General features: G+C 61.6%; 47 protein-coding genes and 1 tRNA gene (1 of these 48 running past the window's edge). 31 read left to right on the top strand and 17 right to left on the bottom strand.

What is annotated here, in order from left to right; translation table 11 throughout:
* On the top strand, positions 1 to 1,033 hold the 3' portion of the coding sequence (locus HU230_RS03600; protein ID WP_224942942.1) for a hypothetical protein. 425 nt of this gene lie to the left of the window's left edge; the window shows 1,033 of its 1,458 coding nt (coding positions 426-1,458); its start codon lies off the left edge, out of view; it ends in the stop codon at positions 1,031 to 1,033.
* A 115-nt stretch (positions 1,034 to 1,148) separates the two neighbouring features.
* On the opposite strand, the gene HU230_RS03595 is transcribed toward HU230_RS03600, so the two are convergent.
* Positions 1,149 to 2,000 (bottom strand): division plane positioning ATPase MipZ, encoded by an 852-nt coding sequence (locus tag HU230_RS03595; protein WP_176532889.1) that lies wholly within the window; start codon positions 1,998 to 2,000, stop codon positions 1,149 to 1,151.
* Between the two features lie 211 nt (positions 2,001 to 2,211).
* Complete coding sequence (locus HU230_RS03590) at positions 2,212 to 3,000, bottom strand: crotonase/enoyl-CoA hydratase family protein (protein WP_176532890.1); 789 nt, start codon at positions 2,998 to 3,000, stop codon at positions 2,212 to 2,214.
* Between the two features lie 103 nt (positions 3,001 to 3,103).
* Between HU230_RS03590 and HU230_RS03585 the strand changes: the two genes are divergently transcribed.
* The 4 genes from HU230_RS03585 to HU230_RS03570 all read left to right on the top strand — a co-directional run bounded on the left by HU230_RS03585 (position 3,104) and on the right by HU230_RS03570 (position 6,764).
* Positions 3,104 to 3,673 (top strand): TetR/AcrR family transcriptional regulator, encoded by a 570-nt coding sequence (locus tag HU230_RS03585; RefSeq protein WP_176532891.1) that lies wholly within the window; start codon positions 3,104 to 3,106, stop codon positions 3,671 to 3,673.
* 37 nt (positions 3,674 to 3,710) lie between these two features.
* Entirely contained in the window at positions 3,711 to 4,469 is a 759-nt protein-coding gene (locus HU230_RS03580) for an SDR family NAD(P)-dependent oxidoreductase (protein WP_176532892.1), read from the top strand.
* A 112-nt stretch (positions 4,470 to 4,581) separates the two neighbouring features.
* Positions 4,582 to 5,505 carry a glutathione S-transferase family protein gene (locus HU230_RS03575; protein WP_176532893.1) on the top strand — a complete coding sequence of 308 codons (924 nt, stop codon included), beginning with the start codon at positions 4,582 to 4,584 and terminating at the stop codon, positions 5,503 to 5,505.
* A gap of 224 nt (positions 5,506 to 5,729) precedes the next feature.
* Positions 5,730 to 6,764 (top strand): LLM class flavin-dependent oxidoreductase, encoded by a 1,035-nt coding sequence (locus HU230_RS03570; protein WP_176532894.1) that lies wholly within the window; start codon positions 5,730 to 5,732, stop codon positions 6,762 to 6,764.
* 496 nt (positions 6,765 to 7,260) lie between these two features.
* On the opposite strand, the gene HU230_RS03565 is transcribed toward HU230_RS03570, so the two are convergent.
* The 3 genes from HU230_RS03565 to HU230_RS43580 all read right to left on the bottom strand — a co-directional run bounded on the left by HU230_RS03565 (position 7,261) and on the right by HU230_RS43580 (position 13,288).
* The gene (locus tag HU230_RS03565; RefSeq protein ID WP_176532895.1) at positions 7,261 to 8,835 is read right to left on the bottom strand and encodes a porin; all 1,575 of its coding nucleotides are present in this window, start codon (positions 8,833 to 8,835) and stop codon (positions 7,261 to 7,263) included.
* A gap of 843 nt (positions 8,836 to 9,678) precedes the next feature.
* A complete protein-coding gene (locus HU230_RS03560) occupies positions 9,679 to 12,783 on the bottom strand; it encodes a DEAD/DEAH box helicase (RefSeq protein WP_176535155.1) in 3,105 nt (1,034 codons plus the stop codon).
* 382 nt (positions 12,784 to 13,165) lie between these two features.
* Positions 13,166 to 13,288: a hypothetical protein gene (locus HU230_RS43580; protein ID WP_275949080.1), complete on the bottom strand. Its 123-nt coding sequence runs from the start codon at positions 13,286 to 13,288 to the stop codon at positions 13,166 to 13,168.
* Positions 13,289 to 13,394: 106 nt separating this feature from the next.
* Between HU230_RS43580 and HU230_RS03555 the strand changes: the two genes are divergently transcribed.
* Positions 13,395 to 14,582 (top strand): substrate-binding domain-containing protein, encoded by a 1,188-nt coding sequence (locus tag HU230_RS03555; protein WP_176532896.1) that lies wholly within the window; start codon positions 13,395 to 13,397, stop codon positions 14,580 to 14,582.
* A gap of 113 nt (positions 14,583 to 14,695) precedes the next feature.
* On the opposite strand, the gene HU230_RS03550 is transcribed toward HU230_RS03555, so the two are convergent.
* Entirely contained in the window at positions 14,696 to 15,508 is an 813-nt protein-coding gene (locus HU230_RS03550; RefSeq protein WP_210284280.1) for an FkbM family methyltransferase, read from the bottom strand.
* 672 nt (positions 15,509 to 16,180) lie between these two features.
* On the opposite strand from HU230_RS03550, the gene HU230_RS03545 reads away from it, so the two are divergent.
* From HU230_RS03545 to HU230_RS03505, 9 genes are all read left to right on the top strand, one after another.
* Positions 16,181 to 18,352, top strand: coding sequence for a hypothetical protein (locus HU230_RS03545; RefSeq protein WP_176532897.1), 2,172 nt, complete (start codon positions 16,181 to 16,183; stop codon positions 18,350 to 18,352).
* 47 nt (positions 18,353 to 18,399) lie between these two features.
* Positions 18,400 to 21,012: a carboxypeptidase regulatory-like domain-containing protein gene (locus HU230_RS03540; protein ID WP_176532898.1), complete on the top strand. Its 2,613-nt coding sequence runs from the start codon at positions 18,400 to 18,402 to the stop codon at positions 21,010 to 21,012.
* 261 nt (positions 21,013 to 21,273) lie between these two features.
* Positions 21,274 to 22,476 (top strand): MBOAT family O-acyltransferase, encoded by a 1,203-nt coding sequence (locus HU230_RS03535; protein WP_176532899.1) that lies wholly within the window; start codon positions 21,274 to 21,276, stop codon positions 22,474 to 22,476.
* 127 nt (positions 22,477 to 22,603) lie between these two features.
* Complete coding sequence (locus HU230_RS03530) at positions 22,604 to 23,719, top strand: hypothetical protein (RefSeq protein WP_176532900.1); 1,116 nt, start codon at positions 22,604 to 22,606, stop codon at positions 23,717 to 23,719.
* Positions 23,719 to 24,732: a beta-ketoacyl-[acyl-carrier-protein] synthase family protein gene (locus tag HU230_RS03525; RefSeq protein WP_176532901.1), complete on the top strand. Its 1,014-nt coding sequence runs from the start codon at positions 23,719 to 23,721 to the stop codon at positions 24,730 to 24,732. The genes HU230_RS03530 and HU230_RS03525 overlap by 1 nt, the downstream gene beginning before the upstream one ends.
* Before the next feature lie 103 nt (positions 24,733 to 24,835).
* Complete coding sequence (locus HU230_RS03520; protein ID WP_092124791.1) at positions 24,836 to 25,081, top strand: acyl carrier protein; 246 nt, start codon at positions 24,836 to 24,838, stop codon at positions 25,079 to 25,081.
* Between the two features lies 1 nt (position 25,082).
* A complete protein-coding gene (locus HU230_RS03515) occupies positions 25,083 to 25,514 on the top strand; it encodes a MaoC/PaaZ C-terminal domain-containing protein (protein WP_176532902.1) in 432 nt (143 codons plus the stop codon).
* Positions 25,515 to 25,591: 77 nt separating this feature from the next.
* Positions 25,592 to 26,290, top strand: a complete 699-nt coding sequence (locus HU230_RS03510; RefSeq protein ID WP_176532903.1) for an SDR family NAD(P)-dependent oxidoreductase — start codon at positions 25,592 to 25,594, stop codon at positions 26,288 to 26,290.
* A 7-nt stretch (positions 26,291 to 26,297) separates the two neighbouring features.
* The gene (locus HU230_RS03505) at positions 26,298 to 28,193 is read left to right on the top strand and encodes an HAD-IIIC family phosphatase (RefSeq protein WP_176532904.1); all 1,896 of its coding nucleotides are present in this window, start codon (positions 26,298 to 26,300) and stop codon (positions 28,191 to 28,193) included.
* 28 nt (positions 28,194 to 28,221) lie between these two features.
* Here the strand turns inward: HU230_RS03505 and HU230_RS03500 are convergent, their stop codons facing one another.
* Positions 28,222 to 28,656 (bottom strand): hypothetical protein, encoded by a 435-nt coding sequence (locus HU230_RS03500; RefSeq protein WP_176532905.1) that lies wholly within the window; start codon positions 28,654 to 28,656, stop codon positions 28,222 to 28,224.
* 192 nt (positions 28,657 to 28,848) lie between these two features.
* Here HU230_RS03500 and HU230_RS03495 point away from each other — a divergent pair, with 192 nt between their 5' ends.
* Both HU230_RS03495 and HU230_RS03490 read left to right on the top strand, forming a co-directional pair.
* Positions 28,849 to 31,077, top strand: a complete 2,229-nt coding sequence (locus HU230_RS03495; RefSeq protein WP_176532906.1) for a hypothetical protein — start codon at positions 28,849 to 28,851, stop codon at positions 31,075 to 31,077.
* A gap of 2 nt (positions 31,078 to 31,079) precedes the next feature.
* On the top strand, positions 31,080 to 33,695 hold the full coding sequence (locus tag HU230_RS03490) for a carboxypeptidase-like regulatory domain-containing protein (RefSeq protein ID WP_176532907.1): 2,616 nt from the start codon (positions 31,080 to 31,082) through the stop codon (positions 33,693 to 33,695).
* Between the two features lie 455 nt (positions 33,696 to 34,150).
* Here HU230_RS03490 and HU230_RS03485 read toward each other — a convergent pair whose 3' ends face one another.
* The 3 genes from HU230_RS03485 to HU230_RS03475 form a co-directional block, all read right to left on the bottom strand.
* The gene (locus tag HU230_RS03485) at positions 34,151 to 34,321 is read right to left on the bottom strand and encodes a hypothetical protein (protein ID WP_176532908.1); all 171 of its coding nucleotides are present in this window, start codon (positions 34,319 to 34,321) and stop codon (positions 34,151 to 34,153) included.
* Between the two features lie 1,057 nt (positions 34,322 to 35,378).
* Positions 35,379 to 35,732, bottom strand: coding sequence for a hypothetical protein (locus tag HU230_RS03480; RefSeq protein WP_176532909.1), 354 nt, complete (start codon positions 35,730 to 35,732; stop codon positions 35,379 to 35,381).
* A 266-nt stretch (positions 35,733 to 35,998) separates the two neighbouring features.
* Positions 35,999 to 36,073 (bottom strand) — tRNA-Gln (locus tag HU230_RS03475).
* A gap of 220 nt (positions 36,074 to 36,293) precedes the next feature.
* Between HU230_RS03475 and HU230_RS03470 the strand changes: the two genes are divergently transcribed.
* Positions 36,294 to 38,072 (top strand): acyl-CoA dehydrogenase family protein, encoded by a 1,779-nt coding sequence (locus HU230_RS03470; RefSeq protein ID WP_176532910.1) that lies wholly within the window; start codon positions 36,294 to 36,296, stop codon positions 38,070 to 38,072.
* A 507-nt stretch (positions 38,073 to 38,579) separates the two neighbouring features.
* Here the strand turns inward: HU230_RS03470 and HU230_RS03465 are convergent.
* Together HU230_RS03465 and rpsU are read right to left on the bottom strand one after the other, a co-directional pair.
* Positions 38,580 to 38,831, bottom strand: coding sequence for a hypothetical protein (locus HU230_RS03465; protein ID WP_176532911.1), 252 nt, complete (start codon positions 38,829 to 38,831; stop codon positions 38,580 to 38,582).
* Positions 38,832 to 38,869: 38 nt separating this feature from the next.
* Entirely contained in the window at positions 38,870 to 39,166 is a 297-nt protein-coding gene (gene rpsU, locus HU230_RS03460) for a 30S ribosomal protein S21 (RefSeq protein WP_092124744.1), read from the bottom strand.
* Positions 39,167 to 39,662: 496 nt separating this feature from the next.
* Between rpsU and HU230_RS03455 the strand changes: the two genes are divergently transcribed.
* Positions 39,663 to 39,896, top strand: a complete 234-nt coding sequence (locus HU230_RS03455; RefSeq protein WP_176532912.1) for a DUF6894 family protein — start codon at positions 39,663 to 39,665, stop codon at positions 39,894 to 39,896.
* Between the two features lie 98 nt (positions 39,897 to 39,994).
* Here the strand turns inward: HU230_RS03455 and HU230_RS03450 are convergent, their stop codons facing one another.
* The 4 genes from HU230_RS03450 to HU230_RS03435 all read right to left on the bottom strand — a co-directional run bounded on the left by HU230_RS03450 (position 39,995) and on the right by HU230_RS03435 (position 43,756).
* Positions 39,995 to 41,041 (bottom strand): lytic transglycosylase domain-containing protein, encoded by a 1,047-nt coding sequence (locus tag HU230_RS03450; protein ID WP_176532913.1) that lies wholly within the window; start codon positions 41,039 to 41,041, stop codon positions 39,995 to 39,997.
* An 869-nt stretch (positions 41,042 to 41,910) separates the two neighbouring features.
* Positions 41,911 to 42,603, bottom strand: a complete 693-nt coding sequence (locus HU230_RS03445; RefSeq protein ID WP_176532914.1) for a VOC family protein — start codon at positions 42,601 to 42,603, stop codon at positions 41,911 to 41,913.
* A 41-nt stretch (positions 42,604 to 42,644) separates the two neighbouring features.
* Positions 42,645 to 43,046, bottom strand: coding sequence for a nuclear transport factor 2 family protein (locus HU230_RS03440; protein ID WP_176532915.1), 402 nt, complete (start codon positions 43,044 to 43,046; stop codon positions 42,645 to 42,647).
* A 35-nt stretch (positions 43,047 to 43,081) separates the two neighbouring features.
* Complete coding sequence (locus HU230_RS03435; RefSeq protein ID WP_210284281.1) at positions 43,082 to 43,756, bottom strand: hypothetical protein; 675 nt, start codon at positions 43,754 to 43,756, stop codon at positions 43,082 to 43,084.
* 186 nt (positions 43,757 to 43,942) lie between these two features.
* On the opposite strand from HU230_RS03435, the gene HU230_RS03430 reads away from it, so the two are divergent.
* The 12 genes from HU230_RS03430 to HU230_RS03375 all read left to right on the top strand — a co-directional run bounded on the left by HU230_RS03430 (position 43,943) and on the right by HU230_RS03375 (position 56,491).
* A complete protein-coding gene (locus HU230_RS03430; protein WP_176532916.1) occupies positions 43,943 to 44,833 on the top strand; it encodes a LysR substrate-binding domain-containing protein in 891 nt (296 codons plus the stop codon).
* Between the two features lie 25 nt (positions 44,834 to 44,858).
* Positions 44,859 to 45,422: a DinB family protein gene (locus tag HU230_RS03425; protein ID WP_176532917.1), complete on the top strand. Its 564-nt coding sequence runs from the start codon at positions 44,859 to 44,861 to the stop codon at positions 45,420 to 45,422.
* 116 nt (positions 45,423 to 45,538) lie between these two features.
* The gene (locus tag HU230_RS03420; protein WP_176532918.1) at positions 45,539 to 46,267 is read left to right on the top strand and encodes an alpha/beta fold hydrolase; all 729 of its coding nucleotides are present in this window, start codon (positions 45,539 to 45,541) and stop codon (positions 46,265 to 46,267) included.
* Positions 46,268 to 46,507: 240 nt separating this feature from the next.
* The gene (locus HU230_RS03415) at positions 46,508 to 47,269 is read left to right on the top strand and encodes a crotonase/enoyl-CoA hydratase family protein (protein WP_176532919.1); all 762 of its coding nucleotides are present in this window, start codon (positions 46,508 to 46,510) and stop codon (positions 47,267 to 47,269) included.
* 76 nt (positions 47,270 to 47,345) lie between these two features.
* Positions 47,346 to 49,016 carry a bifunctional metallophosphatase/5'-nucleotidase gene (locus HU230_RS03410; RefSeq protein WP_176532920.1) on the top strand — a complete coding sequence of 557 codons (1,671 nt, stop codon included), beginning with the start codon at positions 47,346 to 47,348 and terminating at the stop codon, positions 49,014 to 49,016.
* A gap of 108 nt (positions 49,017 to 49,124) precedes the next feature.
* Entirely contained in the window at positions 49,125 to 50,051 is a 927-nt protein-coding gene (locus HU230_RS03405) for a histone deacetylase family protein (RefSeq protein WP_176532921.1), read from the top strand.
* Positions 50,052 to 50,176: 125 nt separating this feature from the next.
* A complete protein-coding gene (locus HU230_RS03400) occupies positions 50,177 to 50,428 on the top strand; it encodes an exodeoxyribonuclease VII small subunit (protein WP_176532922.1) in 252 nt (83 codons plus the stop codon).
* Between the two features lie 540 nt (positions 50,429 to 50,968).
* Positions 50,969 to 52,897: a 1-deoxy-D-xylulose-5-phosphate synthase gene (gene dxs / locus HU230_RS03395; protein WP_092124734.1), complete on the top strand. Its 1,929-nt coding sequence runs from the start codon at positions 50,969 to 50,971 to the stop codon at positions 52,895 to 52,897.
* 139 nt (positions 52,898 to 53,036) lie between these two features.
* A complete protein-coding gene (locus HU230_RS03390; RefSeq protein WP_176532923.1) occupies positions 53,037 to 53,600 on the top strand; it encodes a nucleoside 2-deoxyribosyltransferase in 564 nt (187 codons plus the stop codon).
* Entirely contained in the window at positions 53,597 to 54,370 is a 774-nt protein-coding gene (locus tag HU230_RS03385) for a TlyA family RNA methyltransferase (protein WP_224942940.1), read from the top strand. The genes HU230_RS03390 and HU230_RS03385 overlap by 4 nt, the downstream gene beginning before the upstream one ends.
* Positions 54,363 to 55,604, top strand: a complete 1,242-nt coding sequence (locus HU230_RS03380; protein WP_176532924.1) for a class I SAM-dependent RNA methyltransferase — start codon at positions 54,363 to 54,365, stop codon at positions 55,602 to 55,604. Before HU230_RS03385 ends, HU230_RS03380 begins: the two co-directional genes overlap by 8 nt.
* Before the next feature lie 53 nt (positions 55,605 to 55,657).
* The gene (locus HU230_RS03375; protein ID WP_176532925.1) at positions 55,658 to 56,491 is read left to right on the top strand and encodes a nucleotidyltransferase domain-containing protein; all 834 of its coding nucleotides are present in this window, start codon (positions 55,658 to 55,660) and stop codon (positions 56,489 to 56,491) included.
* Positions 56,492 to 56,611: 120 nt separating this feature from the next.
* Here HU230_RS03375 and HU230_RS03370 read toward each other — a convergent pair whose 3' ends face one another.
* Positions 56,612 to 57,460: a DUF1194 domain-containing protein gene (locus HU230_RS03370; protein WP_173641407.1), complete on the bottom strand. Its 849-nt coding sequence runs from the start codon at positions 57,458 to 57,460 to the stop codon at positions 56,612 to 56,614.
* Positions 57,461 to 57,671 lie beyond the last annotated feature (211 nt).

The following is a 57,671-nucleotide window of genomic DNA, read 5'->3' as shown; positions in this document are numbered from 1 at the left end:
CTTTGCGATCAGCGCCGGCACGCGTGACGCTGGGCGGCGATGGACCTCTGAACAGGCCCGGCAGCTTCTCGGCTTCACGAAATCGACCGGCGGTCAAATCGCCGCAGCCGAATTCATGAACGAGCCCGATCTGCCGGCCATCGGCGGCGCCCCAGAGCACTACGATGCCGCAGCTTACGGCCGCGATTTTGCAACGTTCCGCGCATTCATGAAGGACGCCGCCCCTGACGTGACGATCCTCGGCCCAGGCACGATCGGCACCGGCGCGGATACAAAAGCCCTCTTTGCGGTTTCAGCGGCGGGCATCGACGCGGTCTCCTACCATCATTATGGCGCGCTCTCGGCGCGATGCTCCGGCGATCGCACGGCACAGCAGGCATTGTCGGACCAATGGCTGGCACGAACCGGCAAGACACTCGCCTTCTACCGGGCGCTGCGCGACCGGCTTGCACCGGACAAGCCGATCTGGCTGACCGAGACCGCGGAGACCGCATGCGGCGGCAATCGCTGGGCCGCGACCTTCACCGATACGTTCCGCTATCTCGATCAGCTCGGGCGGCTCGCCAAGGCGGGCGTTCAGGTGGTGATGCACAACACGCTTGCCGCGAGCGACTACGGGCTGCTCGACGAGCGAACCCATCTGCCGCGGCCGAACTACTGGGCCGCGCTGCTATGGCGACGCCTCATGGGAACCACCGTGCTCGATGCCGGCGTCGGCGAGCAACCCGGTCTTCACGTCTATGCACATTGCGCGCGTGACCTGCCAGACGGAATAACCCTGCTCGTCATCAACAATGATCGGCGGACGCGGCGCAAGCTGACGCTGCCAGCGGCATCGCAACGCTACACATTGGCGAGCGAAAAACCTGTCGGCGGCAATGTTCAGCTCAATGGCAGCACGCTTGTGCTTGGGCCTTCCGACCAGATGCCCGCCCTGAATGGCGAGCCGGCCCCGGCGGGAGCGATCGCCTTCGCTCCCGCAACGATCACGTTCCTGACCGTTGCCAATGCGGGCAACGCCAACTGCCGCTAGAGCGCGATGAGATTAGATTGAATCGTCATCGCGCATTAGCTCTTTGTTTGAGCATGATCTTTTCGGAAAACCGCTACGCACTTTTCCGGATCATGCTTTAGCGATCCAACCTCGCCTACGCCGCGTCGCGGCTGACGTCGGCGGATTCCGCCGGGCGCGACACCAGATGACCCAGCATGATCGCGGTCATCAATCGCTCCATCTCAAGCCATGCGGTGACATGCGACATGGTCGGCCGGCCGCCGAGCGCGAGCTGATTGACATCGTCGACCGCGGTCAATCCGCGCGGATAGAACTCGCGGAAGATCACGCGCTCGGCCAGGCCATCGACCAGGCGGAAATTCAGCGTCTTCGATAGCTCGTTGAGGGCTTCGCCGACCAGCCGCTTGTTGCGGGAACCGATCGTCGAGAGGCGATTGCGCAGCACCACCCACTCGAATGCCGGCTGATCATGTGCGCTGCGCTGGCGCCGCGCTTCCTCCACCATCTTCGAATAGTGGCTGATGCCGGTCACCTTGAAGTCGTTCGGATCGATGGTGCCGAGCACGTCGAAGTCGAGGAAACTGTCGTTCAGCGGCGTGATCAGCGTGTTCGCCAGCGAATGCGTGAACGTCGTCAGATAGGTGTCGTGACCGGGGCAGTCGATGACGACAAAATCGTGCGACCGGCTGAGCCGCTCGACGATCTCGGCAAGCGCGCTGCGGCCGAGCGTCTCGACCTCACTGCTTCCGCCGCTGATTGTCTCGAAGCACATATGCGCGGGGATACCGAGATCCAGCGAGGTTTCCCGCGCCCAGTCCCGCCGGTTGTCGACGTAGTGCGTCAGCGACTTCTGCTTATTGTCGAGATCGATGGTGGCGACACGCTGACCCGCCTTGATCAGCGCGATGGCGACGTGCATGGCAATTGTCGACTTGCCCGAGCCGCCCTTGTTATTTCCGACAACTATTACTCGTGCGTTTGTCATGGGAATCCATACCTGACGCTTGAGTGAAAGCAGGACGAAATTGAATGTAATGAATGGATTCGAATCTCCCTGATTCGACGAATCTCGACAAGAGTCGTCGCACGATCGCTGTGATCGAAATTGATGCGGCTGCGACAACATTGTCACAACCGCAATTCGAGCACGTATCGTGAACGCAGCGAGCGCCGCTGAGACCAGCTTCCCCGGGGGACTAGCGTCCCTGGAACACCGCGGCGCGGCGCTCGACGAACGACTTGATGCCCTCGGCCGCATCTGCGGTGTTGAGCACGCGCTCGCGGATCTGCGGGATGATCGCAATTGCCGCCTGCTCGCCGGCTTCGATGAACTTGCGGCCCGCCTCTTTCGTCACCTGGATTCCGAGCGGCGCGTTGCGTGCGATGATCTCCGCAAGCGCCATCGCGCGTTCGATCTGCTGACCGGCCGGCACGACTTCCTGCACGAGGCCGATCCGATGCGCTTCCGCGGCACTGAACTCGTCGCACAGCAAGAGGTGATACATCGCATCACCCCACCCGGCGCGGCTGATATAGCGGAAATGCGCGCCGGCCAGCGGCGCGATGCCGCGCTTGGCTTCCATCTGGCAGAACCGGCTGTCGTCCGCAGCAACGACGATATCGCCGGCCAGCATCATCTCGATGCCGACGGTGAACACGATGCCCTGCACCGCCGTGATGATCGGCTTCCGGCACCGCTGCGACAGTCCAAAGGGATCGACGTTGCCCTCCGGCAGCGGCTTGCGGCTTGCCGTCGGACCAAAGAATTTCGGCATGTCGAGACCCGCGGTGAAACTGCCGCCGGCGGCACACAGCACGCCAACCCAGAGAGCGTCGTCATTGTCGAGCAGCGTCAGCGCGTCGGACAGCTCAGCCATCATCTCCGGACTGAAGGCGTTCTTCTTCGCCGGATTGTCGATGACGATCTTCAGGATGTGATCATGCCGCTCGTGGCGGACCCGCCCTTCGCTCGCGCTGCCGGACATCTGTTCCTCCCTGCATTGTGACTGATAATTTCTGAATGATGGTTGTCATCCAGATGCATGATGGTCATAATCCAGATGGAGAGTCAAACAGGGGCTATGCGAAATGGGTCATTCCCAGGCCGACAAGGCCAGGAGTCGTGAGCGCATTCTGAACGAGGCTGCGACGCAGATCCGCGACAAGGGGCTCGACGCGCTCAGCATCGGAAGCCTGATGCAGCAGGTGAAGCTGACCCATGGCGGCTTCTATGGCCACTTCGCCTCGCGTTCCGACCTGATCGCCGCGGCGCTGGAACAGGCGCTGACCTTGGGCGAGGCGTCGGCGCGCGCATCGCGCGATCCCGACAAGCCGGTCAGCGTCAACTCCCTGGTGCGAAGCTATCTCAGCCGCAGCCATCGCGACCAGCCGAAGTCGGGCTGTGCGATCGGCGCGCTGATCTCGGATGTCGGCCGTGCCGACGAGCAATGCCGCGCGGTGATGGAACCGCACATCGAAGCCTTCATCGCCAAGGTCGCCGAGACGCTCGGCGACGATGGCGACAGCGGCGCAATCGTCGCGGTGAGCGCGATGGTCGGCGCACTCGCGATCTCGCGCGTCATCACCGATCCGAAGCGGTCCGACGCCATTCTGCGCACGGTGCGCGATGCCATCGTCGCGATGGCGTCCGACCAATGATTTCGCCCGCGCCGCGGGCAGCTTGATGGAGTGAGCCATGAACGACCGATCCGGCCTCGAGCCGACCGCCGTGCAGGGAAGCGTGCTGATTGCCGGCGTCGGCGCATCCAATGGCCTCGGCGCCGCGATTGCGCGCCGGTTTGCGGCCGGCGGCTATCCCGTCGCGATCGCCGGGCGCAACGCCGAGAAGCTCGCCGCGACGGCGGCCGAACTCGCAGCAACCGGCGCCAAAGTCACCCATGTCGTCGGCGATGCCTCAAAAGCCACGGATGTTGCCCGCTTCGTCGAGGCTGCCGGGAAGCTCGCGCCGCTGGCGATGGCCGTGCACAATGCAGGCTCCAACCGGCCGGCGCCGTTCCTGAAGGTCACCGAGCAGCGCTTCGAGGAGCACTGGCGCGAACACGCGCTCGGCGGATTCCAGCTCGCGCAAGCCGCGATCCCTGCCCTGCTTGCGCGCGGCGGCGGCACGCTGGTGTTCACCGGCGCCAGCGGCTCGTTGCGCGGCAAGGCCAACTACTCGCCATTCGCCTCCGCCAAGGCCGCGCTGCGCGCGCTGGCGCAGAGCGTGGCGCGGGAATTCGGGCCGCAGCGCATTCATGTCGGCCATGTCGTGGTCGATGGCGGCATCGAGGGCGATCGCCTGCTGAGCGCACGTCCGCAATTGAAGGACGACCGCGGGCCGGACGGGCTGCTCAACATCGCAGCCATCGCGGATGCCTATTGGGTGCTGCATCACCAGCATCGCAGCGCATGGACGCTGGAGCTCGACCTGCGGCCATGGGCGGAGCCGTTCTGACGGCACCGCGCCGTCGTCGTTCTCCAGAGGAAATGGGTTGCGATCCGCCGCAATCTTGTCAGGCTGTACGACAAGGTCCGAGGAGATCGCACCGCTATCCCGGGAGAAGGCCATGTCGCAGCCCATGCCGATCCTGCATCATTTCGATCAATCGCCGTTCTCCGAGAAAATCCGCGTCATCTTCGGATTCAAGAAGCTCGCCTGGAACTCGGTACGGATTTCCCGGATCATGCCGCGGCCGGATTTGATGCCGATGACCGGCGGCTATCGCCGTACGCCGACGATGCAGATCGGCGCGGACATCTACTGTGACACCCAGGTCATCATCCGCGAGCTGGAGCGGCGCTACCCGACGCCCACGCTGTTTCCCGCGGGCAATGCCGGGATGCCCTGGGCGCTCGGCATGTGGACCGACCGGCCGTTCTTCCAGAACACGGTCACCCTCGCGTTCGGCTTCATCGGCGACAAGGTCCCGCAGGATTTCATCGAGGATCGCGAGAAGCTGCGCGGCGCCAAGTTCGACGTCGCCGCCATGGCCGCGGCGCTGCCGCAGATGCGCGACCAGTTCCGCGCCAATGTCGACTGGATCGAGGCGCAACTCGGTGACGGCCGACAGTGGCTGTTTGGCGAGTTCAGCCTCGCCGACGTCAGCGCCTACATGAACGTGTGGTACGCACGGCAGAGCGTCGCCACGATCGACGAGATCGTGAAGCCCTTGCCGCGCACTGCGGCTTGGGAGGAGCGCGTCCGCGCGATTGGCCACGACGCGCGCACGGAGATGTCGTCAGCCGACGCGCTCGAGGTCGCGGCGAAGTCGCGGCCGGAGTCGCCTGTTTTCGGCGATCCTTTGGATCCGAACGGTCGCAAGCCCGGTGACATCGTCAGCGTGATGCCGGATGACTACGGCAAGATCCCGGTCCGCGGCGAGATCGTCTCGCTGTCGGCACAGCACATCGCGATCCGCCGCTCCGACGAACGCACAGGCGAGGTCGTGGTGCATTTCCCGCGGGCCGGCTTCCTGGTCATGCCGGGCTGATCGCCGCAGCCTCGGCCGCAGGCCGGATACAGGCGACCTGGAAACGCTGCGTTTCGCGGCGTGACCTTGCCGGCCGGCGAACAGGCAATACCTCCACTGGATCTCCAACCGAAGGCTCCACAGCGCAGGCTTGCGGACATCTCCGCAGCAATACGACCTTTCGGCCTGCGTGCGATGGGTGGCCCGTGGCGGATGCTCCGCCACGCCGACAACTGGACTGATTGATGACGACCTCTCTCGAATTCGGGCTCGACACGTTCGGCGACGTCACCAAGGACGCTGCCGGCGCGCCGCTGCCCCACGCCCAGGTGATCCGCAACGTCGTCGACGAGGCGGTGCTGGCCGATCAGCTCGGGATCGATTTCATCGGGCTCGGCGAGCACCACAGGGCCGACTTTGCGATCTCCTCCCCCGAGACCGTGCTGGCGGCGATCGCCGCGCGCACCCGGAACATCCGCCTCGGCTCGGCAGTGACCGTGCTGAGCTCGGACGATCCGATCCGCGTCTTCCAGCGCTTCGCAACCGTCGACGCGGTCTCGAACGGCCGCGCCGAGGCGATCCTCGGCCGCGGTTCGTTCACCGAGTCGTTCCCGTTGTTCGGCTTCGACCTCAGGCAATACAACGAGCTGTTCGAGGAGAAGCTCGACCTGTTCGTCGAGCTCCTGAAGCAGGAGCCGGTGAGCTGGGAAGGCAAGCTGCGGCCGCCGCTCAAGGGTCAGTCGGTCTATCCGCCGGTCGAGCACGGCCGGCTGAAGACCTGGATCGGCGTCGGCGGCAGCCCCGAATCGGTGGTGCGCGCGGCGCATTATGACCTGCCGCTGATGCTCGCGATCATTGGCGGCGATCCCAAGCGCTTTGCGCCCTATGTCGACCTGCACCAGCGGGCCTACCAGCAGTTCGGCCGGACGCCGAAGCCGATGGGCGTGCATTCGCCGGGCTACGTTGCCGAGACCGACGCGCAAGCTCGGGAAGAGCTGTGGCCGGACTACAAGGTCATGCGCGACCGGATCGGCAAGGAGCGCGGCTGGCCGCCGATGGGCCGCGACGAGTTCGTGGCTGAGGCCGAACACGGCTCGCTCTATGTCGGCGCGCCGGAAACCGTCGCCCGCAAGATCGCGGCGACCGTGAAGGCGCTCGGCGCGGCGCGCTTCCAGCTGAAATACTCGGCTGGCCCGCTGCCGCATGAGAAGCTGATGAAGAGCATCGAGCTCTATGGCCGCAAGGTGGTGCCGATGGTGCGCGACATGCTCGCCGCCTGATCGGCGGGGGCGATCCCACCAAAGCAAAACCCCCGGCGTTTTGGCGCCGGGGGCAAATTACAGATAGACCATGAGAAGCTCGGCTGCCCGGGACAATCGGATCAGTCCCAATCTTGGCTCAGAGATCGGGCCTTGCGGCGTGATACGTGAACGGGTCCGCCGCCCATCCTCGGCCGTGCCGCTCCAGCCAGCCGGCTGCCACCAACTTTCGACACGTTGGATTGACGCGCTGTATGGAGCCTCCCTCGCCGAAGATGCGCTCGGCAATCTGGCGTTCGGTAAGGCCTGGTTGCTCGCGAATGAGGCGAATTATTTGTTGAGCTACCGTCATCGGTCGCCAAACGATCCATCGGTGGGCGGCTACGCATTAATGAACAGAATATGACATCGTACGAAAAAATGGCGCTCTTGTGAGAGCTGCTGCGTGAATGGACAAAGCAAAACCCCCGGTGTTTCCACCGGGGGCTCTGTTAGATCACAGTCAGGTCAACCGGTATTACCAGTTGCGCTGAGCGCGAAGCAGGAGGAGCAGAGTGTTCTGGTCCTTCAGCTCGTAGAGAGCTGCGGGCTTGCCGATAGGAGTGCTGGGTGCCACGACCGTGCCTGCGTTCTTCTGATCCAGGTGGGTGTAGGTCAGGTCTGCCGTGAAGGTCAGGTTCTTGACGGGGGTCCACTGGGTCTGCGTACCGATCTGCGCGATGTTGTAGTCGGGGTTGCAGGTGGTCATAGCAGCTCCGCTGCCCGCAGGAGCAAGTGCGCTCCGGATCGAGCCACCGACGCCGCCAACGCCACAGACGAGAGTCTTGGCCGTGTCGTTGTACATAACAGCGGCATAAGCACCGTAGATCGAGGTGTTCCAGTAGGGGTTCCAGTTGTGCACGTATGCACCGCGGAAGCCCCAGGTCTGAATCAGCTGCTGTTGTGTTCCGGTTGCGAACACCGAGTCGGGCGCAATGCCGAACCCTACGCTCTGATAGGCGCCAGCCAGATTGGTGCCACCATAAATGGTATTCGCACCAGCCGAACCAGCGAGGTCCTGGATGTTGTAGCGGGTCGCACCGTCCGTATACACACCCTGCATGTTGATGGTGTCGCCCGGTCCGGTCGGGATGTTCTTGATCGACAAGGCCAACTGACCAGCCCAGCCCCACCTGTCGTCCGGATGACCGGTCAACTCAGTGCCGCCGTAATAGGCCGCATGGTTGTCATGCGCCGCGAACGAAGCCTGGAACAGTCCCCAAGCCTGGTCGACACGCAGCATCGCGACGAAGTCCGGAGAAATCGTGCCGGCATAGTCGCTGGCGCCGAAGGGACCGGTAGCACCGATAGCGGCGCCAATCGGGCTAAGGGCGCCAAGATTGGCCACACCAGCCTGATAGTAGGCCGACTGGTCCTGAGCCGACAGAGACAGCGACACGCCGTTGCCGAACTGAGCGGTGTAGGTGAACTGGTTCACGCCAGTGATCGTACCGCCGCCGCCGACGAGACCATCGTAGTTGTTGCCCGGGTAGTTGGCCCACGGAGCCGAGAACTGCGAGACCGCCTTACCCATGGTGAAGCCGGCGAACTGGATGAAGGCGTAGTAGACGCCAACCGTGCCACCTGCCACAGCGCCGGAGTTGGCGTTGTTCGGAGCCGAAGCGGTGCCGATCGCCGAGTAGACGGTCGAGCCGTTGCCCTGGCCAGCGTAGGTGTCCGACGTCCAAGAGAACGTCGCATCGAAGAAGGTGCGGACGACGCCGTATTCGGTCGCGGTGCGCGTATCGATGTTGAGGTCTTCACGCGAACGCCAGGTGTAGCCGTTGGTGAACCGGTTGTTCGCCCCGCCAGCGCCCGAGGTGTTGCCGGTGTTGTCCGAGTTGGTGTTCACCAGAACGTCTGCGCGCAGATAGCCGCCCAGCTTGATACAGGTATCGGTGCCCGGGATGTAGTAGAAACCGGGACCATACAGGGAGCAAACCTTCACGTACTCGACCGCTTTGGCCTTGACGGGAAGATCGGCCGCCTGAGCTCCGCCGACCGCGACGAGAGCCGCCGCCGAGCCGAGGATAAGGCTCTTAACCATCTTCATGTTAAACCTCCAAGTTGCTCTATCTCAGGGAAGGTTCCGGATCCGCCGGGTAAAACACCCTCAGGTTGGTTCCCTTTGTCCCTTAAATCCCCGCTCAGTCGCTTCGCGCCTTCGGACACACCCGCATGAACGCGAGGGACTTAAGCGAACCACCTAAAACGGGACGACCTTGGGATGCCCCCCTCCGTCGCAGTTCCATCTGAGACAGAAGGCCCCCGATCACGCAACAAAAGACCGCTCGCGTTGAGGTAAGTTACGGCTGTTTTCGGGCAAATGTTGCACAAATATCACGGGTATTTGAACTGCGGCATTTCGACAAGCCATTGAAATATAACGATAATACTTGAGATACCGCTAGCGGGCCCAAGCTTGGGCAACAGCGGGCGGAACGGTGTGCAAAACGCGTCGTCCTGCCGATAAAACGAAATCGGAGGCCGTTCCGACGCCACTGATTCCGGCTCCGTGCCCAAAATTTCGGCTCGAAAATGCCGGTATCTGAACGACATAGCCCGCCCCAAATACCGTCGACTCGCGCCTTGAAGGGGGCATTCCGATTGTTCGGAGCAAGCTTGACGACGGCGGACGGACCGCCTCACAGGTGCACTACCGGCGCTACATGTCACGGCGATGTCAGCGTACGGAATCAGTCGATTTGTTCTCCGCAGCCGGCGCACGATGAAATATCTCCACTGCCCGCGCGATGCACTCACAAGGGGCGATGCGCTCCGACGCAGTCACAAGACTCGCATCTGACGAACGTCCGGCGGCACCGCGAAGCGGCGGCACGATCGTTCACATCAGAGCAGGCCGACGACGAAGACTTGGCCAGGAGTAACGTCGTACTCACTCGTCCAAGATGTCGAGCAGATCATCGATCCGCTCGAACGGCGGTTCGTTTGTCTTGCCCGAGTAAAAGACGCGATCGCCGTCGCGTTGGAGCGATCGTGCTCTGGATTTAGGCAGCCTCCCCGGCAGAAACGTCGCTGCGACGGCCTCCGGCCCGACGTCGAGCCTCACGATACCTCGCCGCTTGCAATCGATCCTGAGCCTTGCCGCTGTGAAGAAATCCCGGCCGGCCGGCGGCAGCTTGCCGAAGCGGCGAGAGGTCTCTTCCTCCAGATCTTCCAGATCGTCTTCGCTCCGGCACCTCGCGACGCGGCCATAGATTTCAAGGCGCATGGATTCCGATTGCACATAACTCCGGGGTAGCAGGTCGGCGAGTGGAAGGTTGAGATCGGGCACCCAAAGATCCGCGGCCCGGTCGTTGGTCTTCTCCGAGGCCTGCTTCAGAAGGTGGCTGTAGAGCACCGGTCCGAAAACCTGCACGTGGCCGGATTGCCGCTCGGAAAGCAGATCTCCGGCACCTCTGAGGTCCAGATCGCGCTCGCTGATCGCGAAACCGGCGCCCGGTCTGCTGAACTCCTCGAGAACGGCCAAACGCTTGCCGGATTGCTCCGAATTCGATTCCGTCAGCATGTACGCGAAGGCGCGCGTGCCACCGCGTCCCACCCGCCCCCTGAGCTGGTGGAGCTGTGCCAGACCAAACTTTTCCGGCCAGCAGACCACGATGGTGTTCGCCCGCGGAATGTCGAGACCGCTTTCCACGATGTTGGTCGCCAGCAGCACATCGGCCTCGCCTTCGACGAAGCTCATCATTCGATCGTCAATCTCGTCGGCCGGTAACTTGCCATGCAGGCAAGCGATGCGGAGCTCCGGGGCCACCGCCTGCACGCGCGCCAACAGCGGATCCAGATCCTGGATGCGTGGGCAGATCAGGAAGCTTTGCCCGTGACGTCGCTGCTCGCGCAGCAGTGCAGCGGCAATGGCGGCGTCCGAAAGTGGCGCGATCTTGGTCACGACCGGAAGCCGATGGACCGGCGGGGATGCGATCACGCTCAGGTCCCTGAATCCGGCGAGACCTGCCGCAAGCGTGCGCGGGATCGGCGTGGCACTCATCCAAAGCGTATGGACGCTCTTCGCCAGGCCCGAAAGCTTCGCCTTCTCCGCCGCCCCGAAGTGCTGCTCTTCGTCGACAATGACCAGGCTCAGCTTGGCGAATTTCACGTCCTTCGATGCGATCGCCTGCGTGCCGACCACGATCTTGATCTTTCCGCTTCGCAGGCCCTCCTTCGTCTGCTTCATCTCCGCAGCCGACGTCCCGCGCGACAAGCTTCCCACTTCGATGCCGAGCGGGGCAAACCGTTTGCGGAACGTCGCGACGTGCTGCCTTGCCAGGACGGTCGTCGGGACGACGACGGCAACCTGCTTGCCTGACAGGGCAACGGCCGCCGCCGCGCGCAAGGCAACCTCGGTCTTGCCAAACCCGACGTCGCCGCAGACGACCCGGTCCATCGGATGACCCGACGCCAGATCATCCAGCACGTCCCGAATCGCCTTCGCCTGGTCGACTGTCGTGAAATATGGAAAGCGCGCGACGAACCGCTCGTATGCGGGACCGGGAGCGACCAGTTTGGGAGCGCGCCGGCGGCGTCGCTGCGCGATGTGCTTGGCAAGCGTCTTGGCGGCAAGTTGAATCTCCTGCTCCGCCTTGGTCCGTCGCGCCCACCACGTGCTTCCGTCCGCCTTGTCCAAGGTCAGCTTGCCGCGCTCCGCCGCATACGGCCAGATCAGCGCAAGGTCGGCGGGCGGAACAAGCACGGCATCATCCCCGGCAAATCCCAGCCTGATCATCTCGCGCGATGATCCCTTTCCCATGTCGAGGGTTTGCAAGCCATCGAGCACGGCCAGCCCGCGCGGCAGATGAACGACGACCGCGCCGCGCTCCGGCACGTCGGGATGATCGAATGCCGCACCCCAGGCTCTGGCCATGGGCTGCGGATGATGAGCCCGGCTGCCGAGCACGTCGGTCGCCGTGACGACGACAAGCGGCTTGCGGCCCGAACCGATGAAGCCGGTATCGAAGTCAGCCAGCAGCGCCGCTTCGCCACCCCGCCCCTTCGCCGCCTCGCTCCAACCTCCGACGCGCTCCGCCTTGACCCCGCTCATGCGCTCGATCGCGCGCAGGTCGTCCTCCACCGCCGCAACAAACACCAGCCGCGATCCGGCGCGCTGCATGTCGGCGACAAAGGCGCGGAGCGCTTTTCGCGACGAGGCGACCGTCGAGAAATCGGGCGTCGGGGTGAACGCCGCCTTGCGAGGCAGCGCACTCATGCGCTTGGTCAGACGCTTCCAGTCGACGGGGCCGAAGTACTCGCGCTCCGTCTCTCTGCGGCCGGCCGCCTCTTTGATCGTGCTCAGCCAGCTATCGGCATGACCTGCAACTCCCGCGTCCGCGATCCAGCGGGCGCGCGGGCAATAATCCGGCAGCGCCGCCCGCTGTGCTCGCTTGCCTCCCAACGCAATCCGTTCCGACATCGGATCGATCAGCAGCTCCTGCGTATCGAAGACGACGTCGTGTTCGTTGGGATCTACTCCGGCGATCCTGCGGATCACGCCACCGGAATGCTCGATCCTGTACGGCCCAAGGGCACCGGCAGGAAACACCTCGAACGTCATTCCGTGGAACAGGACGCTTCCGGGATAGTCTGCCTCTTCGTCGAGATCGTATCCCAGAGCTTCCAGACGATCCTTGAGATCCTGCTCGGAATAGCGCGCACCGACCTTCAGGCTGATGCTGAGGCGGCCCCAGCTCGCGGGCAGCGGCAACCGTTCCATGATCGCCTCGGCCGTCGACACCAGGAAGACCGGCTTCCTGCTCTTCGCAAGACGCCGCAACACCGAGCTCCGCCTGCCGGCGATCTCGTGCGACGGCTCCAGCCCGTCAAACGGCAAGGTATTCAGCCTCGGGAACACCAGCACTTCGAGCGAAGGATCGAGCGAATGCAGCACGCTGCCGAGGCGCTCCGCTCTGTTCTCGCTTTCCGCAAGGAAGACGATGCCGTCACGCCCGGACTTCTTCCATTGCTCGAGAAGATGCAGCGCCAGCATGCCCAGTGGCGAGGAGGATGAGATCCCGGAACGCGTCAATCCCCTGCTTTTCTTTTTCGCGCCAGCAGCCGCGCGGGCCTTCTTGGTATTCGCCACGTCAAATCCATCGTTATGTCGTGAGTCCGATCGCCTGGTGACAGGCACGTCAAGTCGATCGCAGCCCGCCAGCGCCCCCCGACGCACGCGGCCAGCGACCTCATTACAGTCTCGCACCCGCGTTGGATAGCGGCGGGTTCGGGATCAATTGCAGCATCGGGGGATGTCGCGCTCTGCGCCACCATCCTGATTGTAATCCAGCCTTCACATCGGATCGCGCCACCGGGGCATCCGAGAATTCACCGGTCCGAAAAATCACCACACGCCAGCTGCGCGTCGCGCCAGCTCAAATTGCCTTAGGGCTGTGAGCCACATCGGCGCCGATGCCGACGACGACGCGCAGGGCTGTTCGCCCTGCACGGCGAACAGCTTCGATTGTCTTGAGACGTTCCTGCAAGGTCTTCTTCATTGCCGTCCCATTCGCAACCATCGAACAAGACGTTCTGGACATTACGAGGCCGTCAGGCGGTCGCGCGGCGCTGCTGTGTCACGCAACAAAAACAGGGAAGGTTATCATGAAGACGAAATCGTTCGCCGAACGCGTGCTGGGCACGACCTCGCTGGTCGTGTTGTCGGCCGCCGCCATGATCGGAGCCCAGCAACCGGCTGCGGCCCAAACCGGCATCCACGGCGGCAGCACGCTGTCGTCGCTGGCACTGCGGCAGATCTTCGACTGCTATGCGGGCGCGACGCTGGCCAATGACGGCCAGGCTTTCTCGCCGAGCTTCTCGACCGCAACCCCGAGCCCGAACCTGCTGCCGACCAGCTGCACCCTCGTCTCGACCTCGGTCGAGGGATTGTTCGCCGCCGTCGGCTCCGGCAACGGCGCGCGCGCCTACAACGCCGACGATGCGCGGCAACTGTTCCGCGGCAGCCCGGACTCCGCGCCGGCCGTGGTGCGCAAGCCCTCGGCCAAGCCGCCGTTCCGCGACACCGCCAATGCGGCCTTCAAGAGCTATCCCTGTCCGCGGCTCGACTACGGCGCCAGCGACGCGCCGCTCGCCAGCTCGATTGCAAGCCTGACCACCATCTCGTTCAGCAATTTCGTCCCGTCGACCAATTGGCAGAGCACGCTGCTGATCGGCGCCCTGAGCAGCTCGTCCGCGAGCTTCAACACCTCGGCCGTCGGCGCCCCAATCCAGGTGCCGGCCATGGAGGTCCCGGTTGCGATCGCGGTCAACACCTCCAATTCCGCCTCGGGCGTGACCTGGACCAACCAGTCGGCGCTGTCGCCGAACAGCCAGGCCGGCGGAGCGATCCAGCTCTCGGCCGCCCAGCTCTGCGCGATCTTCTCGGCGACCGTGCCGGACTGGCACGACACCTCGACGCTGATCCTCGCGCTCGACGCCAACGGCGCGCAGCAATTCCAGCACTTCTACGACGCCAACACCAGCGACACCGCCGGAACGCGGGTGCCCGCCGTGAAGAACTGGCTCGCCTGGTTCTTCGGCGGATCGGTCACCGGGCTGCCGAACTACAATCCGGCGGCATCGAACGCCGACAACCCCGGCTATGATCCGAATGTCGCCCGGGTCATCCGCAACAACGGCTTCCACGAGCTCGACGGCGTGTGGACCACCAACATCCTGAATGCCTATCTGATCTCGAGCACGGCCGGCGGCCTGCCGAGCGCGATCGCGGCCTACAGCACGTCGGGCACGCAGACCGACGGCTGCACGGGCGTCACCGGCGGCGCGAAGTAACGCCGACATGAGATCGTGATCCGGGACGATCCGGATCACGATTTCACGCAAGACATCAGCAGCCGGGGCTCTCGATCGGGCCCGGCTGTTTTCTTGCCGTCTCAGCCGGCCTCTCAGCCGGTCTTGGCGGCGGCGCGGTGCGCCGCGGCGAGCTCGAAATAGCGGCTCCCCGCCTGCGGGACGATCGCATCGCGGTTGAGCAAATGCTGGATGCAGATCGCCGCGAGATCGAAGGAGCCGTAGCAGTGATGGGCGATCAGCGCGAGATGCTTGAGCTGCCCGGAGCTCATCGCATCGGCCTTGGTGAAATCGCGGACATAGACAGCGTCGGCCTCGAGCAGCTGATTGAACGCCTCATAGGGATTGACGCCGCGCATCGGCCAGATCATGCGCTTGTTGATCGCCATCAGGGCATGAGGAATGAAGCCCTGGCTGCGCAGCTCGAGGTCGATCTCGCCGAACACCGGCTGCTGCTTGTACAGCGGGAGAAACGAGACCTCGGTCTGGACGACGACCGCCTCCGCGAGCCGCCGCCGCCCGTTCTGGAAGATCGCAAGCTCCGAGCCCTGTACGTCGATCTTGAGATAGTCCAGCGCATCGATCTCGCCGATATCATCGAGCCGGTGGGTCGCGATCTTGCTGTCGGCGATGATGCGGACCCACTCGCTGAAGCCCTGAAAGTGCTTCAGCATCACCGGATCAAGCTCCAGCAGGCTGGTCATCCCCGGCGCAGCACAGACGCGAAGCCGGGCCTGCTCGCCGTTGCCGATGACATAGGGCAGATAGGTTTCGAGCTCGCTCTTGCGGGCATTGAGCTCGGCCAACGCGCCGGGCTGCGGCTCGAAGCCGAACAGCCGGCATAGCCGCTTCTGCAGCAGCGGCACATAGGGCGGAACGTCGATCGGGTTGGCGCCGATATCGACCACGGCGGTGAGACGTTCGGGTACAAGCAGGGCGCTCAGGGGATCGACGTCGGCAGGACGCGATTGATGCGGATGACGTCATGGGACCTTACAGAGAGCACGAAGTGCGTCCCTGTTCCTCTGAACGGTGAGCACCCCCAAAATCCTCCAGCGGCAGACTTCAGATTCTTGGTTGACACGGTTGACGCGCGACCTTCGTCAAGTTGACAGGGTTGTCAGGTCAGAAAATTCCGGCTGCGGCTGGCGAGTTTTCGGCGCGCGTTTGGGCCGTAGGGGTTGGGGCCTCGGGAAAACCCAAAGGGGCTCCTGGCAGATTTGCGCAATACATATAACAACATCGGCAGACAAAGCGGCCCCGCTGTTTACGGCGCGACCCTTCGTGCAATTTGATAGTGCGTAAGCCTGCAGGGCAGCCAGCCCGAACATCTGTCACTGAGGGCAATTCCGTTCACCGTGCCCCTGTCATGTAGGACAAAGCACTGGATCGCCCGGTGATCTTCGGCTATCGGATGCTATGGTTGAGTTATCGGCCCTAGCAAAAAACATGAACAGTTTGCCGAACGGCGCGCCCAAAGAAACACGACGTTCAAGAAGCCCAGTATTTGCGAGACGAATCACGGTACCCAGCCGCCCCAACTGAAACCGCCGAAGGCATAGTTTTCTGCGACCATGAAAATGACCCAGGTAAAAAAGAATATTGTAACGACGATATTGATCGTCGTGGGTTGCGTCGTCGTTGCGAGCGGCTATGAGCTGACACGAAAGTATATCAACACTCGCATTGATCGAATGTTGGCTCAGAAACTCCCGGCGATGGTGCCGCCCTCGCCTCAGAAGACGGCTGTCGTTGAAGGGCAGCCGGCTGGAAACGCGCAGCTTATCGCGAGCATCGGGGCTCTTGACGCGCGTATCAAGGCACTTGAATCGCTGTCATTGGCGACAAATTTCGGAAGCAACTCCGATCGCCCCCCCCTTGTCAGCGATTACCGCGGCGTCGGCGCCCCGGTGTTTGCGTTGTTCGACCGGGTCGGTCCGTATCGCAAGAATGGTCTTTTCGAGATCTATGGAGCAAGCCTGCGCGAACGCCGCACCGGAGCAATTCGGGTCAGTGAGGCCGATCTCGAAATCACGCACGACGAAGCCTGGGTCATCTGGTCACCGGATTTTAGTCCAGCCCGCGATGCGACGCATCTGGAGGTGGATTTCGCAGCGGTTCCCACCGCGGGAAAGCTCACCATTGGCTTTATTGGCAAGGACGGTCAGGCCAGCGCCTACACGATCAATCTTGGACCGCCCACCCTCGCTCCAACAGGGCTTCTACCTCCGTTGCTTCCAGCCGACATCGTCGCAAAAGCGAATGCGGCGAACTCAATTGGAGAACCTCATCCGTCGGCAAACAACGTGATTGCTCCACTGCCGGCAAATCTTATGCTGCAGCTTCGCAATGGGCAGCCCGACCAGATCCAGCAGTGGTTTGTGAAAATAAATGGCGCAGCCGGGACAACGGTACGCTTCAAGCGTCTGGCGTTGATCCGGCCAATGCCCGCCGCCACCACCATTGGCGTCACGTTATCGGGGCGCGTGTCGGGAGCAGATATTCCCCCGGGAACGCCGATCGAACTGCTTGACGATTCCGGCCGGGTGACCAAACAAACGCTCGGGGCCGATGGCGGCTTTGCCTTTAAAGGCATCGATCCCGCGCAACCGGTCTCGCTGCGCGTGCGGTATCCGCAGTTGGAGCACTTCGCGACTCTCGGAAGGTGGTTCGTGCCGGGTTACGGTCGGGACGATATTTCGATCGACATGAGACCACACTACTTCAATAGCGACGGACACGCTCCCGATCCAAAGACAGCGCGATTTGTGGGACCGCGCGTGCCTTCGCCAGACTCCGCTCTCTATGAACCCCATTCACGTCAATATTGGCCCGGCGGAAGCCAGGTGCAGGAATACGATTCAACGACGTTCACCAACAATCACGGCTATCAAGATAGCGACCGTTTTTTCGACAATCCTGATCATTGCGTTCGTCTGGCGAGCACGGGCGGCAGCGACATGGTCGCGCTTCAGGTTCGCGCCTTCGAGAAATTCAATATCATCCTGGAGGAATCGCTCGGCATCGCGCTCGGGAAGTGCGTCGAAGTAATTTCGGCCGGCGCCGACAATGGCGACCTTGGTACGAATTATCCTCGCATTCGTGACTATACGTCTAAGTTCAATGTCGATCACACGCTGGTGTCGATGGCTTCCGGTCTGGTCTATCAGGTCAACCCGCAAATGCTGCACGATGGCCTTGGCTTCGATCCGGAAAATAGCGCCTTGCCGAACTTCTACTATGACAAGAGCGGATCCTTCACTTTTCGTGCGGCATCACCCGTCTATCCGGTGTTTATGAGCAAGCCAACCCATCCGGAGTACGTCAAGGGCATTCCGTTCGGCTACACGTTGAGTGTGCCTTTTGACGTGATGCCCGATCCCGGCAAGGAGGCTTTTCGGTACTGGACAGAGATAGTCAGGTACATCGAGCAGCATCATCCTGGCCAGAAATTCATCTTCCACACCGGCATCGACCAGGCCCAATGCCGCAAAGGCTGTGAGACGACATTGACGCTTGCGGATGGCAGGACTGTCCCCGCCGGCGCAAAAATCTATGCGAAAGACGTGACCGAATACTGCCAGAAAAACGACTATCAGTGCATAAATCCGACCTTCTCGGATGCCTATGGCGAGATGCCAAACCTGCTGACATTCGAATTCGACGGTCACTATTCGCCGCTCGGTCATCAATGGCTGGCTCAGCAGTTGACCGGGCCGTTGGTGGATATCTTGCGTGCGGCTTCAAGATGAGGACATTGCGACCAACCCAAGCCGCCGCTCGGGTAAGCACCCGGCTCTTGCTCTGCATTGCGCTGCTTCCGATCGCGGCGAAGGCAGCAGAGCCCGATCCTGTCGTTCGTTCGCTTCCGTATCCATTTTCCCACGTCGTGAGCTTCATCAGCGATGTCGATGAGCAGCGTCCGTGGCACGGGGCAGCGATCCATCGGGTCTTTAACGAAGATCTCGGCTTGACGATATCGGACTCGCTGTGGCCGCAGGGCGGCACTCCCCTGACGTCAGCACTTTTCTTGGGACCAGGGCGGCTAAATCGACGCAATTCAGGCGCCGGCAGCGAACCCACCTTCGCGTTGTTACTCCGCCAATGGCACCGTGGTAACATCGATCATTTCCACGGTTGGAGCGAGGACGGAGTTTTACAACTACAAAATCAGATTGATCCCCCCCTTGCGCTGTCTGCCGTCCGAACCAGTCAAGAACTACCCAAGGTTCCCGTCGCTATCTCCGGTCAAGAGGCCCAAAGTGTTCGATTCTATTTTTCCGCAGAGCCGCCAGCCGATTTGACGATCGCCCTGCACGATACCCAGGGCAAAAGCATGTCTTTCAATTCGGGCTCTATCGGCCGGGGAAAAAAGGTCCTGGTCAGAGTCGGCAAACTCGGATGGATCGTCGAAGCCATCGTTCCGTCCGCCAATTCCGGATCGACGCCACTGGCAATCAATCCAATGCTTATTGATCGGGTAGACTTCATCGCTCCCTCTTGCGCGGGGGGCTGTCCCGTAAGCCTCACCCGGGTGGAGCGTGATCATTTCAGCCGACAGATCGTGCTGGACGAAATCCCATGGCTGAAGCGCTGGAATATTCGGCCCCAGATAACGACATCGCACGGTGGAAACACCCTGATCTCAGGGTTTGGAATTGAAGGCGCAGCACTCGATCTCCCACGAACGCCTGGCACCTTCTTTACCGACCCCGCAACAGTGGTTCACCGTGAAGCGATGGCCGATCGCATAGACACGTATGCGTATTACTCCGACTTGCTCCGTGAACTCTCTGTCCGAGCCGTCTGGTCATACTTCCCTGCCCGCGGAACGGACCAGTATAGCTTCGTGGTTTCTGATAGCACAGCTTCCGACCTTACGAATTTGACCACGACTTACAACGGCCTCTACGATGTTAGACGAACATCAATACTTAACTTCGACCCTTCGAGTGTCCAAGCTTTTGCGGACGGTATGCGATTGACCGCGCCGGAAATGTCAGAAGAAGATCGCCGTTCCCTGTATTGCGCACCCACTTGCGATATCTCTCAAGGCGATGCGCTGCCGGTACTGTTGAGCGACAGCCTTTATCTGATCAACAAGGGGCAGAAAGTAAGGCATTTCTGGTATACGCACTTCGGGTCAGGCGGCTCGGATTTTGAGGCCTCGCAGGAAGAACCGCTCACACCTAAAACACTGAAGTGGATCAGGAAGCTCGCCAACCAGGTCTATAATTTTGACGGAAGCGTGAGCCTCGATCGGCGCCCGTGGTCGCCGCCTGCGAATACCTGGTTTGGCTACCAGATCATGCAGGCGGGAATTAAGCCCAACCTCAAGGTCGGCGCGGGCGGATCTTCAGTCGAAATCACGCCTTGGGAAGATCCCGTCACGCATGTCACTGTCCCGGATTTGAAGGCAGGAACGCGCGACCTGCATGGGCTTACACTCTATGTTAGCGATCCAGAGCAGGCTTCGGTCGACGTCGGGGGCAAATCCGTCGATACTTTTACCCGCAACCCACCCGATGAGACCGGCAAGCCATCGATTACGATTGTCGGCGATAACGCCCCAACGCCGATTATCGGAAAAGTTGCGTTGCATGACCGCGGCGATGTCGAAATCCGCTCCGGCAAGTTTGTCGACGCGACGCCGGCCAACGACTTCGTCAGCCTCGAGGCGGATGCTGCGGGGCACGCCGAGATCGTTTTCGAGCCCTGGAACCTCGATCTCTGGAACACCAGTCATTTGCATTTTGCAATCCGGAAACGTTTATCGACGGCCGGTAGTTCAGCCGCATCTTCCGATGCCGCTTTGAAAATCGAAATGCTGATGGAGGACGGCGGCGTTGTAACGGCTCTGGAATCGGCACAGCCGCCAGCAGACCACGAAGGCTCGAGCGTCTGGGTGGTCCCCCCATTGACGGTCCCGGACCAGTGGCGAACGCACACGCTTGACGTCGCGCGTCTCGCCTGGCCAAAGCCACTGGCAAACCAGCAAGACTGGCGGCGGCCGCCATTGCCGCTCGGACGGGTTCGGGAGGTGCGGATCTCGCTGGCTAATGCGGCTCCCGGCGAAGCCATCGACATTCGCGACCTCAGGGCGCTGCGTCCCTCAGGTAACGGCGAGGCTCCGGACGGCGGAAAGCTCATTGCCGGCCGCGTCACGCGCGACGGAAGCGCTCCGCTGGCCCTGGTGCCGGTACAACTCACCTCCTCGTCCGGCGAAGTCGTCGACACCACAACAGACCTGGATGGATACTACTTCTTCTACCACCGAAGGCGGGAAGAGCAGCTTACGATCCGCGCGCTCGGTTCCAGCGGATTATCGTGCTTCCCGCAGCAAGGCCGTAAAATCGAGGTTGTCAAAAACGAAGCGGAACTCGACATCGCGATAAACGAGTGCAGGCATTAGACCATAGTAGCCAATTTCACTCCATTTGCCTGTTTGGTCCGGTGGGTTGAGCCGCCCGCAGTTCAAGGACGACCGGCACACGGGGCCGCCGACAGGATAGGCCCTGTCTTCAGTCTCAGTTGACCGCCAATAAAATAGGGGATATCGGCCTCATTCCAGATCCCGACCGGAAAGCACGGAATTGAGGCCGTTTTCCCGCATTCGGCTTTTCGCTAGGGTCGTCGAGGCGAGGCCGCTCGCAAACGTCTTTTCAGTAGAAAAATGGCTCTAAACTCGTTCAGCTTCATCCTCATCACGTTTGCGGCGATTCTGGCCTGCCGCTTATGTGCGCCGCGGCTGATGCGCGAGCTCGTGGTCCTGCTGCTGAGCCTCTATTTCCTCGCAACCTTCATCACGGAATGGGACCAGCTAGCGCTGCTGGCCGCATTTCTGGCCATCGTTTATCTGTTGGGCGTGAGCAAGGCTGCGAATGCAAGCTTCTGGTCGATTGCCACGTCGTTTCTTATTGTCGCGCTGTTTTGGTCCGCCCTGTTTCTGTTGAAGGATCCCAACCTTCTCGGCGCCGTCAATCCATTTCATGCCCATCCGGTAAAGCTTATCGGCATTTCCTATATCGTATTTCGGGCGATCACGTTTGTGCTCGAAGTCGCTCCCGGCGACCGGCTGAGTCCGCTGACGTTCCTCAACTACATGATCTTTTTTCCGACACTTCTGGCGGGCCCGATTGAGCGATTTCATCGGTTCAATGAAACAACCGAGCAGCCCGTGCCGCTTGAGCCAGCAAGCTTCGATGCCCTGAACCGGGTGCTCAACGGTTTTATCAAAAAGTTTGTCATTGCCGACAACTTCATGGATCTCGGCATCTTTTCAATGATGCCGCACGCAAATGACCTCTCAACTCCCGTTCTCTGGATTGGCGCGATTTCCACGCTGGCACTGCTGTATCTCGATTTCGTCGGCTATTGCGATATCGTCATCGGAGTATCTGCGCTGATGGGTTTCCGGATCGTAGAGAACTTTAACGCACCATTCGCCTCACGTAATTTGCAGGAATTCTGGGGCCGCTGGCACATGTCGCTCGGCTCCGTTATCCAGGATTACGTTTTTTCGCCGCTCAGCAAAGCCGTCTTTGTCAACATACCACGCGAGAAGCAGATGTACGCGATCGCGTCGATCTATGTCGTGACCATGGTACTCGTGGCGATGTGGCACGGGACGACCATCGGGTTCCTGATATTCGGAATACTCCAGGGCGCCGTGTTGTTTGCAATCCAGATCCGACGTGAATTTGCCCGCGCCAGGGCAAAAGCAAGTGGCGTACGGTATGCGGCGTCGCAGACAGCACTCAGTCTGTGGACGGGGCGAATTTCGACCTACGCCTTCGTGTCGCTAACAATGATCTGGTGGCAGGGGTCGCTACCTGACGCGATCATGACCTATCAACGGCTGGTCGGGTGGCACTAATGCGATCATTGCAACCAACGATCCTGCAAGTCGCCGTTATCGTCGTGAAGATCGTCATCATCCTGTATTTCATGAACTCGAAACTGGCGATCTTTGCCTACCAGAATTTCTGATGCCGGCGGATCCAATGAAGACAGCTTCTCCGCCAAGTCTGCAACGGCTGCTGCTCGCTGTACTGATTGCCTTTGTAGCGATTGACGCGGCGATCGGGTACGCCACCAAGACGACTACTTTTCTGGCAGATGCCGTCGACATCCAGACACCCGCCACGCTTTACGCGAAGCTGGATTATTTCCGGGAACTAAAGGGACGTCGCATCGCATTCGTGGGCGACTCCGTGGTCTACGGTCGCCGCATGGAGGAAGCCGGCGACGCAAACTGGCGGCAGCACACCATTCCCGCGCACGTCGGACAGATCCTGCACGAGAGGTTTCCTCAACAGCCACTTTCGATCATGAACCTTGCCATGAATGGCGGCTTGCCGGCCGATGTTGAACAGGTCGTGCGGCTACTCTCGCCGCTCAAACCTGATTGTATCGTCGCGGATATTAGTCTTCGCGCCTTTTCAACCGACTTTTCACAGGAAAGCAATCGATACAGTCGGCCGTGGCTCTCGACCATGGTTATCGACAGCTCCTTTAATTTGCGTGACGACGATACACGCCGGACGTGGACGTCGCGGACGGAAACCACGCTGCAGGACTTCGCGCTCAGTCATTGGCGGCTTTACCGGATGCGCGATTTTGTTCAGTGGCGCGTTTTCGACGGAGAGCCTTCCGGCGTGATAAGGCGTTTGCGCGATCGGCTGGATCGCCGACTAGGAAGACCCCCGGCGGAAGCCGATCCTCTCGATGATATCTTGCTGACGATAAAGGCAAAGAACAGATATGGCGCGGTCACCCTTACAGATGACAACCCTCAGATCGCCGCATTGAAGCGAACGCTTGATGGCCTGGCGTCGAATGCGCAATGCGCTGTATTTTTCTATGCGACAGAAGAAAAGGGCCAACTCGCCGAACTGATGGATGCGCAGCATTATGAGAAGTTGCAGGACGCGCTTACGGCGATTTTCCTGCCCTACCAGAATCGCGGAATTATGTTCCTGCCGCCCCTCCCCGCCATCGGCAAGGAGTACTATCTCGACTACGGTCATCTAAATGACGCGGGGAACGCAATCGTCGCCAGAAATATCGTTGAGAGCGGCCTAAGCCAATCCGTCCCGCAGCTGCGGAGGGAGCCCTGATGGCAAGCATGAATGAACGGGCCGAGAATCGACCGCGAATCCGGATCCGAGGGTTTGGGTTTCACTTTCCGGGCGAGCCGGTGGAGATCTTGACGCTGCCTCTGACGGCTGATGAGGCCAAGCGACTTCCGCGCCTCGGGCAACAGATTACGCATATTTCTACCGAGGACTCAACGGCGCTTATGGTGCACGCGGGCCGTGATGCGCTGAGGCAATGCCAGATTGCACCGGACGATATCCGCATGGTGATCTCGGCGCCCTCACTGATTACATCTTACGGTTTGGAAATTCCGGCCGTTGCCGTCCGGGCTGCGCTTGGATCGAGCAAGGCGGAATGCCTTAATCTGGCTCAGGGCTGTGTCGGCGTTCTCCGAGGAATTGATCTGGCGGTGCGACTGCTCGCAGCAGATCCTGACCGAGGCGACATTATGGTCGTTACCAGTTGTCGCGCGTCGTCTCACACCAGAAATATGAATCACGGTGCGTTTTTTTGGGGGGACGCCGCGGCGGCGATTGTCCTGACGGCAAGCCAGGGTCCCGGCCTCGAAGTCGCTGGCTATTCTGAGTCGTCGAGTAATGAAGACTGGGGAGCGATGCGCATCGATTTCGGCGACGCGCCCGGCGGTGAACCAAGTGCTGACGACCACCTGATCAAGGTTCATTTCGAGAATGCCGAGGCACAGATCAACTATGTTCGCGGCGAACAGCTGCATTTCGCTGCGGTTACGGACGCGCTTCTTGCGCAGCAAGGTTTGACGCAGCAAGATATCGAGGCGATATTTTTGCCTTCGACCGGGAAAAACCGCGTTCCCATTCTTTTTAGCGAACATCGCGAACTGTTGACGCGTCTTCAAACAGACTTCCGATTCGCCCATTTCGGCGGCGTAGATCCGATTTTTGCGATTCGACAATACCTCGAACGTCGGCAGCCGCCCGCCGGCGCATGGTTGATGGTAGCCTCTCCTGCTTTTGCCGCACAATGGGGCGGCCTGCTGTTTCGAACACCGGCGTGATCTCGCGAAACTTGCGAAAGACGTCTCGCCTGATAACATGCCCGAATGGTTCTGGTGTTTAGCCGTGTTGGCCGGGCGACATGAAAAATGAGCTGGAGTTTCGATGACAGAGGCGGAAATCTATGAACGCATGAAGCCGGTTTTCGCCGACGTCTTCGATGATGACGGCATTGTCATTAAGCCAACGACGGTCGCGGCTGATGTCGATGGCTGGGACAGCCTGGCCCACATTCGTCTCGTCGTAGCGCTCGAGCAGGCATTTCACGTCCGCTTCACGGCCGCCGAGGTATCATCGTTCGAAAACGTCGGCCAGGTGGTCGAAAGCATCATTAAAAAGGACGGCCGATAAGTTGAAGACGGATTCACCGATCAGTCTCGTTGACATAGCCGAGCTTAGCTCCGCGACGGCCGAATTTGATTTCGTTGTCGGCGAAACGGAGCAACAGGCGTTCGCGAGCATTTCAGGTGACTTCAATCCCCTGCATCTTGATCCGGAATTTGCGCGTGGCCGCGGCCTTAAGGGGGCTGTCGTTTATGGCGCTATGATTGTCGCCCAGATTTCCAGGATTATCGGTATGCGACTGCCGGGAAGCGCCGGCATCTGGAGTTCGCTGAAGATCGACTTTCGCGAACCGCTATATGTCGGAGAGGCCGCGCACATTTTTGCTCAGGTCACGCACTATTCAGAAGCCGCACGTAGCCTGTCGCTTAAGATAAAGGTAGCGTCCGGTGAGCGCACCATCGCGACGGCCAGCGCTTTGGCAACGCTGCATCTCTCATAGTTGACTTGCATGCACCGGGCCGCTCGCTGCACGTTCCACGTCGATTAGAGCCGCCCTGAACCACCTCCGGAGGAAGTGTGAGCGGTCTTGTTGTCATTACGGGCGCTACAGGCGGGATTGGTCGATGTGTCGCACGACAACTCGGCAACCAGGGACTGGTGCCGGTCGTTGGACATCGTCGGCATAAAAGCGAGGAGGCGCGCGCGATCGCGGAAGCGTGCGGGGGACTGTCAATTGCCTTTGACATGGCCGACCCGTCATCGATCGATCATGGCATCGCGCTGCTAGCCAAGGACGGCCGCCCCGTTGTCGGCGCGGTTCTCGCAGCTTCTCCGCCCCCCGTGATTGCTCCGTTCGGCAAGATTTCTGCTGCGGATCATTCCCTGTTCTGGACAGCAAATGTAGTCGGCCCGCAATACCTGTTAGCCGGGCTGGTCCGGCAGTTTTTCAGGCCCCGAAAGGCCGGATCCGTCGCCGCCGTGTTGACCGGGGCAATCGGGGTCCCGGAGGCCGCATCCGCTCTTCCGAAGGTAATGAGCAGCATGGGCGCCTACAACATCTCGAAATTCGGCCTTCTCGGTGTTATAGCGCAGCTAAATTCAGAATTTCCCTGGCTCCGCGTGACCGCGGTTATGCCAGGATTTACCGAGACCGATATGCTGAAAGTCTTCGACGAGCGCTTTCTCGACCAACTGCGCCTGCAAGGTGCATTTACGAAGCCCGAGGATGTCGCCGTTGAAATCGTTGATCGTCTCGCGCTGAGCGCAATCAAGTGAGCCTGCCATGAATTTCGACCTATCCTTACTGCCCTGGCTCCCGCCCGCGCCTGAGAGCTTCAGGCGATTGTGCCGTGAGATCGATGGCGCCCCGGCAAATGGGGCCAACGCGTTGCGGGCGTTGTCGCAGCACTCGCTCAATGAGAGCCAGTTGAACGTTTTGGCACGGACGTTGGGTGAGGTACGCGAAAAGCAGGGCGGGCAGATTGCCGGCTTGCAGCCATTCAAGCTGGGCCTGGTCAGCAATGCCACGACCAAATTGATCGCACCGTCGCTATGCGCAAGCGCATTGCGATATGGCGTGGACCTTCGCATCGTCGAAGCAGAGTTCAACCAGGTGATGCAGGCTGCGACGGAATCCGGCTCCAAGGTCATTAGGTCGGAGCCGAATGCGATTCTGTTGGCGCTGGATCATCGGGCTTACGAAGACCTGCAGTTTGGAATAACAGGCAGCGTCGAAAATGCCGTAGCTTATTTCAACACGCTGCGCGATGCTTTCAGGCAACGGTACAAAGGAACACTCATTTTCCAAACCGTCGCCTGCCCGCCGGAACAACTGTTCGGAAGCCTGGACGCGAAACTTGAGCTAACCCAACGCGGACGAATCCAGCGCTTCAATCAGGATATTGGTGAGACGCTTCGTCAAAGTCCCGACGTGATATTTGACGTCTCTGGCCTTGCGCAGAATCTCGGCATTCAGAATTGGTTCAATGCCGTTCAATGGCATATGGCGAAGCTTCCATTCGCGCAGCAATATGTACCGATCTATGCGGACTATTGTGCACGGATTATCGGCGCGCTCATGGGCAAGTCGCGCAAATGTCTTGTGCTCGATCTCGACAATACCCTGTGGGGAGGCGTGATCGGCGATGACGGCCTGGACGGTATCGTGCTTGGACAGGGTTCGGCCGAGGGCGAGGCGTTTCTTGCCGTTCAGCAAATGGCGCTCGACCTTCGCGATCGTGGAATTATGCTCGCGATCAGCTCCAAGAACGACGAGCGCGTCGCTCGCTCCGCCTTTTCCGAACATCCAGAAATGTTGTTGCGGGAGGAACATGTTTCCGTCTTTCAGGCCAACTGGACCGACAAGGCGAGTAATCTTGAAGCGGTAGCAAAAGCACTGAATATAGGCCTCGATGCTCTGGTCTTTGTCGACGACAACCCGGTGGAACGCGGCCAGGTTCGACAAGCCCTTCCCCAGGTTGCTGTACCTGAGCTGGGCGAAGATCCAGCGCTGTATCCGCATTACGTGATGGGCGCAGGTTATTTTGAAGCGGTAGCGTTTTTGGACGAAGATCGTCAGCGCGTGGCGCAATACCAGGCCAATGCGCAACGGGCATCGTTGCTGAGCCAGGCCCGCGACCTGAATTCATATTTGAAGTCGCTGAACATGGTGATGACGATCGGCCCCTTCGACAACGCCGGTCGTAGCCGGATCACGCAGCTCATTAACAAATCCAATCAATTTAATCTCACGACGCGGCGCTATACCGAGGCCGATATCGAGCAACTGGGCGGCAATTCAGACGTACTGACCTATCAAGTACGCTTGGCCGATTCTTACGGCGACAACGGCATGATTAGCGTCATTATTGCACGAGCGGATGGCGCTCGCTGGACGGTGGACACATGGCTGATGAGCTGCAGGGTGTTGGGGCGCGGGGTTGAACAGGCCGTCCTGAACGAACTTGTTGCGCGGGTCCAGCAATCGGGCGGCAAGGAGCTTATCGGTATCTACCGCCCGAGTGGCCGAAACGATATGGTGGCCGACCACTACCGAAAACTTGGCTTTGCCCAGGTGGAGACGAAGCCGGATGGCAGCTCCGTGTGGTCGCTTGAACTCATCAACTACCAACCCAAAGATGTGCCGATGGCTATCAAGCGTGCGGGCACCGTCGATTGATGATACTAAAGAAGAAGGTCGGCCCGACCTAATGAAGCATCAATTTATTGTCGCTGATCAATACGCCAGAGTCGGTTCGTTCAAACGTAATTGTGCCGAGCCGTTTCATTCCGGCAAAATTTGCGTTTCTGTACTCATCCATGCTCTGTATGAAAACTGGATAAACCGTCGTCTGCTTGATTTGTTTGTATTCGGGCTTGGCTAGGTAAGCTTTTGCATATTGGGCTGAAGTCGCGACGACGACCGCGGTACTATCGGGACTATGCTCAAGTCCGTCGCGCACGTTTTGAAAATTTAGCAGAATTATGAGTTTATCGTCACGAACCGCGGCGGCCTGATCTTTTTCATCTAGCGTAAGCCCGGAAGTGGCCCCTTGCGCCTCTGCAGCAGTTGCACTGGCAACGATCCATCTCAACGAACCCGCACCGTGCCCATCTGACGCGAACAAGGCCAGCGTGGCCACGGCCAAAGCCTTTTTAAAGCAGCATGTCATTTCAATCGCTCGTAGGTTGCGGCCAGATCTCTCTGATGGCCGGGGGTGTGTCAAGTCCCTTGTCACGTTTGTAGCGTCGGCTTAAACACATAAAAGATGTTCAATAAGGCCGACCGATGGCATTCGCTTCCGGTTAGCTTGGTGTCTCCAGGGTTGGGGAAGATGAAGCGTTCGAACACGATCGGGATCGTCACCCTTGTGGTGGCTGTGGCCCTTGTGGGCGCCGTTGGATTCCCCATTGCAAAGCATCAATGGTTGCGCATCAAAAATGTGATTACGGGCATCCACGATGTGCAAATTGAGCAGGGCGCCAGGATCGAAGGAATCTCCAAGGAACTCGCTGCAGTTAAAGCACAACTCGCTCCAGCTAAAGCACAATCGGAGAAGGCCGGTAGTCTCGCAAATGATCTGGCAGCGCTACAATTTCGCTTCGAGCGTTTGGCTGCAAGCGAAAAGCTTTCCGTAGCGAACTCCCAAAGTGCAGCGAAGTCGCAAAGTGGTGCCAACGAAAGGTTGGCTTTCCTAGATCCCGTCGATCTGTATCAAAAGGCCGGCCTTGTAGAAGTGTATGGTGGTGTCTTTACCCAACGCCGTATTGGTCCGATTCGTGTTGATGCTGCAATCCTGACCTCCGAGCAGCAAGTTGCGCGCCTGATTTGGTCTCCCGATCGTTCGGAGCCGGCAGATGTTGATCAAATCAATGTCGAACTGTCGAGCGATACGCTCGACGCGGGACAGATCTCGATTGCAGTGGCACTCGACGATCATCGTGTCTTTGTGTGGCAATCTCGATTGGGGGATGACAGGCTTTCGCAAGCCGCGCCCGCAGGCGGCAATGAGCCGGAAGGTGTCGATGCGAGTATCGCGAATGGGACACACCTATCGCTGACTGAGACCGCACACCATAGTCTGGTTGGATCGGTTCCGCGCGAACTTCACGATGCACTATTGAGTAGCGGGCAGGATCATCACATTCGTCGTTGGATCCTGACTATTGAGGGAATGACGAATACCGCTTTTGCGGTTCGCGCCATAACGTTCACGAAGAGTGGAACAATCTCTGATCCATCCGAAGCGGCAAGTATTTATGGCCGGATAACCGGGGCGGCACCTGAACCTGGATCGTCACTGGAGCTGGTGTTTGAGGATGGCCGCCGACGCCATGTTGAGCTTTCGCTCGACAATGGCTTTGGAGTTACGGACTTGCCACCAAACCAGCCCGTCTCGCTCCGATTTCGTTTAAGAGGAGTTGAGTATTATGCGAGCTCCGGGCGTTGGCTTTTCCCGGTAGGCCAAATCCATGTCACGATCCCCGTGGGACCAGAATTCCCCAATCCAGCGCACTTGCCTCCCAATCCAAAGGCGGTCAAGCTTGAGGGGGGCTTTGCTACGGTCGAAGGCGTCCCCAGCTATTATCGATACGCGCCGCATCGCGTTACGAGCTGGCCCGGCGGAGGTTCTGTCCAGGAATTTGCCGGGATCAGTTTCGCCAACAATTTCGGGCAACTGGATCGAGACCGAGTATCTGAAAACAGAGATCGCTGTTTGCGTATCTTTGTTGTTGGCGGAAGCGGTCTCGTTTCACTGCAGGTCAAACCTGGTGAAAAATTCAATCTCGTTGCCGAGTCAGAGCTAGGCATCAAGATGGGGCGCTGTGTCGAAGTAATCTCGGCGGGGCGAGACAACGGAAATCTTGGCGCAAACTACAGAGCCATACGCGACTACGGCATGAGATTCGATCCCGACATCATCGTGTTCGAGCACAATGCCGCCTACGCGCTACAGTTGAACGCCGCTCTCATAAAGAAAAGTCTCGGCTATAATTACGAACATAGCCCGCTCGACAACTTTTATTTTGAAAAGGGAGGCCAACTTACATTCCGGAATTGGGACGCGGTGTGGGCGCTCGATGCGGTCGCGCCTGATCCAAGCCCGCTGCTCCCGGGTCTACCTATGTACCAAGCGTTCTCGATTCCACGCGAAGACTTTATTCCGGAGGCAAAGGCATCATTCGATCTGCTGCTGGCGATCATCAAGAAATTGAAAAGTGATTTCCCGCGGACCCATATTGCGATGTTAACAGCTCTTGACCAGGCAAACTGTCGCAAATCCACGACATGCGCCAGCAAGATAACCCTGCCGGATCAGCGAACCGTTCCCATGGGCATTGAGCAGGAGTTGCAGAATTTTTCAGCACTCTGCAAGGAGGCTGGAATCAGCTGCATTCAGGCACCCACCCCTGACGGCTCGGTTGCAGGACATGAACCGCTCCAATATGCGGACGATGCGCATTTCTCTGTCCATGGACACCAATGGCTGGGACGTCTGCTCGCCAACGGCCTTGAGACGATCGTGCGCGACGAAGGGCTGGCGGGAAGCAAGAGGTTTTGAACGTGCGATTTCTGATTCTGTGCGTGATCCTGTGCACGAGCCTTTGCGGCTCAGCTGACGCAGCGAGCTCTGATCTTCGCCGGTTGCCGTTTCCCTTCGGTCAGATGGTCACCATCTCCAGCGACGCCGACTACGAGGCGCCATGGCACGAGGCAGCCATTCACAGGTTCCTTAACGAAGATCTGGGACTACCTATTTCCGATAGTGTCTGGGTGAGCAGCTCCAGCGGACTACCCGATGTGGGAGCCTTTTTCGACTCTTTCAGCGGATTGAACAGACAGCCTTCATTGGTTGACAACCTGCCGGTATTCGAACTGCTTACTCGAGAATGGCACCGGGGCAATATCGATCATCTGCATTCATGGTCGGATGATATGGTGCCTCAGTATAAAGCAGCATTTCCCGAGCCGGTGAAACTCTCGCGCAGTTCGACCGAGGTTTCGCCCCCCGATGCTCCGTGGTTGAAGAGCTTCGAACATCGCCGAGGGTATCAGCAACTTCGGCTTCTGCTGGATGGAACGGCGCCGCAGGATCTGACCATTGAAGTCCGCTTTGCTGACGGCTCCTCATCAAGCTATACCAATAACGTCATCAGAAGCATGGAGAGCGACGGCGACGCCAAGACGCAGACGCCTCGCACCATAACGCTGGTTTTGAATGAAGAATGGCCTCTTGGTTCGCGGATCAACGACGTCTCCGCACCGTTACCGGCCGTAACCGCGCTGCTTCTGCGCGCTCCCTCTTGCACCACCGGATGCGATACCAGGATTACTGGAATCGAGAGGGACAATTTCAGCCGCTATTCGGTCTTGGCGCAAATTCCATTTCTTGAATACATGAACATAAGACCATCAATAGCCACTGGACACGGCGGGGTCACGTACCATCCAGACTTTGAAGGTCCCGGACCACACTACCACCGCGGCGACCTTCTCGATCAGGGGCCGGGGAAAGATGTCGTGCGCCGCGACATGGAAGGATTGGCCGCCAGAAAAGGAAGCGACGCCTATCACGCGGACATCCTGAAAAAATTGGGGATTCGCAGTGTCACGGCGATCTACAACCCTCCCCATCAGGAAACCGTCAATTTTGCTTCGCAAATTCCTGCCGCATTCGAAAGCTTCGCCGGGTTCTACGCGCTTGTAAAAACACATGGCGATTTCGGCGCTTTAGGCAGCCCCCTCTCGGATGTTCCGAAGATGCTGGCCGAACTCGACCCCGCTATGGCTGACTTCGACGCGCAGCGTTTTTTGTGTCGCGAAAATGTCTACTGCCGGCAAGCAGACCAGGGATCAACGAGCGGCGGGCTCATTGCGTTGAGCTTGGCCCTGGTCAGTAAGGGTCGTACAGTCGAGCACAATTGGTATACCCATTTCGGAACCACGCGCTTCGATCCGACATTCCACGCAACGACGGAGTCACCTTTCGGTCCGGCGACCATGGCCGCTTTCGCAGAGCTCTCAATGCACTACTACGATCCCACCGCAAATCACCCGTTCGGACAGCGGGTCTGGGTTCCAGCGGCAGGCGTATGGGCAAACTACAATATTCTTCGCACCGGCATCGGTGACCATCTTACCGTCGATCCGCACACGTCTGCCGTTCAAATTAGATCATATTTTGACCCGGTACTTGGAACCGTTTTTCCTGATCGTGCTGCGAGCACGCGCGACCTGAACGGACTTACTGTTTTTGTGAAAGATTCCGGCGCCGCCACGGTGTCCATCGATGGCGAACCGATTACTTCTTTCGTCCGCAATCCAGCCGACGAGTCAGGGCGCCAATCGATCACCGTCGTAGACGACAATACGCCAACAATTATTCTGGGAAAGGTAGCGCCGGAGCATTCTGCTCGCATCTCCTCGACTGGGGGACAATACGAATGGATCTCGGGGCAAGAATCTTCCGGACCCTCCGCATTTGCCAAATTAATTGCGCAATCAAACGTCGCCTCGGTTAGCTTTGGCATGAACTCGCTGTCGGTGTTTAACGCCACGCATATTGCGTTTTCCTACCGCATACGAAGGGATGACGGGGCCGCTCCATCAGGCCACGCCTCGATTGTTTTTAAGCGTGCGGACGCAACACATGTGGAGTTTACCGACGTTATTCCGCCTGCACTGGCACCCGGCAATTCCTATGCAATATTTGATCAGCACAATTCTGGCCAGCAATGGCAGTCGACGACGATTCCTCAGCATAGCTTGCGATGGTCTGAGGATTGGGTTGGACGGCGCCTACCCCTTGTTCTCGGAAGAATCGAAAGCGTCGAGGTTCAATTGAAGGATGCTCGCCCCGGCGACATTTTGGAAGTTGGCGACTTGAAGACACTTCGACCCAGCGCGAACGGAGTTTCCCGGAACCAAACCGTCGTGGCCGCTGGTCGTGTGACGGGACTTGCCGGCAAGGCAGCTGCTGGAGTGACCGTCACTGGGGATTTTGATGGTTTAAAAAGACAAACGGTTACCGACGCTGCGGGTTTTTACGTTTTTAGCGGCGTCAAACGGGGTTCAATAGCGGCCATAAAGGCGGGATCTTGCGCTCCAACGCGCGGCGATCTTATAGAGTTAGAAATGAACGAGGTAGAAATCGATATAGATCTCCGGCCATTTTGTTAGCTGGGCTTCTCATTTTGTCACCCTTATCGGTTCAACGCCGATTCACACTCAGCCAGCTCACGCGGCTCATCAACGATCTCGTTGACTGTGGCCATTGCAATCGTGGCCATGGCACACTCACCCGGAGGACACCGGAAAAATTGGCAAACGGCACAGGCGATTTGACAAGGCGACGACCTCCAAGAAGGCACAGTATCTGCGAAGCAGTGCCGACATCAAACCCTGCTAGCCGTCAGCCGCAGCGACCTCAGCCCTGTCCCTTTGTCTCTCCAAAATCGGACATGCCACTCAAGAGTTCGAGAAGTGATCCTGACAGGTCGAGGGCATCCATCGCACTCACCTTCCTTCCCGGTCTAGATGGTGCCGATTAGGTTCAGATTGCTTAATTAATCAAAGACAGTTGATTGCCCTGAGGTTCGGCGCTTCCGACCCCTCTTGGGGCTTCGGCTCAGCTGTTACCACCAGAAGCTTTGAAGCTTCTGAACGAACCCGTACAACGTTGCGTTCTCGTGCGGTTCGCAGTAGCGCTCGCTGTTCTCGCTATGGCCGCCGTGTCCAAGCAGATCGGCGCGATCCTCCTCCGTCACCAATTTCTTCTTGAGTCGCGCACCGAACGGATGCCGCATCCCATGAGCCCCCAAACTTTCCTCCGTCGCGCGGACGGATACGGTCACCCAGCGGTGATGCACGCGAGTAAAGATCAGGGAATAGCAGCTTGTGGCCGAGCACCTTAATCGCCTCGACGTAGGCGGCTAAATTCAGCCGGAGCACCTCCGCATGCAAGGGGACGTTCCGCTGCGACTGAGGGATCTGATTCGCCTCCGTTCGTTCTTCTCAATATGGAGATAGGGAATTTCGCCATTGTCGAGGATGACGTCATCCACCATCAACCCGCACAATTCTTCGCGGCGACAGCGGGTGTAGTAGATGAGGATCGGTACGAAGTAGTGAGCGCAATGAAAGATCTGGTTCAGTCCGTCAGGACCCGGCTCTGCCAACGCGTTCCAACCTGCACAACTGTGAAATGGAGATGTGCCGAAGATCGCCGCAGCCTGGTCAAGCGGCAACTTGGCCCTCTCGTCCCGTGCGCGCTTCTTCTTATCCTTTGACCGAAGCGCAACGAGTTCGATCTCGGCGAGTGCGTCAATCCCGCGCGCAACTGCGTGCCGGAAGATCTGAGCAAGGAATGTAAGGTGACGATTGAGCGTGTCGCCGGCGATCCCACGATCCTTCGGATTGCGCTGCAGAGCGATAGCGCGCAGCTCGGCGATAGTCCGATCATATTATCGTTCCCCGACTTGCCGTAAGTACCTGTAGACCTCTGGACGCATGAAATCGACGCCTGCCGTTGGGTCTTGTCATCCCAATGGTCGTCTCTGGCATTATGCAGGATGACATCATCTGCGAACTTCGAGAGATCGGTCATCGGAACGGACTGGGGGAGACGGCTCGCAGCCTTTGGTGGATCGCTGTGGCGGACATGGCTGTCCGCCTCGGATGGCAAGACCTGCTGCCGTGGATCGCTTTTCGACAGAAGTATGCGATCCACGAAGCCTTCATCCTCGACGCGATCACCCCCATAGCGTCGGTCGATTTCGGCCAAGGCGAGCTTCATTCCGCGGAAGTACGTCCCTCGCGCAACGTCGATGTTCATAGCGGTCGGGCTAGCATCAATCGTCTCGATCAGGTGCTGAGGATATGGCGATTCGTCGGAACCAGATCATTCGTTCGGAGCATGGCCAAATGATTCTGCACGGCCTCGATATCCGCGTCAGAGAGGCCGTCAGCCCCCATCCGGATCCGATCCTCCGCTCGTACAACCGCCGTAGAGCCCTGCGCGTCCAACAGGGCGTAGGTCCAAAACGCCCGCTTGTCGTCCATCGGCGCCCGTTCCGGGTCGAACCCGCGTGCGCATTTTGCGGCAAGTGCAACGCGCCCCAGCTTCGCCAGATGTCGGCTGACGACGCCCTGCAGCATTGTCTCAATTTGGGACGGGGGCAGGTGCAGGTTGGCGCCTTCGGCGAGCATCGCGGGCATGTTCCAGGATCAGGTCAAGCTGAACAGCCAGCCGACGCGCCACCACGCAGCTTGTCGTTCTCAGGCTCAGAAAAGATGCGGACGGTTCAGGAAATTGGCAAGCGCGCGCGGCGGTCGTCGCCGCCAGCAATACACGGCGTCACGGCGAAAGATGCGGACAGCCATCACGAAATACACCCCTGTGCGGCAGTCAGGTGTCGCAGAGCTGTGCAGCAACTCCCTAGCTAGGCCGATTTCGTCAGTATTTTCAGGCCGGTAGGACGACCTGGCTGGGGCGGGAGGGATCGAACCTCCGAATGGCGGAATCAAAATCCGCTGCCTTACCGCTTGGCTACGCCCCAACGCGCCGATCGAAGGCCACGCCGGTCTATAGGGTGAGTCCGGCCTTTTCAACAGGGCGGCGCGCGAAAACGCAGGAAAGCCGCAGGTTGATGCCGGCACCCTTATTATAGGGCGACGCCGCGGTGGCCGAAACAGACCGGGCGATGTCCGCTCGGACAGTTGAGAGGCCACTGGTTTCATGGGAAGACAATTTCCAAACGCCTCGTCGGGAGTAACGCCATGACCTACCGTGCGCCGATCAACGATATCCTGCTGTCCCTCAATCATGGCGCGGGGCTCGCTGCCGCCGTGGCGGCCGGCCACTACGGCGATTTCGACGGCGACATCACGGCTGCCGTCCTGGAAGAAGCCGGCAAGTTCGCCTCCGATGTGCTGGCGCCGCTGAACAAGGTCGGCGACGAGCACGGCATCAAGCTCGACAACGGCAAGGTGACGACTGCGCCCGGCTGGCCCGACGCCTATCAGCGCTGGACCGCCGCGGGATGGAACGCGGTGTCCGGACCGGAAGCATTCGGCGGCCAGGGCCTGCCGCTCGCGATCAACGCCGCCTGCACCGAGATCTGGAGCGCATCGAACGTCGCCTTCGGCCTCTGCCCGCTGCTGACGCTGTCGGCGATCGAGGCGCTCGATGCCCATGGCAGCGCCGAGCTGAAGAAGACCTATCTCGAGAAGCTCGTCACCGGCGAATGGACCGGCACCATGCAGCTCACCGAGCCCAACGCCGGCTCCGACGTCGGCGCGCTGCGCACCCGCGCCGAACGCGCACCCGACGGCACCTACCGCATCAAGGGCACCAAGATCTTCATCACCTATGGCGAGCACGACATGACCGACAACATCGTGCACTTCGTGCTCGCACGATTGCCCGATGCGCCCGCTGGCACCAAGGGCATCTCGCTGTTCCTGGTTCCGAAATTCATGGTCAATGCCGACGGCTCGCTCGGCGAGCGCAACGACATCCATGCCTCCGGCGTCGAGCACAAGCTCGGCATGCACGCCTCGCCGACCTGCACCATGACCATGGGCGACAAGGGCGGCGCGATCGGCTTTCTGATCGGCGAGGAAAACGCGGGCATGCGCTGCATGTTCACGATGATGAACCAGGCCCGCCTCGGCGTCGGCCTCGAGGGCGTCGGCATCGCCGACCGCGCCTATCAGCAGGCCTTAGCCTATGCGCAGGAGCGCCGCCAGGGAAAAGCGATCGGCCACAAGGGCGACGGGATGGATCCGATCATCGTGCATCCCGACGTCAAGCGCATGCTGATGCAGATGCGCAGCATGACGGCGGCGGCGCGCACGATCTGCTACGCCACCGCGGTCGCGCTCGACGTCTCGGTGCGCGCCAAGGACGCCAAGGTGCGCGCGGACGCCGCGGCACGCGGCGCATTGCTGACCCCGATCGCCAAGGCGTTCTCCACCGACATCGGCAACGAGGTCGCCTATCTCGGCGTGCAGGTCCACGGCGGCATGGGCTTCATCGAGGAGACCGGCGCCGCGCAGCATTACCGCGACGCCCGCATCACCTCGATCTATGAAGGCACCAACGGCATCCAGTCGATCGACCTCGTCACCCGCAAGCTCGGCGCCAATGGCGGTGCTTCGGTGTGGGCGCTGCTCGACGAGCTCGCCGCCACCATCAAGCAGGTCGAGACCTCCAACGATCCGGCATTCGGCACCACCGGCACGAAGCTCCGTGACGCCCATGCCGCGCTCGAACGCACCAGCAAATGGCTGCTCGAGCGGCTGGCCTCGGCGCCGAACGAGGCGCTGGCCGGCGCGACGCCTTATTTGCGGCTGTTCGGCGCCACGCTCGGCGGCTGCATGCTTGCCGGCGAGGCGCTGGCCGCCAAGGCGAACGGCGACGCCGAGCCGCAGCGCTACGTCGCACTGGCGCGCTTCTTCGCCGAGAACATCTCGGTGCAGGCGCCGTCGCTGGAGAAGACGGTGACGGAGAGCGCCGAGGCGGTGACCGGCGCGGATGCGGTGCTGGCGGGGTAGGACGCTTTCCGCCACCCTCATCGCAATTGTCGTGCTAGCGAAGGCCGGAACCCAATATCACCGCATTTGATTGTGAACGAGATCGTGGCCCCAGCGTCGCGCTGCAATGCGCATTTGGGGTAATGGGCCCTGGCTTTCGCCAGGACGACAGTGAATTTGTGGCATTGCCCACATCCTCGATCGTCGTCCCTGCGAAAGCACGGACCCATACTCTGCGGCGGAGGTTGCAGGCGGGACTCATCGTTGTCGTCCTGGCGAAGGCCGGGACGACAAGTGAATGTGTGGCGCGGCCGCGGAGCGATGGACTCGCGTTCTCGCGACATGAATCGTCCGAGCCTTGCACTTCTGTTAATGCGAAATATTTTTGCCGCGCGGGCTTGCGCCGTCGGGCAAATCAGAGATTGGGCTTCCGCGATCCCGTCGGCACCGACCAGGGACTCCCGTCGCCTGCCAACCGGTTTCGCAGTCAGGGCAAAAAGCCGCACGACCCGCCGCACGACCGTTTCGTCAACGATCCTGGCGAGACGAGCGAAACTCCCTGGGACCGTCCAGCAGATCATGCTTGCGGGCAGACTGATCGATCAGGCTGGCCGAATGATCTGCCATTGCGTTGATGGCCGTGCCGGCGAGGTTCTGCGCACGCTGCCGTCGCACCTCGTCCTTCGATCGAACATCCCGGTCTTCGGCTCGCCGACGACAGAGTTCGTCAGAGATGCGTTCCTGGAGACATCCATTGCCTCGATAAGGTCGCTGCTTCATCTTGCACGCTCCCTCCAACAGGATTGCGGTACGGAGGACTAACTCTCTCGGGGGCCGCTGGTTCGCGGTGCCAATTGACTGAGTGCCGGGAATTTCGGCGCCAGCAATCTGGGCTTCTTCGGCGGAGCCGCAATCAATCCGTCCCGTATCGCCTGCTTGCGGGCAAGCTTGCGAGCTCGCCGCGCGGCCTCGGCTTTCTCCCGAATCTTTCTTTCCGAAGGCTTTTCGAACGAGCGGCGCCGCTTCATCTCTCTGAAGACGCCTTCGCGCTGCATCTTCTTCTTTAGAACGCGCAGTGCCTGGTCGATATTGTTGTCCCTGACAAGAACCTGCAACGGATCACCTCTCGCGGTAGAAGACACGTCAAGCCCACAAATACGAATGCCCGCTCTATCGGTGACAGAGCGGGCCGCACTGCCATTCCAGTACATCCGTGAAACGGCAGCCGATCAACAAGGTGACGAAAGCTTCAGCCGCAGTGCTGATAGCACTGCGCCTTCCCTTTCATCCGACGATGTCTTTGAAAAAGGGTCCCCTGGGACCGATCTACAAGGCTCAAGGCCAGTCGATACAATACAAGTATACACTTATCTCAGCTATGCAAGGCACAATTGCCAGTTCCGGGATTTATCTCTCGCGCTGCAAGCGTTCGAGATCGTAGCCGGAAGACGGTAGCGGGCCCGAGCGAGCGCGTGAGCGGTTCCTTGAATCGATATCATTGTTGAGTAGCAAATTCGGACCCGCTGACGCAGAGTGCGGCGCTGCCGGGTGAATTCAGCGCGCCGGCACTCGAGAGCCTGGGCAGCTCCCACCGCAAAGAGGGAGCCGCAATTGGCAACCCGCTATTATTTCGACATCCGCAACGGCGAGGAACTCTATGCCGACAGGCAGGGTATCGAGCTGCGCGACGAGGAGACTGCTGCCCACGAAGCGATGCAGTCATTGCTCAGCATGGCGAAAGACAACCCGCCGTTGGACAAACACAGTTTGTTGGCGTTCGAGATCCGCACGGACCAAGGGCCGCTGTTTCAGGTCAGTCTCAACCGGGGCATAACGCGGCACTAGGGGCGTCGGCGCGCAACCGAACGTCAAGAATCCGGCCGGCGAAGGCGCCAGGCGATGGCTACGGCTCGTGATCCAAAACTGGCGCGGAGATGCACCAGCTAGTTTCGAAAGACGAGGCAGCGCCCGCCGATTGCCTCCAGCCGCGCGCAGAGCTGGTTGGCTCGTTCGCGCGTCGTCTCGGCAACCCGGAGCAGATACCAGGTTGCCGAGCCAGGCCCGGCCATACGCGCTCTCAGAACAAGCGGCGCGCGATCGCCGAGCACGGATGCAAATCGCTTCTGAAGCTGCTGGTAATCGGCGAGGACCCTGGATTGCGACGGACCGCCGGCCAATTGGAGTCCCCAAGGTCCCCACGCCGCCTGCTGTGCAATTGCCACGGCCTCTCTCGGGGCCGCGGGCAGCGCCCTGATGAGCATACCGCGCACGATGTCACCGCAGGCCATGGCAGCGTCGGTGTGGACTCGGTCCTCTACCGAGCCCTGCGCCCATTCCTCGGCAGACTTACCGGTAATGATCCTGACATAGGCGCGTGTTTCGCCCGGCAGATTCCCACGTCCCGCCAACCAATCCTGAACGCGCCGCGGGCCACCATTATAGGCAGCCGCCGCAAGGCCAAGATTGCCGAATTGCGCGCGCAGCTCGCGAAGCCAGCGGGCGGATTCCTGCAAGGCAGGCAGTGGCTCGAACGGGTCAGCCAGGCCGCGCCAGCGCGCGGTGCCGGGCATGAATTGGGCAATGCCCTGGGCACCGGCCGGACTGACCGAACCGGGATCGAAATTGCTTTCCTGCCAGATCAGCCGGACGAAGAAATCCGGCGGCAAGCCGTTCTCCAATGCGGCCTGCTCCAACGCCTTGCAGTATTGTTGCGGCCCGTCGAGCTTCGAAGGCGGTGGCGCCGGCGACGGAACGGATGAGGATTGATGGTCCGACGCCGCCCGGTCGGCCTGACCATTGTGCTCTCCGATGTTCGTATTCGGACGAGATGTTTCCGTTTGCGCTGGCCCTCCGTCTTGCGCGGCCGGCGTCACGGCTGGGTCGCCGACGGGTTCGGCGCTTGCCAAGCGGACGAACAGCAGAAGGCAGACCGAGCCGATCGCCGCTCGTGGAAATCGATGAACCAGCTGCGGCCTGAAAATCGACTGCATGAAAGCGATCATCAAAGGGAGTATCTGTTCATTCAATCATAGCATCAGCACCGCCTGGCAGGCAGAAATCTGGGATGCGGACCTCGTCGGGGTTGTCTTGACGTAAATCCGGAACATTTTTGGCGGGTAGATGGAACAAACGGAGCTATGCTCGCCTTGTGAGTTCGCGCAATTCCGCGCAGGAGGAATATCTCGGTGAGATATGTTCAGTGGATTATTGCAGGGGTGTCGTTATTGATTTTGGCGTTTGTCAGCCCTGCGTCCGCGAGGTTGGGAATAGCGCCGATTGCGGCCCAGGACGCAGCCGTCATTCAGGTAAGGGGCGGCCATGGACACGGCCACGGACATGGCGGTTGGCACGGCAATCGCGGTCATCACTACGGATGGTACCGCGGCCGGGGCAACTGGAAGCACCGTCACTGAAGCTGTCGGGGAGTTGCGACCAAGGGGCCAAATCTTGAAGTCGCCGGGTAGACCGGCGACTTCAATGCAGGCTTGATCCTCTACTTGCGCTTGTCGTTCATGCGATCGCCCGGGGTAAATTCAGACGCGCCCTTTGCCCGGCCTACCGTGCCTTTGTCATGCATACGATCCCCGGGGCTGTATTCAGACGCGCCGGGCCCGGTGCTGCTCTTCGAATTCTGCATCTCATGGCCCGGGCTGGACTGCGAAGCGCCCGGAGATGCCGTTCCGCCGCCGCTCTTCGACGTCTGCGCCACAGCGAATGAGGCTGTGCCAAGCAGCAATGCAGTTGCGACTGCAATTGCCTTTGTCATTGCGGTTCCCTCTCTTGGAAGCCCCTTTCACCCAACAGCGGAAGAAGCCGGTTCGTTCCGCCGCGTCGCCCCAGGGGTCGGATCCATTGACGCCTAGTGGTCGGACAGGCTGCCGACGATCGATGCGCGGCGGGAAAGTTCGATCCAGTTGCCGTCTGGATCGAGGATCATGGAAATCCGCGCGACCTCGCCAAGCGTCACCGGCGCGAGGCCCTCGCGTACGCCCTTGGCGCGCAGCCCGTCGTGCACGGCGTCGATATCGGCGACTTGCAGCGTGATGTAGCGCCAGCCGCGCGCGCCCCGAACCGGATCGACGGTCGCGGCACGATCTTCCCTGAGCAGGATCAGGCTCTCGCCGAGGCGAAATGCCGGACCGCCCGACCAGGATTGCTCGGCGAAGCCGAGAATATCGCCGTAGAATTCGCGATGCGCGGCGAGGTCGCGCACGGCCATGGAAACGGCAATCTGGGTGATGCCGTCATGTCCGGGCGCCACCAGGCAAACGCTGTTGCCGTCGGGATCGGCCATGCGCTGCGGCGCTCCAACGCCGTCTCGCGCAACGATCAGCTCGCGATAGCCGCTCGGTGCCGCATCCGGCAGCGGCTCGACATGATGGTTGAGCTTGATGACCGAACCATGCGCGTCGTGCCGGTACTGCTTCTGTCCGCGCCGGATCGGCAACATGTGGTCGAAGCGAACGCCGGCGTCCTGCTGCCAGAACCGCAGCATCGGCTCCAGATTGTTGGTGGAAAGGCCGACGTCGATCACGTTCTTTGCGAGTTGCATGTCCGGTCTCCCCAGCCGCCGTGCGCGCTCGCTGGGCCGGCTCAGCCGGGAAAGCGATCGCCGAACATCGGCAGTCCGCTGCGCGACTGTTCGCGCGTCGCCTCATACTGGATGACGTCCCAGTGCTCGGCGAGCACGTCACCCTCCATGCGCACGATGTCGGCGACGACCCATGCCGCCGGCAGACCATGACCGCTGAACCGGCCGTGCAGAATGACGAAATCGCCGCGCGCCGCGCCGACATGGTTCTCATAGCGCAGCGTCGCGGGCAAGCCCTTGACGAGATCGAACAGCCCGTCCCGGCCGGGCGCAATGTGCGCGCTGTGCTGGATGTAGCGCGGCGACCAGAGCCGCTCGGCGGCGGCATAGTCGCGCCTGTTGAACAGGGTATCGAACGCGTCCAGCACGAACTGGACGCGGCGATCTTGGTTCGACGTGTTCATGGCTTCGTTCCCTTGACGATATCAGGGTTACTTGATCAGGGTTGCTTGCGGACCAGCGGGATCTGCAGATTGGTCGGCCGGTTCTGCTCGGTGTCGAAGCCGCGGCCGTCGACATTGCGGGCGCCCCAGAACAGCAGGTCGCCCCTGAGATAGACCAGGTCGTATTCCATGAAGTTGGTGCCTTCCTTCAGCGCAAACGGTGCGAAGGATTTGCCGAAGATGCTCTGCGGCGCGTCGACCGCCCATGGCGCGTAGCGGGCGGAGGCGACCTTGTTGAGCACATCGGCAAAGCCCTGTGCCAGCGGCGTGACCTCGTAGGCCTCGTCGGCGACGAAGTCGACCTTCTGCGCGCTAGGTGCGATCGGATGCACACCCTGCCACTGCATGTGTCCGACGATCCTGATCCGCGCCAGCGGCGCCTTGCCGTACGGATCGGCCGAGTTGACCACCACGAGTTCGAACCGGTCGGAGGACTGATAAATGAAGGCGCGCTTGAGATAGAACGGCTTGATCGAGCCGTCCGGATTCTTGCTCGGCCGGATCTCGGGCGCGATGCTCTCCCAATTTCCGGCGAGTGCCTGCTTGATCGTTGCGACGTCCGCATCCATGGCACTTGCCCTCGTTTGATTGCCGAAAGATTGCGCGGCGGCACCGCCGGGCCCTGTCAGCACCAGCAGCGGCAACAGCAATGCTCCGAGCCTCATCCGCATGCGCAAGCTCCGGCCTGGCTTCGCGCGGCTCCTCTGCCTGCGAGGCAGAGCGCGCACTGGGAATACGCTTCGCTATAGTGAGCGCTGGCCGGCTTGAAAAAGACTTTGTAAGCTGGCCCCATGCCCGCGAGAGATGCCTGTGAGAGATGGCAATGAGACTTGGCAGGCCGTGATTGGGAGATTGCGATGGAGCTCCGGCATCTCCGCTACTTCGTTGCCGTGGCCGATGCCGGCAGCCTGACGGTTGCCGCCGAGCAGAAGCTCCACACCTCGCAGCCCTCGCTCAGCCGGCAGATCCGCGATCTCGAGGAGGAGGTCGGCGTACAACTGTTGAATCGCGGCGCGCAGGGCATCGAGCTGACCGCGGCCGGCAAGGCATTCCTCGACCATGCCCGCATGGCGCTGTTGCAGGCCGAGGCCGCCAAGGAAGCGGCGCTGCGCGCGGCCCAGCCGCCGAAGCCTGTCTTCTCGCTCGGCTTCCTGTCGGGCGCCGAAATCGATCTGCTGCCCGAGGTGACCCGCGTGTTGCGGGAGGAATTTCCCGGCATCGACATCCGCCTGTCGAGCGACTACTCGCCCTTGCTCGCCAAGGCCCTGATGCGGCGCAAGCTCGATGCGGCCTTTATCCGCGCCGACGAGAGCATGGAGGATCTGGCGTACAAGCGCGTGCGCACCGATCCGCTGGTGTTCGTGTTTCCGAGCAACCATCGGCTGGCGGCGCAGTCAGCCGTTGCGCCGGAAGACATCGCGGGCGAGACCTTCTATCTGCCGTCCAAATCCGCGCCGGCGGTGCGCCGCGTCGTGCTGGACTATTTCAACCGCGCCGGCATCGATCCGAGGCCGGAGCACGAGGTGCACAATGTCGTGCACGCGATATCGATGATCACCTCGACGCATGGCGTGATGCTGCTGCCGGCCTACACGGCCCGCTATCTGCCCGACAGCATCACCACCCGGCCGGTGCAGGGCGGGGCGCCGACGCTGGATCTCGTGATCGCCTATCACAAGGCCAACAAATCGCCGATCCTGAAACTGTTACTGTCGCGGGTCGGCCGGCTGGCCACGGCGCCTGCCTGACACAACCAATCCAGTGAGGACCGATATGCCGGCAAGCCTCGTTCAGACTTTTCGCGCCTTTGCTTACAACAACACCTGGGCCAATCATCGCCTGCTCGCAGCATGCGGCAGTCTCGGCCAGACGGAGTTCGCCGCCGCGCGGACCGGATTCTTCCCGAGCCTGCAGGCGACGCTGAACCACATCCATGTCATCGATCTGTTCTACGTCGACGCGCTCGAAGGTGGCTGGCTCGGGCCGAAGGCGTGGGCGAACGAGGTGCCCTACCCGGCGGTCGCGGCGCTGCAAGCAGCGCAAGGCGCGATCGACCAGCGCCTGATCGCCCACTGCGATGCGCTGACGCCTGAACGGCTCGATGAGGTGGTCAAGGTCAATCGCGACAGCTCGGTGCAGACCGAGCGGCGCGACCGCCTTCTGATGCATTTGTTTCAGCACCAGATCCATCATCGCGGCCAAGCCCATGCGATGCTCTCCGAGACCACGGTCAAACCGCCGCAGCTCGACGAATTCTTCGCCGCCGGCGAGGCGCCGCTCCGGGCGGCCGAGTTCAAGGACCTTGGCTGGAGCGAAGCCACCGTCTGGGGCGGCTGAACGCCAGGTTGCGCACGCGATCGGGCGGCGATGCGGATCGGTTCCCGATCCGGAACAAGGTCTTGAATCCCGGCGCCTCCGCGCTCACCTCAGGTGAAACGTGGGGAACTCCAGACATGCCATTCGCCAATCATCGGGGCCAGCGCATCCATTACACCGTTGAAGGGTCCGGGCCGCTGATCGTGCTACAGCACGGCCTGCTGCTCAACGCCGCCAGCTGGAAGCAGTGCGGCGTGGTCGACGCGCTCGCCGATCGCTTCCGCGTCGTCTGCGTCGATTCGCTCGGACATGGCCTGAGCGACAAGCCCGCCGATCCCGAATTCTACGATCAGGAACAACGTGCCGGCGATATCGTCGCCGTGATCGACGATCTCGGCCACGAGCGCGCCCATGTGGTCGGACATTCGATGGGCGGCTGGGTCGCGGTGGGCGTCGCCCGGTTCTTCCCGACCCGGCTGGCGTCGCTGGCAATCGGCGGCTGGGACTTCCTCACCGGACTGCCGCGCGGCAACGCCGGCCCGCTGACGTATGGCGCCTTCATGACGTTTGCGCGCCGTACCGCGCCGCAGCTCACGGGATGGGTAACGTCCGACCTCGAGGGCGGCGTGCGCGCCTGCTTCGATGCGCTCGGCCAGATCGATGGCGCCAGGGACGCCGTGCTGTCCTCACGCGTGCCGGTACTGCTCTGGAACGGACAGGACGACGCACCGCATGTGCCGATGCAGCGCTTTGCCGCGGAGAACGGCCTTGATGCGATGTCGGTCCCCGGCGATCATCTCGGCGCCCTACTTCATCACGGCGTGGAGGTCGGCCGCGGCATCGGCTCGTTCGTCGGGCGCGGCTGAGCGGAGCACGATGCAGGGTTACATGCGACGGCGCCGGTTCGGCTTGCGAGGCCGGCGCCCTGCAAATCGCGAAATCCGGTTAACTGCATTGCGCCGTTCTCATGCTCGCCCACGGGGAAAAGCAGAGCAGAACACGCTGGAGCCCTTGGGGCTTGCACGGGATCATGTAGGATAGCAGTCACGACCTCCACCGGCGACGCTGCCGGCCGACACTCGGACCGCTTACTCTGGGACTGCTTGATGACCGCGCATGTCATAGTCACCGACGAAGCCGCCACACGCGTGATCCGGCTGCGCAGGCCCGAGAAGAAGAACGCGATCACCCAGGAGATGTTTCGCGCGATCAGCGATGCGATCGACAAGGCGCAGAACAATCCGAAGATCCGCTGCCTGATCATCACCGGCGGCTCCGGCGTGTTCACCGCGGGCAACGACATCGAGGACCTGCTCGCGCAGGGCACCTCGACCGGCGAGACGCCGCCCGCCTCCGGCCTGGTCAAGTTCCTGTATTCGCTGGCCCACAATGTGAAGCCGATCATCGCCGCTGTCGACGGCGTCGCGATGGGCATCGGCACCACGATGCTGTTTCACTGCGACTATGTGCTGGCGAGCAAGGCCGCGCTGTTCTCGACGCCGTTCTCCAATTTCGGCCTGGTGCCGGAAGGCGCCTCCAGCCTGCTGATGCCGCGCATGATGGGCCATCAGCGCGCCTTCGCGATGCTGGTGATGGGCCGCACCATGTCGGCCGACGACGCCCGCGTCGCCGGCTTCGTCAACACCGTGGTGGCGCCGGGGCATGCCGAGGTCGAGGCGCACAAGGTGGCGCGCGAGATCTGCGCGCTGCCGGCCGAGGCGGTGGCGATCTCGCGACGCCTGATCCGGCTGCCGCCCGAGGACGTCACCCGCCGCATCGAGCAGGAGAACCATCTGTTCAGCGAGCGGATGCGCTCCAACGAGGCGGTCAGCGCCTTCAAGGCCTTCATGGCGCGCACGAAGGATTGAAACGAAGCGTCGCAAAATTGTAGTGGCGTCGCGCCGTGATCGTGTGTTCCATGATCGTGCACGCCATGGACAGGTCATGAGACAGCCCCGCCCTACGCCCCTCGCCGCGCTCTGCGCACTCGGACTGGCCGCGGCAGGCCCCTGCCAGGCGCAGACCGCAGCGCCGGTGAGCCTGCGCATTCTCGCGATCAACGATTTCCACGGCTATCTGCGGCCGCCGCCGGGCGGCATCCGCATCACCGATCCCGCTGATGCGACCAGGAAGATCATGGTGCCCGCCGGCGGCGCCGAGCGATTATCCACCGTCGTCAAGCAGCTGCGTGAAGGCCACAACAACAACATCTTCGTCGCGGCCGGCGACCTGATCGGCGCGAGCCCGTTTTTGTCGGCGATGTTTCACGACGAGCCGACTATCGAGTCGCTGTCGATGATGGGGCTTGCGATCTCGTCGGTCGGCAACCACGAATTCGACGAGGGCAAGGACGAGCTCCTGCGGATGCAGAATGGCGGCTGCCACCCGGTCGACAAATGCCAGGGGCCGCATCCCTTCCTGGGGGCCAAATTCCGCTATCTCGCCGCCTCCACGATCGACAAGACCACTGGCAAGCCGGTGTTTCCGCCCTACGAGATCAAGGAATTCGACGGCATACCGGTGGCCTTCATCGGGTTGACGCTGAAGAACACCCCGAACCTGGTATCGCCGGCCGGCGTTGCCAGCCTGGAATTCCGCGACGAGGCCGAGACCGTCAATGCGCTGGTCCCCGAGCTGAAGGCAAAGGGCGTCGAGGCGATCGTGGTCTTGATCCACGAAGGCGGCTTTCCGACCGGCGACTATAATGAATGCCCCGGCATCTCGGGGCCGATCGTCGATATCGTCAAGAAGTTCGATCGCGCCGTCGACGTCGTGATCTCCGGCCACACCCACCAGGCCTATGTCTGCGAGATCGACGGACGGCTCGTCACATCAGGCGACAAATACGGCACGCTGGTCACCGCGATCGATCTTCAGCTCGATCCGAACAGCCACGACGTGATTGGCGCCAAGGCCGACAACACCATCGTGAAGATCGGCGGCACGGCCAAGGATCCCGAGCAGAGCGCGCTGCTCGAATCCTACGACCGGCTCGCCGCGCCGATCGCCAACCGCGCGGCAGGCTCGGTGACGGAAACGCTGTCGCGCACGCCGGCCGAGACCGGCGAAAGCCCGCTCGGCGATATCGTCGCCGACGCGCAGCTGCTTGCCACCAGCTCGGAGCCGAATGGCGGCGCGGTGATCGCCTTCACCAATCCCGGCGGCGTGCGCACCGACATCGTCAAGCGCGAGGACGGCGCCGTCACCTATGCCGACATCTTCGCCAGCCAGCCATTCCGTAACCAGCTGGTGACGATGACGCTGACCGGCAAGCAGCTCAAGGACGTGCTGGAGCAGCAATGGGCCGACCCGAAACGGCCGCGCGCCCTGCAGGTCTCAAAGGGCTTTGCCTATGCGTGGGATGCGAGCAAGCCCGACGGCGCGCGCATCATCGCCGCGCGGATGTCGCTCGACGGCAAGCCGATCGATCCGGGCGCGGGCTATCGCGTCACCGTGAACCATTATCTCGCCGAGGGCGGCGACGGCTTCACGGTGTTCAAGGACGGAACGGCGCAGCAGTTCGGCATCTACGACGTCGATGCGCTCTATGCCTATTTCAAGGCCAACAGCCCGGTCGGCCCGGCGGCCGGAAAGCGGATCGAGCGGATCAATTGAAGTGCGGGCATGGAACATCCGTGGGGCGGAGACAGGCCTTTCCGGCGAGCCGGTAACGGCCTAAATTAGACGCTCCTCGCACGCGCCCCCAATGCGCCGGGAATTTGCATGACACTGCTTCTGACGCACACCGCCTGCCTCGAACACCTGACCCCACCCGGACATCCCGAACGCCCCGACCGGCTGCGCGCGGTTGCCGAGGTACTTGGCGAAGACCGCTTCAAGGCGCTGGTGCGCGACCTCGCACCGGAAGGCGACCTCGACAGCGTGCTGCTCTGTCATGGCGAGCACTATGTCGGCGAGCTGCGCCACATCGCGCCGACCTCCGGCATGATCTATATCGACGGCGACACCTCGATGTCGCCGGGCACCTGGGAAGCCGTGATGCGCGGCGTCGGCGGCGCGGTGGCGGCGACCGATGCGGTGATGACCGGCGCGCACCAGACCGCCTTCGTTGCGGTGCGCCCGCCCGGGCATCACGCCGAGAAATCGACACCGATGGGCTTCTGCTTCTTCGACAATGTCGCGATCGCCGCGCGTCACGCGCAGCGCAAATACGGCATCAAGCGCGCCGCGATCATCGATTTCGACGTTCACCACGGCAACGGCACGCAGGATATCTTCTGGGCCGATCCGACCGTGATGTACTGCTCGACGCATCAGATGCCGCTGTTCCCCGGCACCGGCGCTTCAGGCGAGCGCGGCGAGCACGACACCGTCGTCAACGCGCCGCTGGCGCCCGGCGACGGCGGCGCCAAATTCCGCTCCGCCTTCGAGAATCTGATCCTGCCGCAGCTCGAGAAGTTTTCCCCCGAGCTCGTCGTCATCTCGGCAGGCTTCGACGCGCATCACCGCGATCCGCTGGCCTCGATCAACCTGACCGGGGAGGATTTCGGCTGGGTCACGCGCAAGCTGATGGACCTCGCCGACAAGAGCGCCGGCGGCCGCGTCGTCTCCGTGCTGGAGGGCGGCTACGACCTCGAGGGCCTGAAAGAGTCGGTGGCATCTCACGTCACCGCATTGATGGGCGGGTAAATCCCCGCCACAATACCCCCGCAAAAATTCGATTGATTCTGCGCCGGGGCAAGCATGGCCTGCGACAGGTCATGTTTGGACGACAATATCCGATCACGGTCTGGTCGGCGCACCGGGAACACATAATGGCCGAAAACGCTCAAGCCGACGTCAAGAAGCTCTCCTTTGAACGCGCGATCGAGGAACTCGAATCGATCGTCAAGCGGCTCGAGGACGGCAAGGTCCCGCTTGAGGAATCGGTCTCGATCTATGAGCGCGGCGAGGCGCTGAAGCGGCGCTGCGAGGAATTGCTGCGCCAGGCCGAAGCCCGCGTCGACAAGATCACCACCGACGCCTCGGGCCAGCCGACCGGCACCGAGCCGCTCGACGTGCAGTAGCGCCACAAGGCGCCGATGCGACAGGATGTCCGCCTCGGCGCGCGATTTGTTGCTGCGCATTTCCGTTGATCGACCACGCCGCGGGGCGACCGCGGCGATCGGGTGCGGCTGCGAATCAGGCCGATCCGGACCGTCCCGGCCCCGCTAAATTAGCAAAAATGGAACCCGTCCCCGGCCCAAGCATTGAAAAGTCTAGGTTTTTCAGGACAGCGCATAGGAACCCTGCGCCCCCTATCGGGTTGGCTTTGGCTACGGCTTTGGTGTAATGCTTCCAGTTCTATGGGCATTTGAGGGTGGCGGGCGGCCCGAATTTTTCGGGCGGCATGCATCTCAAATGGTTCGACAAAACTGAACCGGGACGGGTGAAGAGCGACCAAGGTGATGCATATCACGTGGTCCAATCCGGAGTGAATCTAGGCTTACAACCAGGCAGGGCCTGCCGGGACGGCACCCAGTGTCTGGCATTCGCTGCGCGGTGAGCGCGCCAACCCATCTCGCGTCGGGCCGTTCGTTCCGACAGGCAAAAATTGGAAATTCGCTGTGACCACATTTAGTAAGACGCCGCTTCTTGACACTATTCACACGCCGGATGACCTGCGCAAGCTGAAGGTCGAGCAGGTGCGGCAGGTTGCCGACGAGCTCCGCCAGGAAACCATCGACGCCGTGTCGGTGACCGGCGGCCATTTCGGCGCCGGCCTCGGCGTGGTCGAGCTGACCACCGCCATCCACTACATCTTCGACACCCCGCGCGACCGCCTGATCTGGGACGTCGGCCACCAGGCCTATCCGCACAAGATCCTGACCGGTCGCCGCGACCGCATCCGCACCCTGCGCACCGGCGGCGGCCTCTCCGGCTTCACCAAGCGCACCGAGAGCGACTACGATCCGTTCGGCGCCGCGCACTCCTCGACCTCGATCTCGGCCGGCCTCGGCATGGCCGTGGCGCGCGACCTCTCCGGCGGCAAGAACAACGTTATCGCCGTGATCGGTGACGGCGCGATGTCGGCGGGCATGGCCTATGAGGCCATGAACAACGCCGGCGCGATGAACTCGCGCCTGATCGTGATCCTCAACGACAACGACATGTCGATCGCCCCGCCGGTCGGCGCGATGAGCGCCTATCTGTCGCGCCTCTACTCCGGCAAGACCTACCGTTCGCTGCGCGAAGCGGCCAAGCAGATCAACAAGCGCCTGCCGAAGATCCTCGCCAACCGCGCCAACCGCGTCGAGGAATACTCCCGCGGCTTCATGATGGACGGCGGCACGCTGTTCGAGGAGCTCGGCTTCTATTATGTCGGCCCGATCGACGGCCACAATCTCGACCATCTGCTGCCGGTGCTGAAGAACGTCCGCGACATGGAGACCGGGCCGATCCTGGTTCACGTCGTTACCCAGAAGGGCAAGGGCTACGGTCCGGCCGAGGCTTCCGCCGACAAGTACCACGCCGTCGTCAAGTTCGACGTCGCGACCGGCACCCAGGCCAAGGCCAAGCCGAATGCGCCGGCCTACCAGAACGTGTTTGGCCAGAGCCTCGTCAAGGAAGCCCAGAAGGATGACAAGATCGTCGCCATCACCGCGGCGATGCCGTCGGGCACCGGCGTCGACATCTTCAACAAGGCGTTCCCGGACCGCACGTTCGACGTCGGCATCGCCGAGCAGCACGCGGTGACGTTCGCCGCCGGCCTCGCCACCGAAGGCTACAAGCCGTTCTGCGCGATCTATTCGACCTTCCTGCAGCGCGGCTATGACCAGGTGGTCCATGACGTCGCGATCCAGAGCCTTCCGGTCCGCTTCGCGATCGACCGCGCCGGCCTGGTCGGCGCCGACGGTGCGACGCATGCCGGTTCGTTCGACAACGCCTATCTCGGCTGCCTGCCGAACTTCGTGATCATGGCGGCCTCCGACGAGGCGGAAATGGTTCACATGGTGGCGACGCAGGTTGCGATCAACGATCGTCCGAGCGCACTGCGCTATCCGCGCGGCGAAGGCCGCGGCGTCGAAATGCCGGAAGTCGGCATTCCCCTGGAGATCGGCAAGGGCCGCATCGTCCGCGAGGGCAAGCAGGTCGCGCTGCTGTCGTTCGGCACCCGCCTCGCCGAGTGCGAGAAGGCTGCCGACGAGCTTGCCGCCCACGGCCTCTCCGCCACGATCGCCGACGCGCGCTTCATGAAGCCGCTCGACGAGGAGATGATCATGAAGCTCGCCCGCGACCACGAGATCCTGATCACCATCGAGGAAGGCTCGATCGGCGGCTTCGGCTCGCATGTCATGCAGTTCCTGTCCGATAACGCCATGCTGGACAGCGGCATGCTCAAGTTCCGCTCCATGATCCTGCCCGACGTGTTCCTCGACCACGACTCGCCGGCGGCGATGTATGCCCGCGCGGGTCTCGACGCCAAGAGCATCGTTGCCAAGGTCTTCGAGACCCTCGGCAAGGACTACAAGACCGAGACCGTCAAGCTCGCGTAATCGCTTCGGGCGGCGCCCACTAGAGCATATTCGGTTCTGATTGAATCAGAACCGAAGCTCCAGGTTCTTCTTTGGACGCGTTTTCTTCACGCGAACCGGTGTCCACTTCGCTCGAAAACGCTCTAGCCGCGGCAAGTCCATGAAAATCTATCTGGCAGGTCCTGACGTGTTCCTGCCGGATGCCGTGGAAATTGGCCGCCGCAAGGCGGAGGTGTGCGCCTATCACGGGCTCACCGGACTCTATCCGCTCGACAACAGCATCAATCCCACAGCCGCTGGCGCTTCACTCACCATCTTCAAAAGCAACGAGGCGATGATGGAGTCAGCCGACGCCGTCATCGCCAATTTGACGCCGTTTCGCGGCCCCAGTGCCGACGCAGGCACCGTCTACGAACTCGGCTACATGGCGGGACGCGGCAAGCTGTGCCTCGCCTATTCGAACGATCCCACGTCCTACGCCAATCGCGTGGCGCGGCTGCAGCAGGTCGTGCCGGCATCCGACGGACGCCTGATCGACGCGGAGGGACTGACTGTGGAAGAGTTTGGCTTGCCGGACAATCTGATGATGATGCATGCGCTCGAGCTGCACGGCAGTCCGCTGGTGACGCCGAGGGAGCCTGCGGCCGACCTCTGGCACGACCTCACCTCCTTCGAGACCTGCGTGCGGCTCGCCGCCGCGCAGCTCCGGCAGGGCGCCAAGTGACCAAGCACGTGACCAAGGCAGGCGACAACGACAACAATGCATCCGCCGGCAAGCGCATCGACGTGTTGCTGGTCGAGCGCGGCCTGTTCGAAAGCCGGGCCCGGGCGCGCGCCGCGATCGACGCCGGCCTCGTCACCGCCGACGGCAAGCCAATTGCGAAGGCATCCGAACTCGTCGCGCCCGGCGCCGCACTCACGGCCGAGCCGGCGCATCCCTATGTCTCGCGCGGCGGCGTCAAGCTCGCCGGCGCGCTCGAGCATTATCCGATCGACGTCGAGGGCCATGTCTGCCTCGATGTCGGCGCCTCGACCGGCGGCTTCACCGAGGTGCTGCTCGCCAATGGTGCGAGCCTCGTGTTCGCCATCGATGTCGGCCACGGCCAGCTGCATCCCTCGCTGCAGGGGCATCCGAAGATCGTCTCCATGGAGGAGACCGACATCAGGAATTTCGAGGGCAAGCGGCTGCCGGCGCGGTCCGACGTCGTCGTGATCGACGTCAGCTTCATCTCGCTAAAGCTGGTGCTGCCGGTGGCGCTGTCGCTGGCGGCAGCGCCGATGCATCTCCTGGCGCTGATCAAGCCGCAATTCGAGGCGGCGCGCAAACACGCCAAGCGCGGCGTCATCCGCAACGCGATGGTGCACCAGGAGATCTGCGACGATATCGCCGCCTTTGCTGCCTCGCTCGGCTGCACCGACATTCAGGTGTTCCCGTCATCGATCACCGGCGGCGACGGCAATATCGAATTCTTCCTCGGTGCGCGCCGTGGCTGAGCTTCTCACCATCGACCATGTCGGCCATCGCGGCGACGGTGTCGCGATCGACGGCGCGCAGTCGATCTTCGTGCCCTACACGCTGGCCGGCGAAACGGTCGAGGTCGAAGAGGTTCCGGGCAATCATCCCGACCGGCGGCGACTGGTGCGGGTGACGCAGGAAAGCCCCGAGCGGATCACGCCGTTCTGTCCGCATTTCGGCGTCTGCGGCGGCTGTGCGATCCAGCACTGGAATGACGCGCCCTACCGCGCCTGGAAACGCAACATCGTGGTCGAGACGCTGGCTCAGGCAAAGGTCGCGGCCGAAGTCGCGCCGCTGCTCGACGCCCATGGCGCCGGCCGCCGCCGCATCACGCTGCACGGACGCATGGGCACCCATGAGGTGCTCAAGGTCGGCTTCGCTGCGGCCGGTTCGCACGACATCATCCCGGTCGACCGCTGTCCGATCCTCGATCCGGCGCTCGACGGCGCGCTCGAGGCGGCCTGGGCCACAGCCGAGCCGCTGATCTCGATCGGCAAGCCGCTCGATATCCAGGTGACCGCGACCCTCAATGGTCTCGACATCGATGTGCGCGGCTCCGGTGCGCTGCCGACCAGCCTGATCACCGCTCTGTCGCGGGTCGCCGAGAAACACCGGCTGACACGCCTGACTCGGCATGGCGAGCTGGTGCTGCAGCGCGGCTCTCCCGAGATTGCGATCGGAAAGGTGAAGGTCGTGCTGCCGCCGGGCTCGTTCCTGCAGGCGACCGTCAAGGGCGAGGAGACGCTTGCGGCGCTGGTTCACGAGCATTGCGGACGCGCCAAGCACATCGCCGATCTGTTTTGCGGCGGCGGCCCGTTTGCGCTCCGCCTCGCCGAGAAGGCGCGGGTCACGGCCTTCGACAGCGACGCCGGCGCGATCACGGCACTGCAGAAGGCTGCGCAATCGACGCCGGGACTGAAGCCGCTCAAGGCCGAGGCGCGCGACCTGTTCCGCCGCCCCCTGATGCCGCAGGAATTGCGCGACTACGACGCCGTCGTGTTCGATCCGCCCCGGCAAGGCGCGCAGGCGCTGGTCACCCAGCTTGCGGCGAGCAAGGTGCCGGTGGTCGTCGCGGTGTCCTGCAACGCCGCAACGTTTGCGCGCGACGCAAAAATCCTGATCGATGGCGGCTACAAGATCGCTAGCGTCACCCCGGTCGATCAGTTCCGCCACACCCCACATGTCGAGCTGGTGGCGCGCTTCGCACGCTGAGACAACGCTGCGACTATCGCAGCCCGCGGCGGTCTCGCTATAATCTGCATCGCATGTCCCACGATCCGCTGCTCGCGCGCATCATTCCCGTCCTTGCTGGCGTCCCGGGCGTCGCCGCCATCGTGCTCGGCGGCTCGCGGGCGCGCGGCACGGCGCTTGAGGCCTCCGACACCGATCTCGGCCTCTACTATCGGGATAACGCCGCTCCGGATATCGATCGGCTGCGCGCGGTGGTGACCGGCCTGGTCGATGATCCCACCGCTGCCCATGTGACGCCGGTCGGCGGTTGGGGCCCGTGGATCATCGGCGGCGCCTGGCTTGCGATCGGCGGCCGCAAGGTCGACCTGCTCTACCGCAGCATCGACCAGGTCACGATGGTGATCGATGCCTGTCGGAACGGCGAGGTCAGCATGCACTACCAGCCGGGCCATCCGCACGGCTTCTGCTCGGCGATCTGGATGGGCGAGGTTGCGCTGTGCCGTGCCCTGCATGATCCCGATGGCCTCATCGCGGCGCTGAGGGCGAGGACCGCGCCCTACCCGTCCACCCTGCGCGATGCGCTGGTGCGGCGCTTTCAATGGGAAATCCTGTTCGCGATCGAGAGTGCCGGGCTTGCGCTGCCGCGCGGCGACAGCACGCATATCGCCGGCTGCGCCTATCGCGCGCTGGCGTGTATCGCGCAGGTGCTGTTTGCACTGAACGGGCAGTATCTGATCAACGAAAAGGGTGCGCTGGCGCAGGCGACGAATTTTCCGGTGACCGTTCGCGGCCTCGCCGGGCGCGTTGCCGAAGTGTGGCGGCAGATCGGCGCCGCGGAGCACACGGCCGCGATGCAGACGCTCCGCGAACTCGAGAGCGACGTTCGAGAGATTTGTACTGGGGGTTAGCGAAGCGTAAACCGCCGTCTTCGTGGCCGCAGATATGGTGGATTACGCCGGAGCCTGTCATCGGGCCGCTTCGCGCGGACCCGTTCGGCTAATCTACCCTACGAAGCATCGTGGTCGTCGTCATCGCCCCCAGCGATCCTGCCAGATCTTCTCGCCGATCGTGCAACTGACCCGCGGCTCCTTCTCGGCGGTCCGCACGATCGGGCGCTCGGGGGTGCGGCCGGCGACCTCGAGCAGCAGCTTGGTGCGGATCGCTTCCTTGAACTTCTCGCGATCCTTGATCGACACCACGAAGGAGCCGGGCCCGCCGATCACGCAGTCCTCGTAGTAGTAGTCGAGATTTTCGATATCCATCGTCGAGTAGGACGGCTCCTTCACCATGATCGGCAGGCCGTTGATGACGATGCCCTTGTCGAGCGCCGCATCGCGCGCAGGCGTGATCGGCGTGCCGTTGTTGTTGGGGCCGTCGCCGGAGATATCGATCACGCGGCGCAGGCCGCGATGCGGATTCTCGTCGAACATCGGGATCGCGAAATAGATCGCGCCCGAGATCGAGGTGCGCGAGGCGCGGCGCACCGGCGTCTTCATGATCTCGGCGGAGACCGCATCGGCGGATTCGGGGCCGTCGATCACCCGCCAGGGAATAATGACCTTCTGGTCGTTGGAGGCCGCCCATTCGAAATAGGTGATCGAGATCTTGCCGTTCGGGCCGGCCTTCAGCGCCTGCAGGAACTCCTTGGAAACGATCGCCTGCGCATAGCCCTCGCGCTGGATCGCGAGTTCGTCCATGTCCATCGAGTAGGAGACGTCGACCGCGATGATCAACTCGATGTCGACGCTCGGCGTGGATTCCTTTTCGGCCAGCCGGCCTGTCTGTGTTCCCGGGCCGGGCGCGGCAACACCGGCCACATCGCCGCTGGCCAACATGCCCGCGACAAGCACCGCTCCGATCGAGACATACCAGCGCATTGCGGCCCTCCCGTCGTGTCCTGTCATGGTGACACGCAAATCGGGCGGCGAAAAGCGCAGATATCATCTGTCCTTCACATTCAAGTTAGAGGCCTGCAAGTTAGAGACCTGCAAGTTCGACGCTTGCAGGCTGGACATCACTGCCACGCATGAGGCAACGCGCCGTGCCGTTGCCGCAATGACGCCGCGCAAATCGAACGGTTCCAACATG

Source organism: Bradyrhizobium quebecense, assembly GCF_013373795.3.
GTDB lineage: Bacteria > Pseudomonadota > Alphaproteobacteria > Rhizobiales > Xanthobacteraceae > Bradyrhizobium > Bradyrhizobium quebecense.
This window is presented reverse-complemented; position numbering and strand designations above follow the sequence as displayed.

Excerpts from the sequence above, each read along its gene's own strand:
- HU230_RS03595 (WP_176532889.1), bottom strand. The coding sequence starts at position 2,000 with ATGACAAACGCACGAGTAATAGTTGTCGGAAATAACAAGGGCGGCTCG.
- HU230_RS03590 (WP_176532890.1), bottom strand. The coding sequence starts at position 3,000 with ATGTCCGGCAGCGCGAGCGAAGGGCGGGTCCGCCACGAGCGGCATGAT.
- HU230_RS03585 (WP_176532891.1), top strand. The coding sequence starts at position 3,104 with ATGGGTCATTCCCAGGCCGACAAGGCCAGGAGTCGTGAGCGCATTCTG.
- HU230_RS03580 (WP_176532892.1), top strand. The coding sequence starts at position 3,711 with ATGAACGACCGATCCGGCCTCGAGCCGACCGCCGTGCAGGGAAGCGTG.
- HU230_RS03575 (WP_176532893.1), top strand. The coding sequence starts at position 4,582 with ATGTCGCAGCCCATGCCGATCCTGCATCATTTCGATCAATCGCCGTTC.
- HU230_RS03570 (WP_176532894.1), top strand. The coding sequence starts at position 5,730 with ATGACGACCTCTCTCGAATTCGGGCTCGACACGTTCGGCGACGTCACC.
- HU230_RS03565 (WP_176532895.1), bottom strand. The coding sequence starts at position 8,835 with ATGAAGATGGTTAAGAGCCTTATCCTCGGCTCGGCGGCGGCTCTCGTC.
- HU230_RS03560 (WP_176535155.1), bottom strand. The coding sequence starts at position 12,783 with ATGCTGGCGCTGCATCTTCTCGAGCAATGGAAGAAGTCCGGGCGTGAC.
- HU230_RS43580 (WP_275949080.1), bottom strand. The coding sequence starts at position 13,288 with ATGAAGAAGACCTTGCAGGAACGTCTCAAGACAATCGAAGCTGTTCGC.
- HU230_RS03555 (WP_176532896.1), top strand. The coding sequence starts at position 13,395 with ATGAAGACGAAATCGTTCGCCGAACGCGTGCTGGGCACGACCTCGCTG.
- HU230_RS03545 (WP_176532897.1), top strand. The coding sequence starts at position 16,181 with ATGACCCAGGTAAAAAAGAATATTGTAACGACGATATTGATCGTCGTG.
- HU230_RS03535 (WP_176532899.1), top strand. The coding sequence starts at position 21,274 with ATGGCTCTAAACTCGTTCAGCTTCATCCTCATCACGTTTGCGGCGATT.
- HU230_RS03530 (WP_176532900.1), top strand. The coding sequence starts at position 22,604 with ATGAAGACAGCTTCTCCGCCAAGTCTGCAACGGCTGCTGCTCGCTGTA.
- HU230_RS03525 (WP_176532901.1), top strand. The coding sequence starts at position 23,719 with ATGGCAAGCATGAATGAACGGGCCGAGAATCGACCGCGAATCCGGATC.
- HU230_RS03520 (WP_092124791.1), top strand. The coding sequence starts at position 24,836 with ATGACAGAGGCGGAAATCTATGAACGCATGAAGCCGGTTTTCGCCGAC.
- HU230_RS03505 (WP_176532904.1), top strand. The coding sequence starts at position 26,298 with ATGAATTTCGACCTATCCTTACTGCCCTGGCTCCCGCCCGCGCCTGAG.
- HU230_RS03495 (WP_176532906.1), top strand. The coding sequence starts at position 28,849 with ATGAAGCGTTCGAACACGATCGGGATCGTCACCCTTGTGGTGGCTGTG.
- HU230_RS03485 (WP_176532908.1), bottom strand. The coding sequence starts at position 34,321 with ATGCGGCATCCGTTCGGTGCGCGACTCAAGAAGAAATTGGTGACGGAG.
- HU230_RS03480 (WP_176532909.1), bottom strand. The coding sequence starts at position 35,732 with ATGCCCGCGATGCTCGCCGAAGGCGCCAACCTGCACCTGCCCCCGTCC.
- HU230_RS03470 (WP_176532910.1), top strand. The coding sequence starts at position 36,294 with ATGACCTACCGTGCGCCGATCAACGATATCCTGCTGTCCCTCAATCAT.
- HU230_RS03465 (WP_176532911.1), bottom strand. The coding sequence starts at position 38,831 with ATGAAGCAGCGACCTTATCGAGGCAATGGATGTCTCCAGGAACGCATC.
- HU230_RS03450 (WP_176532913.1), bottom strand. The coding sequence starts at position 41,041 with ATGCAGTCGATTTTCAGGCCGCAGCTGGTTCATCGATTTCCACGAGCG.
- HU230_RS03445 (WP_176532914.1), bottom strand. The coding sequence starts at position 42,603 with ATGCAACTCGCAAAGAACGTGATCGACGTCGGCCTTTCCACCAACAAT.
- HU230_RS03440 (WP_176532915.1), bottom strand. The coding sequence starts at position 43,046 with ATGAACACGTCGAACCAAGATCGCCGCGTCCAGTTCGTGCTGGACGCG.
- HU230_RS03435 (WP_210284281.1), bottom strand. The coding sequence starts at position 43,756 with ATGCGGATGAGGCTCGGAGCATTGCTGTTGCCGCTGCTGGTGCTGACA.
- HU230_RS03430 (WP_176532916.1), top strand. The coding sequence starts at position 43,943 with ATGGAGCTCCGGCATCTCCGCTACTTCGTTGCCGTGGCCGATGCCGGC.
- HU230_RS03425 (WP_176532917.1), top strand. The coding sequence starts at position 44,859 with ATGCCGGCAAGCCTCGTTCAGACTTTTCGCGCCTTTGCTTACAACAAC.
- HU230_RS03420 (WP_176532918.1), top strand. The coding sequence starts at position 45,539 with ATGCCATTCGCCAATCATCGGGGCCAGCGCATCCATTACACCGTTGAA.
- HU230_RS03415 (WP_176532919.1), top strand. The coding sequence starts at position 46,508 with ATGACCGCGCATGTCATAGTCACCGACGAAGCCGCCACACGCGTGATC.
- HU230_RS03410 (WP_176532920.1), top strand. The coding sequence starts at position 47,346 with ATGAGACAGCCCCGCCCTACGCCCCTCGCCGCGCTCTGCGCACTCGGA.
- HU230_RS03405 (WP_176532921.1), top strand. The coding sequence starts at position 49,125 with ATGACACTGCTTCTGACGCACACCGCCTGCCTCGAACACCTGACCCCA.
- HU230_RS03400 (WP_176532922.1), top strand. The coding sequence starts at position 50,177 with ATGGCCGAAAACGCTCAAGCCGACGTCAAGAAGCTCTCCTTTGAACGC.
- HU230_RS03390 (WP_176532923.1), top strand. The coding sequence starts at position 53,037 with ATGAAAATCTATCTGGCAGGTCCTGACGTGTTCCTGCCGGATGCCGTG.
- HU230_RS03375 (WP_176532925.1), top strand. The coding sequence starts at position 55,658 with ATGTCCCACGATCCGCTGCTCGCGCGCATCATTCCCGTCCTTGCTGGC.
- HU230_RS03370 (WP_173641407.1), bottom strand. The coding sequence starts at position 57,460 with ATGCGCTGGTATGTCTCGATCGGAGCGGTGCTTGTCGCGGGCATGTTG.